Raw genomic sequence first — 55,259 nt, 5'->3', positions numbered from 1 at the left:
CGCCTGGGCGGCTCGTTCTTCGACGGCAAGGGCCAACCCAGCCAGGTATCAGCGGTCTCGCACGGGTCGTCCACGGCGCGCTTCGATGGCATCAACGTGATCAACACCGCGCGCGCATTGGGTTGAGAGAACCTGGTCGGTCGCGGGCGTGGTGCCCTCACCAAACAGTTGATTGGTTGCCTTGTTTAAAACCATGCACCCCGACCATCTCGACAGGTCCTTGCCCGCTCACCGTCGCGGGACCTTACGCGGCATGGATGCCGCGTAAGAGCCTACACAGACGTACTTGCGGCGTGTCCTGCGAGGGTGGGCGGGCAAGGGCCCTGCAACCAAGCCGCAGATCAAACGCTTTGCAGCCAGCCCCCCCCCCTGAAGCAAACACCGCACCCGATGACCCGCTGATCGCACATGCACGATCGCAGACAAACCACGCATGCCTGACATCCAGAGCTCTCAACGCGCAGCCACATCCATCGCAGCCGGTCAGCAGCGCTCGCCACACGCGCAGGCCTGGCGTGCCACTCACTTCATGCAGGTATCGCGTTTGCGCACGGACCCCTGCCGAAAGTCATTTGACGCAGCGTTCATCGCCCGGCAAGAATCGGCGATACCGCGCAGATAGCGATCTGTGCGTCACCACACTACCTGCGCGCCGCGCGGGATCATTGGGGAGTTGCCGTGCAGCGACGTGATTTCCTGGCCCTGACCGGGCTGACCATGGGCGGCCTGATCGTGCCCGCCTACTTCGGCAAGGCGATCGCCGCCGAGCAGTTGGTGACGCAGCTGGATGTGGGCCGCAAGAAGCGCCTGGCCGATGCCGGCCTCAACGCTGCGCGCCAGGCCGGTGCGAGCTACTGCGATGTGCGCATCGGCCGTTATCTGCGCCAGTTCGTCATCACCCGCGAGGACAAGGTGCAGAACGTGGTCAACACCGAATCCATCGGTGCGGGCGTGCGCGTCCTGGTGGCTGGCGCCTGGGGGTTTGCCGCCACCAACGAGCTCACCGAACAGGGTGTGGCCAAGGCCGCCTCGCAGGCCGCCGCGATCGCCAAGGCCAATGCCAAGGTGCAGGGCACGCCGGTGCAGCTGGCGCCCACGCCGGGCGTGGGCGAGGTCAGCTGGAAGACGCCGATCAAGAAAAACGCGATGGAAGTGCCGATCAAGGACAAGGTGGACCTGCTGCTGGGGGTCAACGCTGCCGCCACCGCTGCCGGCGCCAACTTCGTCAATTCGATGCTGTTCGTGGTCAACGAGCAGAAGTACTTTGCCAGCACCGACGGCTCGTATATCGACCAGGACGTACACCGCATCTGGGCGCCGCTGAGCGTGACCGCCATCGACAAGGCCAGCGGCAAGTTCCGCACCCGCGACGGCTTGTCCGCGCCGATGGGCCTGGGCTACGAATATCTGGATGGCGCCGCCTCGGGCAAGTTCGTCTCGCCCAATGGCGTGGTGAATTACGGCCTGTCCTACGACATGAAGGAGGACGCGATCGCCGCGGCCAAGCAGGCGCAGGAAAAGCTCAAGGCGCCGTCGGTGAAGCCGGGCAAGTACGATCTGGTGCTGGACCCCTCGCACACCTGGCTCACCATCCACGAGTCGGTCGGCCACCCGCTGGAGCTCGATCGCGTGCTCGGTTACGAGGCCAATTTCGCCGGCACCAGTTTCGCCACGCTGGACAAGCTCAAGGCCGGTTTCCAGTACGGCAGCGACAAGGTGCACATCCTGGCCGACAAGATCCAGCCCGGCAGCCTGGGCGCGGTGGGCTACGACGATGAAGGCGTCAAGACCAAGCAGTGGGACCTGATCCGCGACGGCAAGCTGGTGGACTACCAGGCCATCCGCGACCAGGCGCATATCCTCGGCAAGACCGCCTCCGACGGGTGCTGCTACGCCGACTCGTGGTCGAGCGTGCAGTTCCAGCGCATGGCCAATGTGTCGCTGGCCGCCGGCAAGACACCGTTGAGCGTGAGCGATCTGATCAAGAACGTGGAAAACGGCATCTACATCATCGGCGACGGCTCGTTCTCCATCGACCAGCAGCGCTACAACGCGCAGTTCGGCGGCCAGCTGTTCTACGAGATCAAGAACGGCGCGATCACCCGCATGCTCGAGGACGTGGCCTACCAGATCCGCACGCCGGAATTCTGGAACGCCTGCAGCGCGGTGGCCGATCAACGCGACTACCGCCTGGGCGGCTCGTTCTTCGACGGCAAGGGCCAGCCGAGCCAGTCCTCGGCGGTCTCGCATGGCTCGTCCACCGCCCGTTTCGACGGCATCAACGTCATCAACACCGCCCGCTCGCTCGGCTGACAGGAGAAACCCACATGAGCATCCTTACCGAAGCGCAGGCCAAGGCCATCCTGGACAAGGTCATCAAGCTGTCCAAGGCCGACGAGTGCACCGCCACGCTCAGCGGCTCGATCGACGGCAATATCCGTTTCGCACTCAACAACGTGTCCACCAGCGGCATCGTCGACAACACCGACCTGCAGGTGCAGGTGGCGTTCGGCAAGCGCGTAGGCATCGCCACCATCAACGAGTTCGACGACGCCGCGCTGGAGCGCGTGGTGCGGCGTGCCGAAGACCTGGCGCGGCTGGCGCCGGAAAATCCGGAATTCATGCCGGCGGTGGACAAGCAGACCTACAAACCCAGCCCCACCTTCAGCGAATCCACCGCCGCCATCGACCCGGCGTTCCGCGCGCAGGTGGCCGCCGATTCGATCGCCCCGTGCAAGGGCAAGGGATTGATCGCGGCCGGCTTCCTGGAAGATGGCCAGAGCTTTACCGCCTTCGCCAACAGCAAGGGCAACTTCGGCTACCAGCGCGGCGCGCGTTTCGACTACACCTGCACCGTGCGTACCGAAGATGGTCGCGGCTCGGGCTGGGTGGGCCGCAACCTCAAGGATGCCGCCGACTTCAAGGCCGAGCAGGACATCCGCATCGCCATGCGCAAGGCCAGCGACTCGTCCGAAGCCAAGGCGCTGGAACCGGGCAAGTACACGGTGATCCTGGAGCCGGCAGCGGCGGCAGGCCTGATTTCTTTCATGATGCGCTACTTCGATGCGCGCATGGCAGACGAGGGCCGCAGCTTCCTGTCCAAGAAGGGCGGCGGCAACAAGCTGGGCGAACAGGTCTACGACCCGCGCGTGAACATCACCGCCGACCCGTGGGATGCGCGTGCCGCCGTGCTGCCTTGGGACGAGGAAGGCCTGCCGCGCGAGAAGATGCCGATCGTGGAGAACGGCAAGATCGCCAACCTGCAGTATTCGCGGTTCTGGGCGCAGAAGAACGGCAAGCGCGCGGTCGGCGAGCCGGGCAACCTGCTGATGGCCGGTGGCGACAAGAACATCGCCGAGCTGGTGCGCGGCACCGAGAAGGGCATCCTGGTCACGCGCACCTGGTACATCCGCATGGTCGACCCGCAGACCGTGCTGCTGACCGGGCTGACCCGCGACGGCACCTTCTACATCGAGAACGGGCAGATCAAGTACCCGGTGAAGAATTTCCGCTTCAACGAATCGCCGATCATCATGCTCAACAACATCGACGAACTGGGCAGGCCGGTGCGCGTGGCCGGCGATGAATCCAGCTATGTGATGATGATTCCGCCGATGCGGCTGCGCGACTTTACGTTTACCTCGTTGTCGGACGCGGTGTGACTGAGAGCCGGGAATCGGGAGTGGGGAATCGGGAATGGGAGAGCGGAGCAAGCTCTTCGCGGCCCGATGGTTTTCCTGCACATCCCGTTCCCGGTCTACACGCCCTGGCGGCGCACGCGACGCGCCGTCATTTCCTTGGATTGCTGCTCGGTAGCGTCGCTGCGTTGGCGTTGCCGCGGCAGGCGCGGGCGGCGGGCAATTACGATTTCTGGTTTACCCGGCTGCGCTACGACTCGGGCGATTGGGATGTGGATGCGCGCATGCCGTCCAACCTGATCACCTCGTTGATCGACTACACCCAGCTGCGCGTGGATCCGCAGGAGCATGTGCTGGACCTGGCCGATCCGCGCATGCTGCAGGCGCCGTTCTGCTATCTGTCCGGGCACAAGCTGGTGGAGTTCAATCCCGCCGAGCGGCGCAACTTCGAGCGCTATGTGCGCAATGGCGGCTTCGTGTTCGTGGACGATTGCAACCACGATATCGACGGCCTGTTCGCCACCTCGTTCGAAGCGCAGATGACCTCCATCTTCGGCAAGACCGCGCTGCAGAAATTGCCCAGGAACCATCGTCTCTACAGCGCATTCTTCAAATTCCCCGACGGCCCGCCGGCCACCAGTTTCGAGCTCAATGGCTGGGGCGACGACCTGGTGCACGATTATCTCAGGGGCATCAGCATCGACGGCCGGCTCGGCGTGTTGTACAGCAACAAGGATTACGGCTGCGAATGGGACTACGACTGGCGCAACAAACGCTTCCTGGCCGAAGACAACACCAAGTTCGCAGTGAACATCGTGATGTATGCATTGACCAACTGAAATCGATCCGTAGGAGCGCGCTGGCACGCGATGCCGTACCGGTAACACCGCCTCGCGCGCCAGCGCGCTCCTGCACACATCGCGTGAGATGTTTCGCAGGCACGGGCACGGCATCCACCGCCAACCACCGCCGTCGCACCCGCGAGTCCCGCACGCTTTTGTAGGAGCGCGCTTGCGCGCGATGCCTTAGCGCTAACGCCGCATCGCGCGCTCCTACGCCAGCAGTCCCACAACGAGACGGTTCCCATGACTTCCCCCAACGACGACACCCTCACCCGGCAGCTCTCCCAACTCGGCGCGTTGCGTGCGGCCCTGGCGCAGGCGGTGGTGGGCCAGGACGCGGTGGTGGAGCAACTGCTGATCGGCCTGCTCGCCGGCGGCCACTGCCTGCTGGAAGGCGCGCCCGGCCTGGGCAAGACGCTGCTGGTGCGCTCGCTGGGGCAGGCGCTGGAGCTGCAGTTCCGCCGCGTGCAGTTCACCCCGGACCTGATGCCCAGCGACATTCTCGGCACCGAGCTGCTGGAAGAGGATCACGGCACCGGGCATCGCCAGTTCCGGTTCCAGCAGGGGCCGATCTTCACCAACCTGCTGCTGGCCGACGAGCTCAATCGCACCCCGCCCAAGACCCAGGCCGCGCTGCTGGAGGCGATGAGCGAGCGCACGGTGAGCTACGCCGGCACCACCTATGCGTTGCCGGCACCGTTTTTCGTGCTGGCCACGCAGAACCCGATCGAACAGGCCGGTACCTATCCGTTGCCGGAAGCGCAGCTGGACCGCTTCCTGTTGCATGTGCGGGTGGACTATCCCAGCGAGCAGGAAGAGCGCGACATCCTCAGCCAGACCACCGGCACCAGCAGCGCGCAGGTGCCCAGGGTGATGGATGCCGACAGCGTGCTGGCACTGCAGCAGCAGGTGCGGCACGTGCATGTGGGCGCGGATCTGCTGACCTGGATCAATCGCTTGGTACGCGCCAGCCGCCCAGGCCCGCAGGCCAGTGAGGACGTGCGCCAGTGGATTAAATGGGGCGCCGGCCCACGCGCCGGGCAATCGCTGGTGCTGGCGGCCAAGGCGCGTGCGCTGTTGCATGGCCGCCTTGCCGCCACCCGCGAGGATGTCGTCGCGCTGGCCGCGCCGGTGATGCGCCACCGCCTGTTGCTGTCGTTCGCCGCCGAGGCCGAACAACGCAGCGCCGACGATGTGGTCGCCGCGCTGCTGCGCGCCGTGCCGTTCCCGGCGTGAGGCGCGTTGCGGCGTGAGCATGGACGTGCCGGCACTGATTCCCGCCGAGCTGCGCAGCCGCCTGCGCGGCCTGCAGCTGCGTGCGCGGCAGGCGCAGGGCGCGCAGGGGATCGGCCAGCACGCCAGCCGCAGCCGCGGCGCCGGGCTGGAATTCTCGCAATACCGCGCCTACGAGCCCGGCGATGCCTTGCGCCAGATCGACTGGAAGCTCTACGCCCGCTCGGACCGGTTCTTCGTGCGCGAGGCCGAGCGCGAAAGCCCGCTGACGCTGTGGGTGTTGCTCGACGCCACCGCCTCCGCCAGCCAGGCCGACCAGGCGCGCCCGCAGGTCACCCGCCTGCAGGCGATGACGACCCTGGCCGCGTGCGCTGCCGAGGTCGCGCTGCGGCAAGGCGACCAGGTCGGCCTGTTCGCGGTGCATGGCGATGGCCTGGTGGCCGTGCCGGCCGGTGGCGGGCCGCGCCAGCGCGACCGGCTCTGGCTGGCCCTGCACGGGCTGCGTGCCGGTGGCCGCTGGCCGGGCATGGACGCGCTGCGTCCGCTGTGGGAACGCATCGCCGCCCATGCGCTGGTGCTGTCGATCGGCGACGGCTTCGACCAGGACCTGCTCGGCGCGCTGGAAAAACTCGCCGCCGCGCGCCGCGAGGTGATGCAGCTGCAGGTGCTGACCTGCGATGAACGCGATTTTCCCTTCAGCGGCGGGCACCGCTTCCGCGACCCGGAAACCGGCGAAGAACTGCTCGGCGACGGCGCCGCGATGCGCGCTGCGTATCTGCAACGCTTCGGCGCTGCCCAGCGCGCGCTGCAGGCACGCTGGCAGGCGGCCGGCATCGCGCACGCGGTGCATCATCTGGATGCGCCACCGGATGCGGCATTGCGCGAGCTGTTTGCACACGGTGCGCGGCGATGAGCCAGCGCACCGGCGCCAGCGCCGCAGCTGAGGGAGCGCAGCAGTGAACCTGCTCCTGCTGTTCCCCGCCGGCCTGGCCGCGTTGGCCGCACTGCTGCTGCCGTTGCTGATCCATTTGGCCCGACGCAGCGAACACCGGCCCACCGACTTTGCCGCATTGCGCTGGCTGCGCGCGCAGCCGCGGCCCCGGCACCGGCTGCGCTTCGACGAATGGCCGCTGCTGCTGGTGCGCCTGCTGCTGCTCGCCGCAGTGGCACTGCTGCTGGCCGAGCCGGCCTTGCGCGATCACCAGCAGGCGCGCCCGCGCATCGCGGTCAGCCCCGGCGTGGATCTGGTCGCGGCCCGGGCGCTCGGCCACGCGGCCAACGCGCAGTGGGTATGGCTGGCCCCAGGCTTCCCGCCGATCGCTGCCGATGCCGCACACCCACCTGCCACGCCCGCCGGCACCGCGCCGCCGGTCGGCAGCCTGCTGCGCGAACTCGATGCCAGCCTGCCGCCGGAGACCGCGCTGCGCGTGATCGTACCCAGCCAGTGGGGGCCGCTGGATGCGCAACGCCTGCAGCTGTCGCGCGAGGTGCGCTGGCAGGTGCTGCCCGGCCAGTCGCCGGCGGCCGCCGTGGCGCCCGTCCCACCGTTGCGACTGCAGGCAATCGCCGACGCCCCCACCGAGCCGGCTCTGCGCTATCTGCGCGCCGTGCATGCCGCCTGGGCACTGCCCGGCGCATTGCCGGTAAGCACCCCCGGCGCTGCCGAGCCGGCACGCTGGCCGGCCGGCACGGTGGTGGCCTGGCTGTCGCAGCGCCCGCCGCCGGCGCCGGTCATCGCCTGGGTCGCGGCCGGCGGGCAGCTGCTGCTCGATGCGCAGACGCCGGCCCCGCCCGCACTCGCGGGCCCGCTGCAAGCGCTGCTGCAGGACGCACACGGCGCCGCGCTGATCGATGCCGCAACGGTTGGCCGCGGCCGCCTGCTGCGCTGGGCCGCGCCATTGCAGCCGCAGCGGCTGCCGGCGCTGCTGGATGCCGACTTCCCCACCCGCCTGCACGACGCCCTGCAGTCGACACCCGCACCACAGCGCGCGCTGGCGCAGACCCAGCAGCCGCAGCGCGGCCCCGCCATCCGCCTGGCCAGCGCCCCCTGGCCGCTGGCGCCGTGGCTGATCGGACTGGTGCTGCTGCTGTTTGCGATCGAACGCTGGCTGGCCACCGCGCCCCGCCGGAGCCGCGCGGCATGAGCACGCCGGCACTGCACCACGCCTGGCAGGCCGCGCGGCGACGGCAGGCCGCAGGCGTGCTGCTGTGCGGGCTGCCGCTGGCCGCGCTGCCGGCGCTGCTGGCGTGGCGCACCGGTGCGCAGCCGGCGATCCTGCCGTTGCTGCTCCTGGGCGTGCTGGCGCTGATCGGCGTGGCGCTGCTGGCGGCACGCCGGCTGGACCAGACCTGGCTGATCCGCCGGCTGGATCGCGACGCGGATCTGGAAGACAGCAGCGACCTGCTGTTCGCCCCGGACGGGCAGCTGGGCCCGTTGCAGGCCCTGCAGCGCCAGCGCCTGGAACAACGCCTGCGCAGCACCCCGCGCGATCTGCGCCCGGCCTGGCCCTGGCGGCGCGCCTGGGCATGGGGCCTGCCCGGCCTGCTCGCCTGCGCCGCGGTGCTGCTGTGGCCGCACCCCGCTCACCGGCCCACCGCAGGCAACTACCGGATCGCCGCCGCACGCGCCGGTACCGGCGCCCCCACCCTGGGTCAGGCGCGGCTGCACAGCACCCCGCCCGCCTACACCGGCCTGCCGCCCGCGCCCCTGCCCGGCCTGGATGCACGCGTGCCGGCCGGCACCCGGCTGCACTGGCAGCTGCAGGTCAACCCGGCCCCGCGCAGCGTGGGGCTGCGGCTCGGCGATGGCCGCCGCATCGCGCTGTCCCGACAAGGCAGCACCGATCGATGGCAGGGCCAGTGGGTCGCCGAGCGCGCCAGCCTGTACCGCATCCTCATCGACGGCGCGCCGGCCGACCGCCAGCTGCACCGCCTCGACGTGCTGCCGGACCGCCCGCCGCAGGTGCGCGTGCTGGCGCCCGAACAGAGCCTGGTGCTGTGGACGCCGTCCCAGACCGGCAATCGAGGCTGGGCGCTGCGCTTCGAAGCCAGCGACGACTACGCGGTCGCCGCCAGCGCCGAGCTGCGCCTGACCCTGGCCCAGGGCAGCGGCGAGAACATCACCTTCAAGACCCAGCGCCGCACCCTCAACGGCAGCGGCCCGGCCCGGCTGCGCGGCTTTTCCACCACGCTGCAGCCGCAGGCGCTGGGCATGGCCGCCGGCGACGACCTGATCGCCCAGCTCATCGTGCACGACACCCGCCAGCCTGGCCCGCAGGAAGGCCGCAGCGCCAGCGTGATCCTGCGCTGGCCACCGCCGGAGCAGACCATGGCCGCCGGCCTGGAGGCCAGCGTCAAGCAGACCTTACCGGCCTATTTCCGCAGCCAGCGCCAGATCATCATCGACGCCGAGGCGCTGCTGAAGGAAAAGCCGCGCCTGGACCCGGCCACCTACCTCAAGCGCGCCGACGCCATCGGCGTGGACCAGCGCCTGCTGCGGCTGCGATACGGCCAGTTCCTGGGCGAGGAGAGCGAAGGTGCGCCCAAGGGCCCGCCGACCGCCGACGAAGCGCCGACCAGCGACGCCCCGGCCGAGGATCTGCCCACCGCCGACATACCCACCGCGGATGCGCCGGCAACGCCTGCGGCGCCCGCGCCCGCCCGGGACGAACACGGGCACGATGCGCACGACCATGCCGCCGAGGCCGGCGCTGCCGCGCTGGACGACCACGACCATGGGCATGGCGACGGCGGGCCGGAGCGCGGCGGCTTCGGCCAGGCGCAGGACGTGCTGTCCGAGTTCGGGCATACCCACGACCATGCCGAAGCCGCCACCCTGCTCGACCCGCAGACCCGCGCGCTGCTGCGCGCCGCGCTGGACCAGATGTGGCAGTCCGAGGGCGAGCTGCGCCAGGGCCACCCGGAGCGTGCGTTGCCGTTTGCCAACAAGGCGCTGGGCTTCATCAAGCAGGTGCAGCAGGCCGAACGCATCTACCTGGCGCGGGTCGGCACGCAGTTGCCGCCGATCGACCCCGGCCGCCGCCTGAGCGGTGACCGCGCCGGCCTGGGCGACCGTGCCGCCGGCCTGGACAGCCGCCCGGATCCGGACCCGTCGGCGCTGCAGTTGTGGGACGCCCTCGGCGAGCAGGCCCCGGTACCCGACGCCACCCTGGCCCGCTACGCGCAGTGGCTGCAGGCCCAGCAGGAGCGCCTGCAGGATCCGCTGGACCTGGCCGCGGCGGTGGAAACCCTGCGCGCCGAACCCGCTTGCGCCAGCTGCCGCGCCCAGCTGCGCGCCCAGGTCTGGCGCACGCTGGTCGCCCCGCCGGCCCCGCTGCACCGCCGCGCCCCTGCCGACGCGCGCGGCCAGCGCTATCTGGATGCCCTGCGCCAGGAGCCGCAACCATGATGCTGCCACCACCCCGGTTGACCGCACGCGGCAAGTTCCGCCGGCTGCACGCGCGCGCGGCGACCCGGCGCCTGGGGCCACGGCGGGCTGGATGCACGCAAGCGGAGCCGCAGGCATGACGCTCGCGCTGCCCTGGCTGGTCGGCAGTGCCTTGCTGCTGCTGGTGATGCTGAGCTGGTTCCGGCTGCTGCGCGCACACGCCCGGCAACCACGCGCGCGGCTGTGGCTGTTGCTTGCCGCCCAACCGCTCCTGGCCGGCCTGCTCTACCCGGTGCTGCTGCCGCCGCCGCGCGCCGGCAGTGCGAGCGAACTGCATGTCGCCACCGCAGGCACCCCGGCAGACCAGGTTCGCCCGACTGCTGCGGCGTGGGTCGCCCTGCCCGAGGCGCCCACCTTGCCCGGCGTGGCACGCGTCCCGGACCTCGCCACCGCGTTGCGGCGCGCGCCCGGCACCACCGCGCTGGTCGTGCATGGCAGCGGCCTGCCAGCGCGCGACCGCGACGGCCTGCGCGTCCCTGTGCGGCTGGCGCTGGCGCCGCTGCCGACCGGTCTGGTCGCCGTCTCCACGCCGCCGCCGGTCGCACCCGGCGAACGCATCGCCATCAGCGCGCGCGTGCAGGGCCTGCCGGGCGCGCGGGTGGAGTTGCTGGACCCGGCCGGGCAGGTGGTCGACACCGCCACCGCCGATGCGGCCGGCCAGGTGCAGCTGCGTGGCCAGGCGCGCGCACCGGGGCAGGTGCTGTTCGCGCTGCGCCTGCGCGATGGCGCAGGCGCCGAACGCGGCCGCGTGCAGGTGCCGGTGCTGATCGCCGCGGTGCCGTCCGCACGCGTGCTGTTGCTGGCCGGCGCGCCGCAGCCGGAACTGAAATACCTGCGCCGCTGGGCCAGCGATGCCGGCATGCAGGTGCGCAGCCAGATCGCCGTCGGCCCGGGCGTGCAACTGGGCGAGGGCGCTGCACTGGATGCCGCCAGCCTGGATACGCTGGACCTGCTGGTCATCGACCAGCGCCGCCTGGTCGCCCTGGGCAACGCGCAGCGCCAGGGCGTGCGCGCCGCGATCGGCCGCGGCCTGGGCGTGCTGGTGCGCACCGACGGCCCCCTGGATGCTGCCGCCCGCGCCGCGCTCGGCGAGCTGGGCCTGGCCGTGACAGGCGGCAGCACCAGCGCAGCGGTCCCCGCGCCGCGCTCGCTGGCATCGCCCGGCGCCAGCGACGCAGCCGCAGCGCCGGCCGACGCCGCGCCACTGCCGCCCCTGCAACGCCGCACTCTGCAGCCGCAACAGGCCGATGCCGTGATCGCCGCACGCGCAGACGACGGCAGCGCGTTGGGCTGGTGGCGGCCGCAAGGCCGCGGCCGCATCGGCATCGGCCTGATCGAAGACAGCTTCGCGCTGGTCCTGGCCGGCCGCAGCGACCTGCATGCCGCGCTGTGGGCGCAGCTGGTGAGCGCTGTCGCCCGCGCAGGCGGCAGCGCGCCGGCTGCGGTGCAGACTGGCTGGTCGCAACACCGCATGACGCTGTGCGGTGTCGCCGCAGACGCGGCCGTCATCGGCCCTACGGGCGCATCTCAAGCGCTGCTGATCGATCCCACCAGCGGCACCCGGGCCTGCGCCGCCTACTGGCCGGCCGCCGCAGGCTGGCATCGTCTGCAGACCGGTACCGAACAGCGCTGGCTCTATGTCCGCGCGCCCGGCGATGCCCCCGCGCTGCACACCCAGCAGATCCGCGACGCCACGGTTGCCATGGCCGCCATCGACACGCCCGCAAGCGTCGGCGCGCCAACAGCACAGCCCGGCGCCCGCTGGCCCTGGCTGCTGGCCTGGCTCACGCTGGCCGCAGCACTGTGGTGGCTGGAACGACGCCGGCGCTGACTGCGGCAGTGCACGGCCACATCAGCGCAGGCCCGCGTGCGGCGCGCTTTCCAGGGCCTTTGCACTCCACTGGAAAACAGCGGCGCTGCAATATCAGCAATCTCTCGGTGACACACTCAACGCGACTGACGCGCCCATACCCGGCAACAATTGTTCGCCGGCAACGCCACGTCGTCGAGCAACTGCAAGCCCACCGACGCCGCCAGTGCATCCACCGCTTCGGCATCGCGAATGCCCGATGCGGCATCGCGTTCGCGCAACATCGCATCGAACGCGCGATTACTCTCGCTGGTGAATTGGCCATCGCGGTTGAACGGCCCATACACCACCAGCAGCGCATCCGGCGCCATCACCGCCGGCAACCCCGCAAACAACGCTTGCACCTGCGGCCAGCCCATGATGTGCAAGGTATTGGCACTGTAGACCGCATCGTAGCCGGCAGGCTCGCCCGCCTGCGCAGGCGGCAATGGCGGCGTGGGCGCCAGGCCCGGTGTCGGCGTCAGCACCGCCTGCAATGCAATCGGTGGCGGCGTATTCGGCAGTGCCGCCTCGTCCAGCCACTGCGTCATGCCCGGCAGATGGTCGGCATGATCGCTGGCCTGCCAGCGCAACCACGGCATCGCCGCCGCAAAATGCACCGCGTGCTGCCCGGTCCCGGCACCGATTTCCAGCACATTGCAGCGGTCGGCAAAGTGCCGTTGCAACACCTCCAGGATCGGGTCGCGGTTGCGTGCAGAGGCTGGCGAAAAGGGTTTGGTCATGGAAGACATCCAGGAAGAGCGAACCCGATTGTCGCGCGCGCAAGCGACATTGCGCAGTGCGCACGACGGCATCGATGCGGCGCCGCGCCCGCATGCGCGTGCGCGTGCATCAACGCAGGCCCGCAAATTCTGTGGATGCTTGCAGGTTGCCTGGATGGCGCTTGCAGCCTGCCTGCCGCAGATGCGCGGCACCGCCGGGCGTTAGGTTCAACGCGCCGCCGGCAATGCGTCGTACGCACGTCGCACCGCGTCCTCGCCATAGCGCCGCTCCAGCCGGCGCACGATGAAGTGCCCGCGCGCCATCGCCTGGAAGTGGCGCATGAACACCGTATTGAGGGTTGCGCCGCTCACCGCACCGACCAGCGGCACTGCCTGCACGGCGAGTTTTTCGCCGACATTGACCGAGAACTTGGCCGCAACGCGCGACACCAGCGACACCAGCACCGGCGCGCCCTTGCTGGCAAACCCGTGTGCGGCAACGTATTGCGCCGCAGCGCTGAGTTGCTGCGCCATTGCCGCGCGTACCGCGAAGTAGCCCGATTCGGCGCCATCGTCGCCGACACTGCGCCCGCCATGCGCCAGCACTTCCAGGCAGGCCAGCGCGGTGTCCGGATCCTGCAGCGATTCGCCTTCGGAACGGGCGATATCGGCAATGGAGCGCAACATCACCGTGGTGGTCACCGGCAGCTCCACCAACAGCCCGGGCAGGCCGAAGAATCCGCCCGCACCACCGGCGACAGCCACCGCCATGGTGTGGCGTGCGGTGGACGCAGGCTGCTGCAGATCGGTCTTGCCGCGCAGGCTCAGTAATGCCGATTTCATCGCCACCTGCAGCGCGCGGCGGGTCACGCCGTCGATGCTGCGGGTGACCAGCTTCGGCAGCCGTCGGGTGATCAGGCTCTCGATCGGCGCGCCCATTGCATTGGCCAGTCGGGCGGCCACGCCGGGGTTTTCCAACAGCGCGTGCGCGGTGGCCAGATCGCGTTGCGCGGCAACGTCCATCACCGGGATCGGAAGCATCGTCATGCCTGCTCTTCGTCGTTGGGGGCTTGCGCCGATGGTACCCAGCGCCATGTGAGCGCCGGACGAGCGAACTCGGCAAGCGAAAACACTACCCTGCAATTGGCTGGCAAAATGCGCCATCATCGGGGTTCAAGCAGCTAATGCCGATCAGATGAATCGTGAGATCCGCCACAGCATCGTCATTGCGGCCGCGCCGGAAGTGGTCTGCGCCGCTTTGTCAGAGCCCATGCAGCTGGCGCGCTGGTGGACGCGCGAGGTGAGCCTGGTCGAGGACCGGGTGCGGCTGGACTGGAGCCGGCAGGGCTGGCGGGTGGAGCTGAGCATCGACGACGGTGCCGACTACCGCCTGGTGCGCTGGCGCTGCCACGCCTCCAACATGCTCGACACCGACGCCTGGGAGGGCACGGTGATGCGCTTTGACCTGCGTTCCACCAGCCAGGGCACGCAGGTGGAGTTCGAACACTCCGGCTATCGCGACTCGCCCTGCAAGGAAGCCTGTGCGCGCGGCTGGCGCTTCTTTTTGGGCAGCAGCCTCAAGCGCTATGTGGAAACCGGCGAAGGCATGCCGTCAGCCGACATGCGCAGCCCCGAGCTGCCCGACAGCGGCGGTAGCGTACCGCGCTAGCGGCGCCGACTGCAGGGATCCATTGGCATCGCGGCGTGCACGCTCGCCCGCCTCTGTGTGCATCCAACCGGACTTGTGTGCCAACCGCGTTGGCGACCTCATGGCAGATCGCTCACGCCGGGTCCGCTTACGCCGTATGCGGCTGGCCCATGGCAGGCGCCGTGCTGCCGGGCAGCTGCGCATCCACCGTCACCGGGCTGTCGCTGCGCAGCAATGCGCGCGCCTCGGCGTCGGTGGCCACCGCCGGCGGCGAGCCGCGCAGCGGCAGGCCGGCGGTTTCGCGCACGAACAGCATCGTCACCAGGCCGATCGCCGCCGCGCCCATCAGGTAGTACGCCGGCACCAGCGGGTCGCCGCTGCGCTCCACCAGCCAGGCGGTGACCAGCGGCGTGGTGCCGCCGAACAATGACACCGACACGTTGAAGGCGATCGACAACGCGCTGTAGCGCACCGGGGTGTAGAACAGCGCCGGCAGCGTAGACGGCATCGAACTGGTGAAGCACACCAGCGCCAGGCCGAGCAGCATCAGGCCGGCGAAGATCAAGCCGTCGTGGCCGCTGCCGATCAGCAGCAGGCAGGGGATGGCCAGCGCGAACAACGCGATGCAGGCGCCGATGATCATCGGCCGGCGGCCCAGCCTGTCGCTGAACAGGCCGCCGACGATGTTGAGCGGCATCATCACCAGCATCACCAGAATGATCAGCAACAGGCCCTTGCTCTCCGCATAGCCCATGGTCACGCTGAGATAGCTGGGCATGTAGGTCAACAGCATGTAGTCGGTGACGTTGAACACCAGCACCAGGCCCACGCACTTGAGCAACTGCGGCCAGTGCAGGCGCAGCATCGTCAGCAGGCCCTGCGCGGCAGTTTCGCGCTCGCGCTGTTCGGATTGCTCGGTATAAGCACGAAATGCCGGGGTTTCTTCCAGCTTCATGCGCATGTACAAGCCCAGCAGGCCCAGCGGGCCGGCAATCAGGAACGGCACACGCCAGCCCCAGTCGAGCATCTGCGCCTGGGTCACCGTCATGTGCAACACCGTCACCGTGGCGGCGCCGGCGATGTAGCCGCCCAGGGTGCCGAATTCCAGCCAGCTGCCCATCAATCCACGATTGCGGTCGGTGGCGTATTCGGCGATGAAGGTCGCCGCGCCGCCGTATTCGCCACCGGTGGAAAACCCCTGCAACAGCCGCGCCAGCAACAGCAGCGCCGGTGCCCACAGACCGATGTTGGCGTAGGACGGAATCAGGCCGATGCTGAAGGTGCCCAGGGCCATCAGGATCATGGTCGCGGCCAATACCTTCTGCCGCCCGTAGCGGTCGCCGAGCGGGCCGAACACCAGCCCGCCGATCGGCCGCACCAGGAAGGCGACGGTGAAAGTGGCAAAGGTGGCGATCAACTGCGCGGTGGGATTGCTCGCCGGGAAGAACACCTGCCCCAACGTCACCGCCAGATAGCCGTACACGCCGAAGTCGAACCACTCCATCGCATTGCCCAGCGCGGCGGCGCCTACTGCCTTGCGCAGCATGCCGCGGTCCACCACGGTGACTTCGTCCAGTTGCAGTTGGCGGCGGCGCTTGAACCAACCGAAGTGCGAGGCAATCGCGCGCGTGTCGTGCATGTGTTGTGTCTCCATGTGCGGCCATCGCTGCCCGCTCGCCCTGGCAACGCACAGGACACGGCGCATCACGCAGGCATGGCAATGGCACATGCACAAGATGACGCCGGAGGCATTCCCGGACGGCCGCGTGGACTCAGCGACGCTGCGGGACAGACGACCAAGGGATGGGCAATGCCCAAGGGCTTGATCAGCCCGTTATGGTACTACAGCGCGCAGATCGCTGCAGCCGCGCGACGGCAGCAGCGCGGAAAACCGCCTGTTTCAAGGCAGTTGGCGGATTGGGCACGTACATTGCGCCCTCAGCGCACTGCGCATGTCCTGCCGTAGTGCATGCCACCGATCAGGCGCTGTGCATGCTTACACCAGCGCCTCACCCAGCTGCGACAGCAGCGGTTGCAGATCCTCGCGCGTCTGCGGGCGCACTGCCCGCGCCACTTCCACACCATCGCGCAGCAGGATGATGGTCGGCCATAACGTGACGCGGAACGAGCGGCCCAGGGGCCGCCCTTTTCCATCTTCGATCTTGCGGTAGTCGAGCGCCGCCACGCCACCCAGCAGTTTCTGCAGCAGCGGTTGCGCGGCAATGCAGTGGCCGCACCAGTCGGTGCCGAACTCCAGCACCTGCAGACCGGCCTGTGCATCCACATCGCTGCGTTCGGGTGCCTGGGTGGCGTAGTCGCGAACAAACCCCATCGTCTAGCCGCTCCGGTGTGCTTACGACAACGCGCGCTGGATCTCTTCCAGCGGCAGGTTGGTCAGGTCCTTGGCCAGGTCGCCGACCAGGCGCTGCTGGGTTTCCTTGTGCAGCAGCGGGCGCACGCGGCCCAGCGTGGTCGGGTCGGCGACCAGCACCAGGTGCGTGTACTCGTGCTTCAGCGCGCCATCGTTCAAGGCGTGCGACAGCTGCTTGGCGAAGGTCATTTCATCCATGTCCGCCTCGCTGAGATCCTGCGGCGCCTTGCCGGCCGGGCCATCGTCGTCGACGTTCTGCACATCGGTGCGCGCGTGCTGGCGCAGCACCACCTTGGCCTCGTTACCGGTGTTGGTGAACCAGCGCGCTTCGCCGCCATCGGCCACCACCACCAACGCACCCTGAGGAATTTGCAGACTCATTCGATTCTCCTGATAGAACGGCGCTGCATGTGCAACGCCAGTCGGCCTCAACCTAGGTGAGAGGATGTAAGCGCCGCGCCTAGCCGGTGTCAGCGTGGCGTTAGCGTGGTGCGGCCAGCGGCGGAGGCGGCAGGCCCAGGTGCTTGCTGAAGAAACGCGCCGCCACCCGCAGCGCCTGCTGGCTTTCCGGCAGTGCATTGGTGAGGTGGAAGGCGTGCCCCAGGCCATCCCACACATGCAGGTCCGATTCGCGGCCCAGATCCACCAAGCGCGCATGCGTGTAGGCGGCATTGCTCAGCTCGGCAGCACGCGTGGCGGTCAGAAACAGCGTTGGCGGGAACTGCTGCAGCACCGCATCGGAAAACACCGGCGACACCAGCGGATCGTGGAAGTCCACGTTGTCGCCGTAGTACAGGTCTTCCCAGATCGGCAACGCACCGGCCTTGTCCGGCAGCAAGGCATCGTTGACTGCCGCCACCACAATGCGCGAATCGCCGCGGTAGCGCGCATCGCCTGCGGCGCAGAACAGCCCGGCCGCCGCCGGCATCGGCAACTTTTCCTTGGCAAACCACGCCAGCGATTCACCGGTGAGCACGCCGCCGGCCGAACAACCGAACAGGCCGATGCGCTCTGGCGCATAGGTCTTGAGCGCGGCGCGATACACCGACGCCACATCCTCGCTGGCAGCCGGGAAATGGTGCTCGGGCCCCATGCGGTAATCCACCGCGATCACGGTCATGCCGGTCATCGCCGCCAGCGGAATGGCTTCCATCAAGCCGAACGAGGCCGCGCTGCCCATCACGAAGCTACCGCCATGCAGTTCGATCAACATGCGCTTGGCCTGCTCGGGTGTGCGCGTGCGCGGCTCCACCCGCAGCACCGGCACACCGTTCCAGGTTTCGGGCGTGATCTCCACCGCGTAGCGCGTGCGCAGCTGCGCAATCACGCCTTTGGCCCAACGCTCGGTGTCGGCGCGGATGCTCGGCAATTGCTTGAGCAAGGTGGCGTTGTCGGCCTTGTCCAACGGATCGGCGCGGGCCACCCCGGCGGCCATATGCGCACGCGCGGCCGGGCTCAGATATTCCGACACCGGCAGGTCGAATGCGGGCACATGCCGGATGCCATCGGGGGCCGATGCGGTCGCCGGTGGTGCTGGCTCGGCGGCGGTTGCGTGCACGCTGCACGCGGTACAGATCAACGTGAGCGCCAGCGTCTTGTTCAACCAATGACGTGTCATGCAGTGCCCTCCCAGGCAAGTCGAACCGCCAAGGATACCGTCAGCGGCCGGCTTGCATCGCGTGCAGATAATGGCGCTGCATGTAACGACGCGATGTAACGCAAATGCTGCAACTACGCACACCACAGCGTGCAATCGGACCATCGCATCAAGCGTGCGCGAGCGGTCGCTATCGCAGGCAGGTAGATGCGTTTGCCTGCATCCGGCGGACATCGATATCGCGGTCACCGGCACCGCCACGGCGCGTGCCGGTGCATCGACGCATGCACTGAAGTCATGCGCTCAGGCGGCAGATGTCGACGCTGCCGTTGGTGGCAGATGCTGCAACGCCTGCAGCGTGGAGGTGGTCAGTGGCGACGGCAGTACGTCCAGTGCGAACCAGCCGATGTCGGCGATCGCCTCGGGCTCGCGGCGCTCGGCGTGCTCGCTGCCCTGGATCGCGGCCAGATACACCGGCGCGACCCAATGCTGCGGCGGCGTCAGGTCCGGCTCGAAGTAGCTGACGATGCACAGCACGCCTTGCAGTTGCACGTGCAGGCCGGTTTCTTCCAGCACTTCGCGCACCACCGCGTGTTCCACCGTTTCCATCCAGTCCACCTTGCCGCCGGGCAGGCCCCAATGGCCTTGCTCGGGCGCACGCCCGCGCTGCACCAGCAGCAGGCGGCCATCGGCGCGGCGGATAAACGCGCCGCAGCCAACGCGTGGACGTCGGTCGGTATCGATTGAGTTGGACATAGGCATTCCGGACGTTGTGGCGCGTAGTGTCCCAGATGTGCGGCAGGCAGGTGGTGCATCTGCGCCCTGCATGCCGGTGGCGAGGATGCCGGCAAGGCTGCGCGATGCCGCAAGTCGATGCGGTGCATCGCACGCGCCTGCTCGCGTGATGCGCAGGGCGATCACCATGGCGCCGCACTACGCAAGCACCCGCTGGATCGAATCCACGCACCTGCAAGTGCAAGCGCATACGGAGTGCCTCTCCACGCCCATCCACGCTGCCTTAGCGCCAAATTGGCGAGGATGCGTGCAGCCCGCGCCGTCATGGCGCACCGTCTTGGAGGTTGGAATGTCGCGTATCGTCGTGATCGGTGGCCATGGCAAGGTCGCGCGTCTGCTGACGCCGCTGCTGGTGCGCGGTGGGCACTCGGTCACCGCACTGTTTCGCAATCCTGCACACGCAGACGATGTGATTGCCGACGGCGCCACCCCGCAGGTGTTCGATATCGAACAGGCCGACACCGATGCGATCGCCGCGCAACTGGCCGGCCACGATGCGGTGGTGTGGTCGGCCGGCGCCGGTGGCGGCGATGCGGCGCGCACCTATGCGGTGGACCGCGATGCGGCGATCCGGTCGATGCATGCCGCCGCACAGGCACGCGTGCGCCGTTACGTGATGGTGTCCTATCTCGGTGCCGGGCTGGAACACGGCATCGGCCCGGACGATGGCTTCTTCGCCTACGCGCAGGCCAAGGCCGCCGCCGATGCGCAGCTGCGCACCACCACGCTGGACTGGACCGTGCTGGGGCCGGGGCGGCTCACGCAGGAGCCGCCAAGCGGCCGCATCACCCGCGATCCGGGCAGCGATGCCGATGGCGGCGTGTCGCGCGCCAACGTGGCGCAGGTCATTGCCGCGGCATTGGCCATGCCGGCCACCATCGGCAAGACGGTAGGCTTCATCGACGGGCAGACGCCGATCCAGCAGGCCTTGTCGCAGCTGGAATGAACGCCAGGCCTATCGCGATGCCTGCGCGCGGTGCACCGTGCACCGGCCTAACGAATTCCTAAAGCCGGCCTCGGCATAGTCGCGGGCGCAGCCCATTGTGGAGGTCGCTTATGTCTGCATTCGTCACGCCACGCCGTGCCGGCATCCTGCCGCCGTACCTGCTGGACCATGTGGCCCAGGCCGCGCCCGAGCATGCGCGCCAGTGCGCGCTGCTGTCGCGGCAGATCACCGCGCAGCTGCGCCAGCAGCGCGCGCTCGGCCTGCTCGCACGCGCCCAGGCGCTGGCCGCCGATGCTGCCAGCACGCCCACCGCGCAGGCCGTGCAGCGGCAGATCTACGACGCCCAACAAGGCACCGCACTACCCGGCACGCTGGTGCGTGCCGAGGGCGCTGCCGCCACCGACGATGTGGCGGTGACCGAGGCCTACGATTATCTCGGCGCCACGCACGACTTCTTCCAGACGGTGTACGGGCGCAATTCCATCGACGGCGACGGCATGCCGTTGATCGGCACCGTGCATTACGAGCGTGGTTACGACAACGCCTTCTGGAACGGCGAGCAGATGGTGTTCGGCGATGGCGATGGCGAGGTCTTCAACCGCTTCACCATCGCCATCGACGTGGTGGGCCACGAGCTGACCCACGGCGTGACCGAGCGCACCGCCAATCTGATCTACCAGGGCCAGTCCGGTGCCCTGAACGAGTCGCTGTCGGATGTGTTCGGCGTATTGATCAAGCAGTACACCTTGCAGCAGCAGGCAAGCGAGGCAGACTGGATCATCGGCGCCGGCTTGTTGATGCCCGGCATCAACGGCGTGGGCCTGCGCTCGATGCGCGCGCCCGGCACGGCGTACGATGACCCGGCCCTGGGCAAGGATCCGCAACCGGCCAGCATGGCCGGCTACGTCGACACACAAGAGGACGATGGCGGCGTGCACTACAACTCCGGCATTCCCAATCACGCGTTCTATCGCGCGGCCGTGGCCATCGGTGGCTACGCCTGGGAGAAGGCCGGGCGCATCTGGTACCGCGCGCTCAGCGGCGGCAACCTTGCCGCCGGTGCGGATTTCGCCACCTTTGCCGCGCTCACCGTCAGCATTGCCGGTACGGACTACGGCGCCGGCAGTGCCGAGGCAAGCGCGGTGCAACAGGCCTGGCGCGACGTGGGCGTGCTGGCATGAGTCCGCAGCGTCCACCGGTGGATGCAGGCGTGACCTTGCGGCTGGCACGCGAAGGCGGGGTGGCGGCCTTCCCCGCCATGCGGCGCGAACGCCAGCTGGTGATGGATGACCTGGACGAGGCGCAGCGCCTGCAGCTGCGCACCTTGCTGGACCAGTGCCTGGTGCATGCGCTGCCGCGCCCGCAGGCCGGTGGCGGCGACCGCCGTTATTTCAGCATTGCCTGGGACGGTGCCAGCGAGCCGCTGCGCATCCCCGAAGAACATGCACCGGCCGCGATCGTGCGGCTGTGGAAACAGGGCACGCTGTAGCGCGCTTGTGCCGCGATGCCGCCGCAAGCGATGCCACGCGCGTACCCATCGCCATCCACAAACGAAGACACCGCGCAATGCGCGGTGTCTTCGTATCGAAAAGTGGTCCAACTGCGGATGCCTGCACCCTTTAAGCTGCCTAGATGCTCTAGGGCTGCACAGCTGGTGACGCATAGTGCGGCCTGCGGCGTTAGCGCCACGTGCAGCGCAGCAGTCAACTTGAAGACACCCTACTCATCGCTGCAGTGCAGCAGGTCATTGCCGGTATCGGGCCCTGACGCGCGCGCGTGGCGGGCGCCATTGGCATCGCACGCCGCCGCACGCCTGCATTGCCGTCAACACCGGCTTCGCGGATAGTCGCTGCACCGATCGGACGACTCCTGGATCTTTGTGATTGTGTTGCTGCTTGCCGCCGGACTGCTTGCCGGCCTGGGACTCGCCGGCGTCGTCGCCTGGCTGCTGCTGCGCCAGCGCGCGCGCACCACTGCCGCGTCTGCCACCGTCACGCATGCCGCACCAGCGCCGCACGTGCCGCAGCCCGCGACTGAGCAGGTGCCGGCGCCGCCGCAGGCCCAGGCGCATGCCGCCGCTGCAGCACAGCCCCTGCCGTCCGGGCCGCCACCGATGCAGCCGCTGCTGCGCCGCATGTATGCCGCAGTGATGTCCACCCCGGCGCTGGCCGACGGCCACCTGCCGACCGACCCGGCCCAGGCCGCGGTGCTGGCGGCGGTGGGCGCTGCGCTCGACCACGTGGACCTGCGCCCGCAGCTGTTGCCGCGCCGCCCGCAGTTGTTGCCGCAGCTGATGCGCGCGGTCAACGACCCGGATGCTTCCGGCCGCGGCATCGCCGCGATCATCGCGCAGGACCCGGCGCTGGCCGCCAACCTGCTGCGCATCGCCAACAGCGCGCTGTATCGCCCGCAGGGCGGCCCGCTGGAAAGCCTGGAGCGGGCCGTGGTGCATATCGGCACCGAGGGCGTGCGCCAGATCGTCGCCGCCGCGGTGATGCAGCCGGTGCTGAGCCTGGAAGGCGGCCTGTACGCACGCCTGCCGGCGGCGGTGTGGGACTACGCCCTGCGGACTGCCGCCGCCGCAGCCGCCTACATGCGCGAGCGCGGTGGCGACACCTTGTCGGCGCAGCTGGCCGGCCTGCTGCAAGGCCTGGGCGCGGTGGTGATCCTGCGCGTGCTGCGCGATGCCTATGCCGAGCGCCCGAGCCTGCCCTACAGCCTGGAAGTGGCCGCCGCGCTGGTCGAACGCCACACCGCCGCCGTCGCCAAGACCATTGCCACCACCTGGGACCTGCCCGCCGCGCTGTGCACCGCGCTGGACGAGCAACGCCCCGAGCACGACACCACCCTGCTCACCAGCTCGCTCGGCATGGCGCTGCGTTACGGCCGGCTGGCCGCCGCGCTGGCCATGCTCGCCCGCCACGGTGCCGAGCAGGAGGAGCATGCGCTCAGTGTGCTGTCCACGCTGGAGCCGGACCACGCGGCCAACGCCGCGCTATGGCAACGGCTGGTCGCCGCCAGCGTGGAGTGAGGCCGGCCCGGTCGCGATACGCATGTGCCCTGACAAGCGCATGCGCAGCACCACCGCTCAGCAATCGCTCGCAATCATCTCCTTGACCCGCGCCGCCAGCAGGCTGACGCTGAACGGCTTGGCCAGCACCGCCATACCCGGTTCCAGGTGGCGGTCGTTCAACTGCGCGTGTTCGGCAAAGCCGGTGATGAACAACACCTTGAGTCTGGGCCGGCCGACGCGCGCCGCATCGGCCATCTGCCGGCCATTCATGCCGCCGGGCAGGCCCACGTCGCTGATCAGCAGGTCGATGCGCGCCGGCGACTGCAGGATGCCCAGCCCGGTGGCGCTGTCGCCGGCTTCCAGCACGGTGTAGCCCAGCTCTTCCAGCACCTCGGTGAACAGCAGGCGGATGGAGGGTTCGTCGTCGACGATCAACACGGTTTCGCCGGCCAGCGAGGGCGCCAGTTCCAGCGTGGCGGCACCGCCGTCGCTGCTGTCGTCGGCACCGGCATGCCGCGGCAGGTAGATGCACACCGTCGAGCCCTTGCCCACTTCCGAATGGATGCGCACCTGCCCGCCGGATTGCTTGGCAAACCCGTAAATCATCGACAGGCCCAGGCCGGTGCCTTCGCCGATCGGCTTTGTGGTGAAGAACGGATCGAACGCGCGCGCCACCACATCCGGCGGCATGCCAGTGCCGGTATCGCTCACGCACAGCGACAGGTAGTGGCCTTCCGGCATGCCCAGCTGCTGGCCCATCTCGCGGTCGATCCGGCGGTTGCTGGTCTGCACGCACAAGCGCCCGCCGTCGGGCATCGCATCGCGCGCGTTGATGCACAGGTTGAGCAGCGCGTTCTCCAGCTGCGGCGCATCCACCAGCGCCAGCCACAGCTCGGCCGCGGCAAGGTTTTCCACGCAGATCCCCGGGCCCACCGTGCGCTGGATCAGCTCCAGCATGTCCACTACCAGCCGGTTGACGTTGGTCGGCTTGGGCAACAGCGTCTGCCGCCGCGCAAACGCCAGCAGCCGGTGGGTCAGCGCGGCCGCGCGCGTGGTGGCGCCCTGCGCGGTGGCCACATAGCGCTCCAGGTCGCGGAAGCGGCCTTGCTCGATGCGCAGGCTCATCAGCTCCAGCGCGCCGGAAATGCCGGCCAGCAGGTTGTTGAAGTCGTGCGCCAGCCCGCCGGTGAGCTGCCCCACCGCTTCCATCTTCTGCGATTGGCGCAGCGCCTCTTCCACCGTCATCAGCTCGCGCGTGCGCTCAGTGACCCGCTGCTCCAGCGTGTCGCTCAGTTCGCGCAGTGCCGCCAGCGCGCGGTCGCGCTCCTCCGACAGTGCGTGGCGCGCCTCGATGTCCAGCAGCACGCCGGGAAAGCGCAGCGGCGTGCCATCGGCGCCCTTTTCGACCCGGCCATTGGCTTCCAGCCAGTAATACTTTCCGTCGCGCCGTTTGACCCGGTACTGGTGCGCGTAGGCACCGCCACGAGCGAGCGCCTCGCCAATGGCCGCGCGCAGCCCCTCGCGGTCGTCCGGGTGCACGGTCTGGATCACCTGCTCCAGCGACAGGCCGGTGCGGCTGGTGGACGGATCGAAGCCGAAGTTCTGCGCAAACGCCTCGTCCACCGAAAACGCGTCGGTGGGCAGGTCCCAGATCCAGGTACCGATGATCGCCCCGGCCGCCAGCGCCAGCTGCACGCGCTCGGCATTGCGGCGTGCCACGGTTTCGGCCTCCAGCGCGCGATCGCGCTCGCTGGTGCGGTTGACCACCTCGTGCACCAGGTGGGTGTTCTCGTTGCTCAACATCGCGTGCTGGATGTCGCGGTTGCGGTCAGCCGCCACCTGCGCGGTGGTTTCGATGGCGATATTCATCAGCCCCACGATGCTGCCGTCTTCGCCGCGGATCGGCGAGGCGGTGGCATTCCAGTAGGTCATCTCGTTGACGCCGTTGCGCAGCATCGGCAAGGCGATGACCCCCTGGCCGAAGCCCTCACCGGTTTGCATCACCCGGGCGAAGTCCTGTGCGATGGGCGCGTAGGTTTCCTTCCACACCTCGGTCACCGGCTGGCCCAGCGCCTGTGGATGACGGTCGCCCATCGATTGCACGTACACGTCGTTGTAGAGCAGGCGCAGCTCCGGCCCCCACAGCACCGCACCGAGCAGGGTGGAGTTGAGCACCACCGACAACGACGAGCGCAGCGACTGCGGCCAGGTCTCCGGCGCGCCCAGCGGCGTGGCGGCCCAGTCGTGTGCACGCATCAACGCGCCCATCTCGCCGCCCCCCGCAAGAAACTCCAGGCCGGCGGACTCGGTGGCGGGGCGCTGTGTGCTCACGTGACGGCATTGCCTGGCGGAAAGTGCGCGCATTGTGGCACGCAGCGACCTCAGCAAGCCGTGCAGACGCGCGCGTGCCCCGCGGTGGCGCTGCGCGCCAGCTGGGCGTGCTGACGCGGGGATGACGGCATGCCCACGTCGCACTCACGTCCTGCGGGTACAGACTGGGCTGCAACATCCCCAACCGTATGAGGCACCCCGTGGACAAGAACCGTATCGAAGGTACCGCCAAGCAGGTCAAGGGTTCCATCAAGGAAACCGTTGGCCGTGTCACCGGCGACAAGAGCACCGAGCTGGAAGGCGCTGCCGAAAAGAATGTCGGCAAGGTGCAGAACAAGGCTGGCCAGGTCGCCGACAAAGTGCGCGACGCCGCCAAGTAACGCTGGCAAGTCAGCACCGTAGGCAGGCAGTACGCCCGCCGCGCTGAAGCAGTGGATTGGCCGTCAGGCGTCACGCACAACGACGTAGACGGTGGATTCCACTTCGGCGAGAGATCGCACCAACGCCCCGACATGATCGGGGCGTTGGCGTTTTAGGGTTTGGAAATCGTTTTTGATTTACCAGGCTGATGGCCAGGAGTGTTTGCACGTCGCCGCAACGATGATCGAGGCACTTGCACGCGCACAACGCGCTCCCTGGACTGCCTCCTAAACGCCGGCCTTGCGCCCGCGTGCAGCGGGCCGCTTTGCAACGCTGTCGCCATGTTGCTGCCACCACGCGGTCAGCGCTTCCATCGTCGGGCCCAGTCCGCGTGCCTTTGGCGTGATGGCGTATTCCACGCGCGGTGGCACCTGCGCAAACACGGTGCGCGTGATCAGGCCATCTGCTTCCAGCTCGCGCAATTGCGCGGTGAGCATGTGTTGGGTAACACCGGGGATGGCCTTGCGCAGCTCGCCGAAGCGATACACGCGCTGATTGAGCAGCCACATGATTTCCAGCTTCCATTTGCCAGACAGCAACGCAAATGCGCGACGCATCTGTTCGTGCATGTTGTGCTCGCCGTCCTCAATGGTCTGCTTTTTCATACTAAGCCCTGGTGATTCATCCTACTTTTCAATCGATATCTTAGGCGACATTCTGATGCCCGGTTGCATTTAAATATTGACTGGCAAACACCATGAGCATTTCTATTTACTGGATCAGTACCGCGCTGCTGTGCCTGTTGTACCTGGCTTCTGCCGGCATGTATCTGGCCAAGGGCGAGTTCGTGCGCAAGGCGCAAGCCGAGCTGGGGTATTCGGCACCGTTGCTGGTGCCCTGGATGATCGTCATCAAGATCCTGGGCCCGGTAGCGATTGTGTGGCGCTTCAACACCGCGTTGAGCGATCTGGCCTACGCCGGCATGTTCTACCACCTGCTGTTGTCGGGCATGGCGCATCTGGGTGTGAGCAAGCCCAAGGATGCGGTACCGGCCGTGTTGGGGCTGCTCTTCCTGCTCGCTTCGTTCGGTACGCAAAACGCCGCGCGCCAGCTCCCCTCGCCCTATGCACCAACTGCAGCGGCCATCCACGCAACGCTGCAGTAACGCGACACAGGGTGGACGCTGCCAGCTGGGCGGCTGTACCGCACCAACTCCCAGCCGGCACCCTCACCCGCAGGCTAATTCCGGATTGCCTGCGTATGCGTCTTCAATGCATCGGTGAGGCCATCGATCTGCTCGGCACCGACAGGCACGGCAAGGCGCGAAGCATGGGGTGGCTCTGCCCGATAGCTGAGCCCCCTGCGCGCTGCTACGCGTCTGCGGTTATATGTTCCGAAACGGCGCCCTCCTCCCGCATCCCGCTGGATGGTGCAGCGGCAGTTCTCCCGGCTCGGCACCAAGCGGGCTGAACCACCCGCGTGCGCGGCGCGTAGTCTAGGATCGGTGCGTACAGGGGGAACACCATGGACAGGATCATCACCGCGCGCCGTGTCGCGCTGGCACTAACAACGCTGTGCTTGCTTGCGTGCGCACAAGGCGTGTCGGCGCAGAGCATGCGCTCGGCCACAGGTAAGGCGAACAGCAAGTACATCCCGCCAACGCGGCAGCCGTACAACTCCATGGCGCGCGACACCACGCCCTTCAATTGCGAACAATACCGTGCGCACCCGCACCCGGGCATGGTGCGTTACTGCCAGGGCATCGAGAACATGATGCTGCGTAATGAGGCGCGCAGCCAGGGGCGCCCCGCTCCTTCCGATTCCATCATCGCGCTGCCGGGGCTGGGGACTGCAGAGGCCAAACAGCTGGGCTATGCGTGTGTGGGCGGGCAGGCGATGAAGCGGCTGCGCAATGGATGGGAGCAGATGTCGGCCGCTGCGGGTGGATGGCAGCGGTGTCAGGGTGGGTAAGTAAGCCTACGCTGCGCTGGCTCTAAACGAGGCTAATAGACGCCAATAAATGGCGGCACTGATCAACAATGAAATCCCCACCGCTAGCAGCGGAGCGAAGCGAAGTGGCGCACGGTTGAAGCTTGGCCACGAGAATGCTCGCTTGGTCAGCAAGAGCGGATATCCCAGTACAAAGGCGAACAGGATCGGATTCCAACTGAATCCGGCGCCATGTGGCACGCCATTGAAGACTACCTCAAGGCCAACATAAAGCATGTAGGCAGCAAGGCCGATGAGTATCGCAGCATGGACTTTGAGGGTGGTGCCAAGCTTTTTCCGGCGCGTGAACGCAAGCACCGAGAATGCCAAGGCAATGAGCACAGCGGGCACAGAGACATAGGCAATGGCAACGCGTTGCGCCATCTCGGGCACCTTGCCGGTGCTCACCAGCAGCAAGGCACCCCCATGCGCGAGGAGTACGAACGCGCACAATGCAGAGTTTATGCAGAGCATCGCAAAGGAACTGATGCGATCCAGCCCATCCATCACTGAGTCAATAACTTTCACGGCTACCTGATTAGTTGTGCAGTGACGCGAAGCGGCTATTTTCGACTAAGTCGTTCAACATGCTAGTCCACGGGGTTGAACCTGGCTCGTGCCCACCTGGCAGGTTGAGCCTAGGCAAGAAGCGGACTTGGCTTGGGTGAAGTGTCACGGCGCGGCATCGGCTTGATTGATTTTTTTGGGCTTAAGCTCGTCCAGCCGGGCGCGTAAACTTTGGCGATCGAGATGACCACGAACCAGGGGCCACTGTCTCGCCCAGCAGACAGCGTAGCCTACCCACGCGCCAACAAGGCCCAAGGATAGAGAACCTAGTGCAAGAGCAACTGGATGGACTGTGTAGCCCTGAGCGATTTGAAAGACAAGCAGAAAGAACGCTACAAAAGCCAGATTGAGCAACACTAACGGCCAGCGTGTTGCAAGCAACCGGGGATTCGGACGATCCATGCGTGCTAGAAGTGCTGATAAGAATTTGCGCTCATCCATAATATGTCTCTTGAACCGTAACTGCTGTTGCGCTGGTTGGAAGGCCGCACTTAGTCATCGATCGCTGTCAGTTTTTTCACTGCGCCACTTTCCGATCCTACAAAAAGATTGGGGTCAAAGCGGAACTCGCGGCCGACGCCGACCTGCGCAGTGCCCCAATATTACTCGCCCACCGCCGCGCGGCAGGCGGCCAGGGCGCGGCTGATGTGCTTTTCCACCATCTTGACCGAGATGCCCATGACGGCTGCGACTTCCGGGTAGGTGAGGCCGTCGAAGCGGTTGAGCATGAAGGCCTGGCGGCATTTGGGCGGCAGCGCGGGCAGCGTGTGGGTGTGCAGGTGCTGCAGGGTGCGGCGGGCGTCCACCAGCTGGTCCACCGCCGTGCCGGCGGCGGCGAGCGGTTCGCTGCCCTCCAGCGGCACATGGCGCGAGGCGTGCCTGCGGTGGCGCGTGCGCCAATGCTCCAGCACCACGTTGTGGGCGATGCGGTACAGCAGCAGCTTGTAGCTGTGGATGTCTGGCGTGTCGCGGTAGGCCAGCAGGCGCAGCAGCGCTTCCTGGGCGAGGTCCGCGGCGGTGTGCGGGTCGCGCAGGCGCCGCCGCATGTAGGTGAGCAGCTCCGCCTGCAGCTGCACCACAGCCTGGTCGAAGCGTTCCCTGGCAGGCGCGCGCTCCTCGCGCACCTGCCAGCGCGTGGTGAAGCGGCCAAGCGCGTAGATGCCCGCCATGGGCGCACGGGCAGGCAGCTCGCGCACGGCGTAGGCGCTGCGGTGGCGCCACGGGCGGCTGCCGTATCGATCAACCGTCACCCCGCTTGCGACATGCGCGCGTGCCGCGACCGCCTGGCCGATGACAACGTGGCGGTCTGCACGCGACGCGCCGGTCATGCCCTCACTCATCATGCGACGTCTCCAGCAACGGGCCGGGCACATGCGGTGCGCACATGCGCTGCGGCGTGATCAGCGAGGATCTACAACGCTGATGACCAGCTCGCCATCGCGCTGGCGGATGTGCAGCTTGCTGCCGATGGCAAAGCCCAATTGTTCCAGCCAGCGGCCGCGCAGGCGCAGGGTGGGAATGCGCTGGTGACTGTCGGGATAGTACCCATAGCCGACGGTGCACTGCTGCGGCGCACGCGGGCGGCCCGGCCGCCGCGGTGTGCGGGGTTCGGCGCGAGGTTCGGGGACGGGCGTGCGCTCAAGGTACGGACGCGGCTGAATCGAGGGATCCAGCGAGCGCCAGACGACTTCGGTAGGCGGTGGTACCGTGGCGCGTTTGCACGATGGCTTGGGACTGGACGTGGACCGACGCATGGCAAAGCCCTCCTTGACGAACAAGCCCCATCGCACGACGCGGCGGGATGTCGGGAGGCTAGAAGCCACAGACAGACTTCAGAATTGTTTTCCCAAACATCTTTGCATTAGCTGCACTCCGACATAGGCATCGCGTCGGCTGCACTCGTACAAAAAGTCCAGGCATAAAAAACCCACCGGTTTGACGGAGGTGGGTACCGCTGTCTGAGGAGTTTCTAGGCTCCTTGCAGCCGAGATTGCTACCTGTTTGGCGATGTGTCAACTGATAGCTAGTGCGTCATTGGCGCAGCACATCCATTCGAAAAAATACGTGCAAAGCCGCACATGTGGGCGCCGGACATTGCTTCAACTTGACCCAACTCACCGCCACACGCACACTTCCGCTCGGAGCCTAGAAACTCCACACAGACAGCGGTACCCACCTCCGAGAACTTGGTGGGTTTTTTGTGCTCGGCCATCTGGCCTGGCACTGCTCGGCGTTCTTGCGCCGGGAGGGCGGCGAATACAACACCCGCAAGGGGAATAAGCCCGCCGGCTGTCTGCGGTTTCTAGCCTCCCGGCATCCCGCTGCGTTGTGCAGCGGGAGCTGCCTCACGGCAAGGAGAGCGGCATGCACGACGAACCCGGCTACTGGATGTCCGAAGGCACGCAATACCACCTGCTGCGCGTACGCGATCAACTGCGCCTGCTCGCTACCCTGGCCGCCCCGCGCACCCGCGACGAGGGCACGCTGGGAGCGCCGACGATTCCACTGCAGCAATGGGCGCATTTCCTACATCACCTGGCCGAGCAGGTGGACGATGTGCTCAACGATTTAGGCATCGCCTCGTAGCGGCAGCCCTTATGTGTAGTCCTGACGACACGTATCGGGATACAAGCTTGCAGCGCCAAGCGGACTGAACCACCCACAGCTACATCGCGTGGACTAGGTAGGATTTGCGCATATAGGATAGGCACATGTTCTAAACGAGCTGCTGTGTATCAGCCTAGGGCACGCACCGCTACTAAGTCGCTGACCTCCTATTTGACTCTTGCTGCTTTCCCAACGAGTATCTATACCACTCCATAAAGGGAGATCCCTCCCGGAGAACGCAACCGGCTCAACCAGAATGTGATGAGTTGGAACATCAATACTGCCAAGGAGGGGGCCATGGCGACGAAGTACAAAGATCACCCGCAGTACGTTCCGATTATCAAATGGCAAACGTGGGAACAGCGCGCACTGAAGGAATTGATTCCTCCAGTGACGTCGAGGACTCTCCCATGCATTGAAGCGCGTCTGCCGGCTCAACACGCATCTATGCTGACCAGCTTTGCCAATGTCTGGAATCAGGAGGCGCTAGTTGACTACTCCGATCCCCAAGGCAAGCTCACAGCTACTCGAATAAATGAGCTGATTCAGTTCCTGACGTTGGTCACAGGCTCTGGGCAGCTGGCGTCGCCCGTACTGAATCCAGCCACAGCAGCTGCAGACTTTCCGCTCATTGACCCACACCTTGGGCAGCGAAAGGTGACGCTGCGTTTGAGGCTGTCCAGCATTGAAGACGTGGTCTACGGTGTGGCGATCGTGCAGGCGGCAATGGCGGTGCCGGGGCTAACGGCAAAGACAGATCGTCTCATCGTCGACCTTGGCCAGACCCCCACCTACAACGCCACTGACAAGGCAACGTTGGCAGGAATGCTCACCACGCTAAAAGGCCTGGGGTTTGCACATATCCATCTCGCCTCCGGCGCCTTCCCTGTATCGCTGGCGCATATCAATGGCACCGGCGCGGTGGAGCGCAAGGATTGGGAGCTATGGACCAGTGTTGAAGCTTTGGCCCCGGCCACGCTTATCGGCTTCTCCGACTACGGCCCCTTAAATCCAAACTGGTCCGAAGCCACTCTGAAGCGCCGCGGGAGCAGGGTCATCATTCGCTACGCCCTTGATGACAAATGGCGTATCGTGCGCGGCCAGTACTCCACGAAAGCCGAATCGATCGCAATCTCAAAGCTCTTCCTGAACAACTACCCGACCGAGTTCCAAGGCAAGCCGTTCTCTTTCGGTGATGGGCTAATCGCTGACCGGGTGGATCCTACAGTTCCAATCAAGGACAAGACCGGCGGCCATCTTCACATCACCGAGTTTTGGACTCACCACATTAGCTATGTATTAAAAAAGCAGTACTAGTGCACCGCGACTGCATTGTTTGCTCGGGCGAGCAATGCGGTCCGGATATGCTCCTTGATCTCTTCCAGAGCCAGCGTCTGGGCAATGTGCCGCTGAATTAGATAGAGACTCTTGCTACGCCACCCGGTGAGCTGGCCCTCTTGGCGCAAGACCTCCAGCGCTTCTTCTTTGTTGAGGATGGAAACAAGCGAGGCTGCCTTATGTCTGACGTTCAAGCCCGCCTCACGCAGCACCTCAAACGAGCCAGGTACTCCATTAACAACCATGGCGCCCCACCAGGGCGGTAGAAGCTCCATGGCTTTGGTCACATGGCGAGGCGCCATAACAAGAGTAACCCGGTCAAAGACCCAACCATAGCGAGAACCCTGGTTGATCAGGCGAGCTAGGCTGTCTGCCTCGCTCTTGATCTCAAAGCAATGCATTTGCTCGACCAAGACTAGATCGGCGCGAACCTCCCCTCCGTGAAGGCGGAGCTCCTCCAGCAAAGATACATCCTCGGCAGCAGACTGCGTGGCCAGATGGTCGGCCAGGGCCTGTTTGATCTGAAACTCTCTCATTGTGACCACGCGCGGGATGTACATTGGGAGCATAACATGGCTATGCTTATATGCAATTAATTATTGTATTTTGCATGAAACGGCTAAAGCAAACTCAGGCGCTCGTATCCGAGCTGCGAGATCGATTTGCGCGAGACGGACTGGCAACCAGCGCTTCAATTGCACGCGCTTCCGGTCTTGGTCAACCCCAGGTCTATAGGAACCTCTTTGGCCGCCTAAAGAAGGTTAGCCGTACAATGCGGATGCTATGCAAACATGCAGGTGTCGATGCATATGAAGGCACTAGCGATCCGCGGGACTCAAAGATTCTGATGGATGCTCTTGCCACTGTATGGGATGGAACGGACACCCACGCGGTTCGCTTGGCCAAGCTACTTTTCGCTCACCAACAAGCCCACACGCAACAATCGGCCTAGGCCCAACGGAGGCCAAGGATGAATAAAAACACCCCTACGGTGACGGTCAAGAGCGCCTACGAGGTCCTCAATGCGGCAGGATTCCCCAAGAGCTTCGTCACCCGCCTTCTGCCCGACTGGTGGGACAACGCACTTTTCAAGACAAGTACTGGAGCGATCGAGTTCGCCTCTATCCTGAAGCAGCGCCTCGGCTTGGATGTGGGTTTTGCAGATAGCGGTGAGCTACAAGTGCTCACCCCAGATCTTTGTGCCCGATACAAAAAGCGCGCGGCCACGATGGAGAGTGAGCTGCAGGTCTGCTCCAACTTGGGCATGGCCATGGGCAAGCTGGCTTTGTTCTGCATGGACCGGCTGGCCCAGCCCACCCCTAATGATCCACTGGTGCTAGCCAAGATGGTCCAAGCTGTCAGCGATAGCAACGCCGTCAATTTCATTGCCCTTTTGGATTTTTGCTGGAGCCAGGGTCTCCCAGTTCTCTTTCTGAAGAACCTGCCCCGAGGTAGCAAGCGCTTCACGGGGATGGCGCTACGCATTGATGGCAATCCCATCATTGTTCTGGGCTATCAGTCCAATCAGAACGCCAAGCAGCTGTTTGTGCTTGCTCACGAGTTGGCCCATGTCTGCCTTGGCCACGTCGATAGCACCGGCATCCTCATTGATGAGGGAATGGAGGCCATTACCGAAACGATCGAGGGCGACGGCGGCTGCCAATTAGACTTAGAGGAGCGGCAAGCAGACGAGTTCGCTCTGACTCTGTTGCGTAATGGTCACCTCCACCTGCCGCAAGGTGAGCAGTCGCCTGCTTCAGCTGCGGAGCTGACCAATGATGCGGTTAGCCAAGGAAGACATCTGAACATTGATCCTGGTCACCTCATTTTGAGTTATGCCCGAGAGCACGACGATTGGTTGCTTGGTCATCAAGCACTAGGCTATTTGCCTAACCAAAATAGTGCAATGGAGCTACTCAGGGAAAGGTTCATCAGCAACTGCAATGTCGACAAACTCTCTAACAATAACCGCGCGTACCTGCTCAGCATGCAAGGATTCTAATGAGCGCTACCCACTACCTGCTTGATAGCGACGCGGCAAAGTCCCTGTGCCAGTACGGCCTGATTGAAGAATTGGCCACAGCGCTTGGCGTAACCATCAGTGACTTTTCGGTCTTGTCCCAGCTGCGCTTCCAACTGCACCTTGCAAATCCGGCCAAGGCACTGGCCAAACTCGGCAGTGACCTAGCGGTATCCCAGGCGAACCTTTTGGTCTCCGAGGCCAGTGAGGTCATTGTGCTCGTTGAGTCTGCAAACTATGCCTTGCTTGAGGGAACGCCTGACATCGACAGCGGCGAGTTAGCTCTATTTGCGGCTTTATGCGAAGACATCACCGCTGGACTGATCACTGGCGACAAGCGATCGCTATTGGCTCTGTGCAGGGTCGGGGGAGCGATCGTAGACCGCTTCAGCTGGGTGCAGATCCTCTGCCTGGAGGAGGCATTGGCGCTGTTGGTCGAGCATTTTGGCTGGTCCTACATATCTGATCGGGTTCGCGCACGACCGGACGTCAACAGCGCGATCGCAACCATATTTGGTCGATCCGCCGCCGCTAGTGAGAAGGTAATCGCTGAGGGGCTTCAGAGCTACTTGCGAGATATTGAGAGCAGAACACTGGGCCAATACCAATCTCGCTATCTATCCAAGCTGGACCACTAGGTATCGCATCGTTATTGGCCGCGCCAGCCAATTTTTCTTGAAAGTTGCATTGTGGTCCTTCAATGAAGAATGCGTTGCCGGAAAACGGAATCCGGTTCACTTGCAAGTCAACCTGACCCCGATTTTGATCGCCAGCCTCCTGAGGTTTGTATCGACCTCAAGTCGCTAGGGCCGGAACCAAGGCAGCTGGAGCGTAACGGGCTGGATTTAGGGTCAGCACCGACATTCAATCCTATCGACATAAGTAGGGACGGCTATGGCATGGTTCAGCTCAAGGAAACCGGCGCACGCAGCAACGGGACGGCAAACCTTGCAGCGCCAGCTGCGCCTGGCCCCTCATTGATGCCAGCAGATGCAGGTCAGCCAGACCACGCTATGCATCAACAGATTCGCAGCGAGGTAGAGCAACTCGATGCAACCAACGGCCGCACCTTCGATGCACCAGTGAGCGAATGACGGCCAGCCCGCTGCGGTTAGCCAAGGATAATGGCCTCACCCGAGTGGACCATGTTTTGCTCAGCGAGAAGACAGAGACTTGCCAGCGGCGCAGCACCTGTTTGTGGTGCAAGGCGAACTGCAGAACCCGGTCATGCTGCGGACACACATGCCAACGTCGAGGCAACTCAGCGGCCAGTACAGGAGAGCTTGGCTCAGCTTGAGACGGTCAACCATCGTTTGGTGCAGGAGCGCGTGCAGGAATTGTCCTCGGAGCAACAGCGATTCCAAGAGCCAGGCACTGGGGCGTTTTATGGGGTAGAGGGAGTAGATGCTGTCAATTGAGTGTGACTATTTGCAATTTCAGCGGCCCACCAAGGGCCTGCACCAAGTCTATTTTTGGTGAAAAGGCCAATATAGCTCTTTAACTCCATCTATTTAAAAGAAAATTATTTTATTTGTTGTTAATTTACACCTGCTTGCCTTTATACAACAAAGTACCTTTCTCAATGTCGATAACGCTGTCTTCCATCACATCTTCCAGCGAATATTCTAAAATTTTCTTGCTTAGTTCTCGTCTAGAAAGAGCATTTGCCATGCGCCCAAATGTGGCATCAGGAATTCTCCAGAATCCTAGACTAGCAATCACAACGCTCACGGCAGCAAATAATAGTGAATTAATAAGGCTAATTTTGAATTCAAAAATTAATGGTGTTGCCGCCACCATTGCGATAGCAAATATCACAATAACATAAGAAAACTTTATTACCGCTCTATAAACTCTATTTGCAGACATAACAGCTCTTTTGAGATTGATTAAATCTTTTGACTTGGCGCGAAAAGAATTCTCGATTATTGCTTGCTGAAACTCATTGATGCGGTCCTCAAGTTGGCCAATTTTAAATGCGTCATTTCTCGACACTGATTCTAGTTCGGCAATTCGCTCGGATGTTTCTATGTCTCTTTGAATTGCGCTTTCACTCAACGAACGAACGGTTTCATCATGCTCAGCGAGTTTTCGGGTCATTTCCTCTTCATATTCCTGCCTGGTTTTCTGAATCTCTTCATCGAGCGAGTTTCGGCTTTTCTCGAAGTACTTTTCCTCCAGCTTCTTTAGAAGTTCGGAGGCGTCTTCGGTACTTCGAACTAGCAAAGCGTCACCGAGCGTGAGCTGCATAACATGTTGCCCAGAGCGATCTTCTGTCATTAGGGCCCTGAAATGGTCGGCCTTGTGCTTATCCAGCTCGGAAAGAAACTGATGAACTTTTGTCAGTACGTCTGTTCTAGGTTCTAGAGCAGACACACAGTTCGCTAGAAGTCGATGCTGAGTTATCTCGTCAGTCTTCCCACCAAAAGTTACCCACATCATACCCGCAAAAAATCTATCCGTTAATGCAGGGGGAACCGGGTTTTTGTTTTTTGCCCGCTTTTCCTCCATGAATTTTCCGGAGCGCTCCGCAACGCGATCATTCTCAGTAACGAAAATATAAGACGCGTTTTGAAATTTCTTAAAGTCAACGACAGAGCCTCGCCTAAGTCGTATTACGCTTGCGACAGATTTTGCATCTCGTATTTGAGCTTGATAGTTGTTATATATACCTAAACTGCTTTGAAATGAGGCCTCATCATCTTCGCTAAATTCTTGAAGATATTGAGGAGATGAAGGTGCATCTATCACTTTGATGTCTGCTCGTTCTATTGCTCCCCGGACATCAGACCTGACCGATTCCAGATAAATCCTAAATGAGTTGCTTCCGACGAGACGGCGAGCAGTCGCTCCGTGACCCGCTCCCTTTGCTACATGCTCGATTACGCTCCTTATGTTGAATTCAATCTCTTCAACAGAGTGTAAAAACACTTTGATAGCCGCGCCCTTGGCCTTGAGTTCATCGACAAATGCACGGGCGTATTGCGTACTTTCCTTCGCTCGCACATCTAAAACAGACATAGCAAGTGGAGCATCCAGAATGACGGTTAGTTGTTTGAGATCAATTTTGGATTCAGGATTCTGTACATTCAGGACAACTTCTGCGAGCAGTGCGCCGTGCGCGACTCGCACAATCAAATCATACGCTTCACGATTTTTTTCCAGAACGTCAATTATGTAAGCTGCACATATGACATCAAGCTGCGCTCGTCTTGCTAGGCCAGCCTCATCAAGTAGACTGGCATCACTTTTCTTCAGCGTAAGGACACGAGGATCTTTTTTTTCTGAGCTTGCCCGGGTTCTAATGGAAGAAAAGTCAGTTAGGACTAAATGCTCAAGAAAAGCTTTTTCAGCCTCCTCATTACTGAGGCTGAGGCTGTGACTATCGAACTGAGTGCCAGCATATGTGCAAAAATCAGAAAGAAGTGCTCTTATATGAGCCTCCGTTACTTCGTCGCTGGCCGAGCTTTCTGGTATCGAATATATGTAGCCCACGGCGTCTTCAGAAAGAGGAGCCTTGATAAGAATTCCACAAGCCTCCAGTCGTGGCGTCAAATCCTCGACAGCCCAAGGATGGATTTTTATTCCATATATCTCCCTTAGTTTTTCTGAAAAAATGTCAGCAGAAAAGGTTTCACCTTGCAGTTGCTTTGCAATAGGAATAAATATTGGGGCCAGTCCGCTCATTAAGTCACTTGGATCTGACTTCGTCTGCGCAAGAAACGCGTATGCAATGAGCGGCCTATCAATTTCATTAAAGGCCTTATCATCTCCCGATATTAGATTCATGATGACCTTATTTATTGATTTATTTTGGAATTACAGTTAATGGGTGAATTTAGAATTATTCATATTCAACTACTTTGTGGCATCGCCAGATGCAATCAGATTGCTCTGTAAAATTGCTCAACCTTCGTTAAAAATTTTTCGCTGCAAACGATAGTCCGCACCATCATGATGATGTGCCGGCAATTGACAGATCTAGTGCATGACACTGACACCAACTTGCCAGCGTTGCCATTACTTGCGTTGCAATGGGGTGTGGCGACCGCCTTTTGCACAGAATCATATCGATAATGCTGTCAGTACGCCCCAGGTCGATTCTTTTCACCGCATAGCTCTGACGGCGAAAGGCTCCGCACACCAGTAGAGCCAGACCAATCAGCGTAGTGCGGGTGTAAAGCAGAATACGGCACTGGTGGGAGATGCCGATAAAGGAAAAAAGCGCGGCCCAGCACATGCACAGCATCATCCATATGTCGGGTATGAGCGCTACCTCAATGCCCTTATTAAAACTTTGTGCGATTGGTCTGCTTTGGTGCGACAACAGCCACGGCACGCCGATAATGATGACGGAAAATTTGCCACCGCCCACCGCGAGCTCAAGTGGCCGTGATAATGGCCGCATACCTATAAACCCGTTACTTCCCCATCTGCTCCCCATGCATGCCCCCCCGCTCCAGTCTGTACCCTACCGTTATATAGAGATTTTGTCAGCGTGGTACCTGCTTTTTTTCCTGCGGTGTCATCCGCTGTGATTGCACGCACTAAATGCATGACTAGAGACGCCCACCGTTGTGCCAACGCTCCTACTCATTTACTGCAGCGCTCGCTTATTTCTTTTTGCCCTTCTTGTCCGGCGTTTGACTCAAAGCGGACGCGGCCGCTGTTTTTGAGTCCCTGCCGGTGCTGCCGCTACGCAAGACCTTGCTTGCGGCTTTGGCCGCTTTGGGGCCGGTTTTCTCGTTGGTCGCCATGCATGTGACCTCCTCGCCACCCCAGTGGTGGCGAGGCGAAACTAGGCCGATTATGTTTGCCGCACAAGTCTGGTTGCAGCGCGCGAGACGGCAGATACTGCAAGACCGCCGGTGTGTTATCCGGGCCAATTCTCTAGCGATATGCTCGGTGCTGTGCACCTGATGTTTTAAGGCCCGCGTGCCACAGCAGTGCGCCAAGCGTTTATTGCGACGACGTGTCGGGCAACGGCTGCCGCGCCTGGCCCCAGCTGAGCATTGCATCCAGCGCAGGGCACAGCGCCTGGCCCCATGGCGTCAGGCGGTAATCCACCTGCGGCGGTACCTGCGCGTAGACGGTGCGCAGCACCAGGCCGTCGCGTTCTAGCTGGCGCAGCTGTTGGGCCAGCATCTTCTGTGAGATGGCGGGAATCAGCCGCTCCAGGTCCGAGTAGCGCTGCACCTTGCCGTCGAACAGGTGGAACAGCAGCAGCAGTTTCCAGCGGCCGTCGATGAGTTTGAGCAGGGCTTCGACATCGCACGCGGCGGTGTCCGGGGTGTGCGGCTTTCCCATGGGTGCGTGACTTACCTTTGCGTGCGTTCTTGCGGCAGGTGATGCCGCTGCTGATCATGGCATACCGTTTCTACCGGACCGCCGCCATGTCGCTTGCCCTGCCCGCCGCCATTGCCTGCTTTTTTACCGCCAGCAACGCCGGCGATGCCACGGAGCTGCTGCCGCACCTGGCCGACGATGCGGTGGTGCACGACGAGCACCGCCAGCACCGTGGCGCTGCCGCCATTGCGGCCTGGCTGGCACAGACGCAGACCACCACGCCGTATCGTGCGGTGCCGGTTGGCGTGCACACCCAAGGCGAGCAAGTGAGTGTTACCGCGCAAGTGTCTGGCGATTTCCCGCAGAGCCCGCTGCAGCTGGAGCATGTGTTCCAGCTGGTGGACGGCAAGATTGCGGCGTTGGAGATTCATTGACGCGGCATGCGGGCGTGTTGCGCCGGTAGCACGTGGCCGGATGCGGACCTTCCACAGCCGCATGACGCAACCGCACGCGCGGTTAGTGAGCGGTTGCTTGGTACCTCGACGCGCGTTGCGCCTCTGAGCAAATGTAGGGCGGCGCCTAGTCGCCTTCTGCCTGAAGTCGAAACACCCTGCCGCCCTGTTCCGTCTCTTCGCCAAAGGTGACTGTGATCGTCGCGCCTGCGTTGATGGCCTCATGACGAAAGGACAGCTCGGCGTGATGCAGTCTCAGGCTGCTATCGAATGTGGTGCCGCTCGATAGGCAGGCCACCGAGTCCATTACCGTGGCGTCTGCAAGCTCTGTTTGCCCATGCTGCATCAGGTAGGCACAAACCGCCTGCGCGGCCGGGTCGCCACCGTGCTCACACCGTTTGGCGGAAAGCGCCTGCTCTTGCGCATGCTTGAAGTTGGTTCCCCACGAGGTGTGGAACGCAAAACTACGCACCTGGCCCGGCTGTACTGCACCGACAAAGGCGCGCAAGACCCCGCATAACTCAGCGGCAGGGGCTGCGTGGGCGGTTGCCACCGCCGCCAGCAGGATCGCGGGGGCAGCGGCATAGACGAATAAAGCGCGCACGTGTCATCCGCTGAAGAGGGCGTGCGCATTATTGAGTCGCTGCACTTGCGCCGCAACGTGGACGCACACTGCAGCGCTCGGTGTCGCGCTTGAAGGGTGTGGGCGTGGCCGTTCGCCTGCTACTGCCTTGGAAACACTCAGCCGTTGAGCGTGCGGCCGCCGTCGACGATGAGTTCCGAGCCCACCGTCCAGCGGGATTCGTCCGAGGCCAGGTACAGCACGGCCTTGGCCACTTCGTCCGGGGTGCCGAAGCGGCCGAACGGGATGGTGGCGGCGATGTCCTGGTTGACCTGGTCGCGGTACGCGGCGGGGATGCCGAGCTTGTCGTACAGCGGGGTTTCCACCGGGCCGGGGCTGACCGCGTTGAGGCGGATGCCGCGCGCCAGCAGTTCGCTGGACAGGGTCTTGGCCATGCTCAGGAACGCCGCCTTGGTGGCCGCATACACCGATGAGCGGGCCGCGCCCACATGCGCATTGATGGAGGTGTTGAGCACCACCGCGGCGGGGTTGGCGAACACCGGCAGCAGCGCCTGCATGAGGAAGTACGGGCCTTTGACGTTGATGGCGAAGGAGGCGTCGAAGGCCTGCTCGGTCCAGTCTTCGATCGGCGCCCACACCGACACGCCGGCATTGAGGAAGGCGATGTCGAGCTGGCCGTAATGCGCCTGCACCGCCTGCGCCAGCTGCTGCTGCGCGGCAACGCTGGCCGAATCGGCACGCAGCACCAGCACCTCGGCACCCAGCGCGGCCTTGGCGCTGGCGATGGACTCGGGGTTGTTGCCGGTGACGATGACGCGGGCGCCTTCGGCCAGGAACTGGCGGGCGGTCTCCCGGCCAATACCGCTGGTGCCGCCGGTGATGAGGGTGCGTTTGCCTGCTAGACGGGACATGGGTGCTCCTGGGAGGTGGCAGGCCAGCCGCGCGTGGCCGGCCTTCGATGGGGTGCAGCTTGGGCCCATGCCGAATGTGGCGGAAGACCACGCCGGCACATACCATTCATGCGGTATGCGCATGAATGAGGGTGAGCGATGGACCGGTTTCTGCTGATGACCTGCTTTGCGCGTGCGGTGGAAACCGGCAGCTTTTCAGCGGCCGGGCGTGACCTGGGCCTGGGGCAGCCCAATGTCAGCCGCCACGTGGCAGCGCTGGAAGAGCACCTGCACACCCGGTTGCTCAACCGCTCCACCCGCAAGCTGGTGCTGACGCCGGAGGGCGAGCGCTACTACGCGGAGGTGCGCCGCATCCTGGATGCGGTGGGCGAGTCGGAGATGGCGCTGCACGACAACGTGCAGCCGTCCGGCTTGCTGCGGGTGGCCTGCCCCACGGCGTTGTCGCACCACTATGTGATGCCGCTGGTGCCGGAGTTTTTGCGGCGCTTTCCGGGCCTGGAGCTGGATCTGCAGATCAACGACCGCTTCGTCAATCTGCTCGACGAGGGCGCGGAGCTTGCCATCCGCATCGGCCACCTGGAAAACAGCGCGCTGCGCGCACGGCGGATCGGCACGTTCAAGCGCGTGTGCGTGGCAAGCAATGCCTATCTTGCCGAGCGCGGCGTGCCCCGCGTGCCCGAGGACCTGCGCCAGCACGATTGCGTGCTGTACACCCTGCTGGCCTCCGGGGCGACGTGGCGTTTCAAGGATGTGGAAGTGCCGGTGTCCGGCCGGATCCGGGTCAATTCACCGGAGGCCGCGCGCGAGTCGGTGAGCGCGGGCCTGGGCATCGGGCAGGGGCCGGAGTGGTTGTTCGAGCAGGGGCTCAAAGCCGGGCAGCTGCAGATCGTGCTGGGCGCATTCTCCGCACCTGCGGTGCCCATGCACGTCCTGTATGCGGCCAACCGGCTGGTGCCGAAGCGGGCGATCGTGTTTATGGATTTTATTGCCCAGGCGTTTGCCAAGATTCCGCAACTGAATGTGGGAGGCTGATCGCCCGGCGTTATTCCAGCGGCCGTGGCGACGGGCGCTGGTACTTGGAAAACGTCTTGTGCAGTGACGCGGCGCGCTCGTCGGCCACGACGTTTTCAACACTGCTCAGGCCACGCGATGCGATGACGGCCGAGGCTTTTGCATCGCCCAGCAGATAAGCCAGGCGCAGGTAGGCCAGGCTGTCGACCAGGTTCTTGTTTGCGGTGTCGCTGACGTACACGTCCGACAGCCCGTAGTACGCATACAGGTTCCCCGCCACCGCGGCCCGCCGCAGGATGCCGATGCCCTGATAAAAACGGCCCGCCAGTGCGTTCTTTTTGCCGTAGATCACCGTTGCGGCCTGGTTGCCTGCCTGCGACTCGGCCTTGAGCTGGTCCAGCGTCAGGGTTTCCAAGCGGGCCAGTTCGTGTTCCGTCGGGTAGCCGTGGCGCAGCAGCCACTGCGCCTCTGCATCGGAGTTGGCGATCAACGGCCCACCGGCCGGGCAGGCATTGGGGCCCTGCGGGCAGAGATAGCGCCTTGCCTGCTGGCTGACCGAAGGCGGCCTGCTATTGGCCGCCTGGGCGGGCGGCAGTGCGGCGGCGTTGCCATCTGCGGTGGCGGGGCTGGCTGCTGCCTGCGCCGATGTGGGCGCCTTATCGGTTTGCGCGGCTTGGTCTGTTTTGCCGCAGGCGGCAAGCGCAAGGCACAGCGCTGCCAGGGGCGTGAGTTTGGTGACGTGCATGGGCCATCCGTTGCGGGCTGCAGTGCCGGTGCGTGATGTTGCGCGATACCGGCCTGCGATGCGACTGCCTCCCCTTGCCGGCCGCGCCGGCATTTGCTCCCACGCACTGCCGCCCAGGTGGCGGCGCATGCGTGCGCCATTGCGCGCCTGCCCCGCAGCCCGGGCGGGCGCACCCGGCGCGGCGTTGTGCCGGTTGCTGGTGCCGCACGCGCCAGGCGGCCGGTCGCAGGCCCTGGCCTGCGCAGGTTTGCGCGGCGCACAAAAGCGGGCGCTAGCGCGGGCCCGGGCGCCGGCCTTTATGCCCAAAGCGACGCGATCTTTGCGCAATCGGGTCGCTTGAGACGATTCGCAACCCTTGTCTGCGTCTTTCCGTATACCGTGACACACATCACACTCAAATGTGATGCAAGTCTCACTTCACTACGGACGAGGGATCTGGCGATGGCCGACAACGGGATGGGGCTGCAGGCGCAGCCGCTGGGCGCGCACGGCGGGGCAGGTCAGCCGTGGGCTGCGCTACTGCCGGCGTTGACGACGTCTCCGGGCGACGGCCGCGCCACGCCCACGGGCACCGACGTGGCCGGCCTCAAGCGCCTGCTGCGCAAGGGCGCGCGCGGCCTGCTGCGCACCCTGCCCTGGCGGCACCAGGACCGGCTGTACTACCTGCACACCTTCGGCCGGCTGCCGGATCTGTACGCGCCCAAGTGCTTCAACGAGAAGATCCTCTACCGCAAGTGCGTGCACGGCGATTACCCGCTGTACCGGCGGCTGGCGGACAAGTTTGCGGTGCGCCCGTATGTGGCGGCCAGGATCGGCGAGGCGCACCTGATCCCGCTGCTGCTGGACAGCACTGACCCGCAAGAGCTGCTGCGCCTGCCGCAGTGGCGGCAGACCGTGATCAAGGCCAACCATGGCGCGGCGATGGTGGAGGTGGTGCGCGATGAGCCGGACGCGCAGCAGAAGCGCCGCATCATCGAGCGCTGCGGCCAATGGCTGCGCACCGACTTCTCCGACAAGGTGCGCGAGATCCATTACCGCGATATTCCGCCGCGCATTCTGGTGGAGCAGTACATCGGCGATGCGCAGCAGGTGCCGGTGGACTACAAGTTCCACATGTTCCGGCAGGTGGACGGCAGTTTTCAGTACGTGCTGCAGGTGATCTACGGGCGCTTCGACACGCCGAAGTTGGGCATGACCTTCTATGTGGGCAACCTGCACGAGGCCTTTCACCGCATCCGCGACGACGGGCGCGCACCGCCCTGCGCGCCGGCGCTGCTGGAACAGGCGCTGGAGCTGAGCAAGGTGCTGGCAAGCGACTTCGATTACGTGCGGGTGGACTGGTATATCCAGCACGGGCAGGTCTATTTCGGCGAGCTGACCTTTACCCCGGGTGCGGGGCTGGTCACCGGCCTGGACCGCGGGCTGGACCGGATGATGGGCGACATGTGGGTGCAGCGGCGTGCGCCGGTGGCCGCGGCGTTTCCCACGCAGGGTTTGGGCGCCAGCGCGCGGGTGCCGGTGCGGTGAGGGCGCTCGCCCGCCCGTTCGGAAGGCGGGCAACTGACAGCGTGGCCTGAGCGCAGCATGCCTTTGCCTGGCATTGCTTGCTGCATGCGCGGCGCGCGCTCGCCACCGCAACGCGCTGCTGCGATGACGATCCACGCGTGCCGCCTGCAGCGCGGCGTTTATCCGCGCGCCTTCAAATGCAGCATGGGGTAATGCGCATACTGCCCGACCCCGTGTTTGATGATCGGGTCCTGTGCGGTGATGGCGGCAATGTCCTGGTCGTCGGCAATCTGATACAGCGACAGACCAAAGCCGCCGGTTTCATCGATGACCGGGCCATGCGCCAGCAGGATTCCCTCGGCCAGGCGCTGGTCGAGAAACGCGGCATGCTGCTGCATCAGGGCTTTTTCCTGATCCGACATGGTGGCCAGAAAGTCCGCGCGCGGCGGGATGAATTTGCAGAAATACGCTTTCATTCTCGTGTACTCGTGGCAAAGGGGATGCGTCACGGCTTTAGCAAAGCCGTTGATCGGGTGATAACACGGGGTTTTGCGCGGTTTACTTGATTGAATCAGCAGCTGGATCGGCGCTGCATGTAACGCACAGCACTCAGGCTGTTTTGATGCTTTTGAAAATCGCGCCTTCAAACATCTTTGGCAGGTAACTCTGCAGGAACAGGATCATGCCGGTCATCTTTCCGACCGGGTTGCTGAACTTGGGGTCCTTGGCCTGGATCAGCTTCTGGATGGTGTCCACCACGGCATCCGGTGCTTCTGCGGTGTCGATTCCCTTCTGGGTCGCCGCGTTGGCCTGCGTGCGGTAAGCGTTGTAGTCGGCAATGGTGTTGCCGGCGGCAGGCACTGCGTTGTGGCCCAGATTGGTCTTGAACCAGACCGGCTCCACCATGTTGACCTTGATATTGAACTGGGCAAGTTCGAACCGCAGCGATTTGAAATACCCCTGCACCGCGTGCTTGGAGGCCGCGTAATACGACAGGTTCGGCGGCCCGATCAGCGCCACGATGGAGCTGACGGTGATGATCTGCCCGCTCCGTTGCTTGCGGAAATACGGCAGCAGCGCATTGGTGGTTTTGACCGTGCCCCAGAAGTTGGTTTCGAACTGCTGGCGGCCCACGTTGATGGCGGTTTCTTCGGCGATACCGGTGACCATGTAGCCGGCGTTGTTGACCAGCACATCCAGGCGGTCGACCGATTGAAACAGCGTTGTGGCAAACGACTGGATCGAGGCGTCATCGTCGATATCCAGGCGCAGCAGCTTGAACGGCAGCGTGGCCTGGTGCTTTTCCGGCTCGCGGCTGGTGCCGATGACGTTGAAGCCTTGCTTGTGCAGGTTGGTGGCCAGCAACAGGCCAAACCCTGAGGATGCGCCGGTGATCAGCACTGTCTTTTTCATCGTGGTGTCTCTGAAGGAATGCGGTTTAGGGAAGGTGGAGAAACATCGCCAGCCATCGGCGTGCAGCTGCGCGGTGCCTGACGCTGACCTGCATTGCGGTGTGCGTTGATGCGGACTGCCGCCGCGGTTGCCGCCGCGGCCTGGGCGCCCGTCACCTGCCTGGAACGCGCGGTTGGACTGCCCATGCGCCGCATGCTAGTATCGATTTGATAGTAAGTCAATACGGAAATGATATGAACTCAAAAAATGCATCGGACAGCCTGTGCCCGATCGCGCGCAGCCTGACTTTCCTGGGCGATGCGTGGACGATGCTGATCCTGCGTGACGCCAATTCCGGGCTGACCCGCTTCGATCAGTTCCGGCAGAGCCTGGGGATTGCCCCGACCATGCTGACCAAGCGGCTGGCGACGCTGACCGAGGAGCGGCTGCTGGAAAAGCGCCTGTATTCCACCCGCCCGCCGCGCGAGGAGTACGTGCTGACCCAGGCAGGGCGCGATTACCTGCCGGTGCTGTTCATGATCGGCGCGTGGGGCCGCAAGCACCGTGGCGAGGGCAAGTTGCTGCGTTTTCTGGATGCGGAAACCGGCACCGAGCTGCAGCCGGTTGCCATCGATGCAGTCACCGGTGCAGAGATCGGCACACGCGAGATCCGCATGGTGATGCCGGAGTAAGCGCGGCGGCGTGGTGGATGGTTCTCAGCATGCGTTGACGCCTGGCGCGCTACCCTCGCGCGCCCTGGCTGCCTCGACCTGGGCGACTGCGTGACGCATTGGCGTCATGTTGGGCGCCGATGTCGAGGGCAGCCGCGCCGCTCTTCCATTCCCTACAAGGACGTCACCGTTGTCGCACGTTTCCCTACGCCGCTTCCTGCCGCTCGCCTGTCTGGGCCTGCTGTCTGCCTGCAATGGCGGCACGGCCACCCCCAGCGCGCCGCGCCCGGAGTCCGAGCACTTCACCCTTGCCGAGCTGCAGCAGCTTGGCTGCACCGTCACCGCCACGCCCAAACGCGATGTCCGCAAGATCCCGTTGCTGGGCGAGGTCGATGGCTATGGCGTGACCAGCACCAACGCCTGCGCGACCCACATGATCAGCCTGCTGCAGCCGATGAGCTACGAGGACGCGGTGTGGGAGGGCGCACGCAGCGCCGCCGGCACCTTTGCCAGGGAGCACGGGCTGGAGCGCGAGAGTTATGAAGGCCGGCTCGGCGAGTACAGCGAGATCGAGGTGTTCAGCCGCGGCGGCAAGCCGGTGGGCTTTGAATACAACGTGCAGGCAAAGGGCACGCTGCATTCGGTGGTCGTGCTCTCCGACAGCATCGCGCCGGATGCGGCCTTCGAGGCGGTGATGAAGACCAAGCTGTGAGGGTGTGAGCCGCTTCTTGATTGCGCGGGTGGCGCTGTACGCCGTGCCTGCGCGCGGTGTGGGCGCATGCGCCGCAACGCGTGTGCAATGCGATGCAGTTGGAAGATGGACGCGCCTGTCAGCGCGAAAGACGATTCTTCCGAAGTAACCGCTCCGAGCGCATCACGTGAACCACGACAACGCGTTGCCCGTCCACACGGTAGAACACGCGGCAAGGTGGCTCGACGATTTGACGGTAGCGGGAGCGCTTGAGCTCCTGCGGCCGGCTTCCACTCTCCGGGTGTTCGGCCAATTGCTCGACATGCGCAAACACCCGTCTCACCAGTGCCGCTGCGGCGGCAGCGTCCTCAAGCGCAATGTAGTCGGCAATCGCGTCCAGGTCGGCCACTGCCGGCTCAGACCAGACTATTTCAGCCATCGCGCCAGGCGTTGTTTGGCTTGCTCGTGGCTCAGGCTGCGGCCTTCGGCTACCGCCATTTCACCACGGGCAATTCCTTCGAGGATCGCCATCCGCTGTTGCATGCGTTCATAGCTGGCGACGTCCACCAGGTATGCGCTGGGCAGGCCATGCTGGGTGATCAGGATCGGCTCCTTGTCGCGCTCGACATCTGCGAGGAGCTCGGTGGCCTGCCGCTTGAGCGTGGTGACAAGTTCTGTGCGCATGCAGTGACACTAAAGTATCACTGCGGGTGGGGCAAGTCGGCTGTGCCGGGCGAGGCTACATCCCACCCAAGGGCTGCAGGCACAACCAGATTGCGCACCAGTGCGAGAGCGCGCCGCCCAGCACGTGGGCGTGCCAGATGGCGCGGTTGTAGACCAGCGACTTGCGCACGTAGAAGGTGACACCCACGGTGTAGAACGCGCCGCCGGCGGCGATCAGCCACAGCACGGTGCTGTCCAGGCCGGCGAGCAGCGGCTTGATCACCACGATGCCGGCCCAGCCCAGCAACAGGTAGATCACCACCCAGAAGCCCTTGGCGATGCCGGGCAGGAACAGCTTGGCGAACACGCCGAACAAGGCCACGCCCCACACGCCCAGGATCATCGCCCAGCGCCAGGTGCCGTCGAGGGCGACCAGCAGGAACGGGGTGTAGGAGCCGGCAATCATCACGAAGATGCCGGCGTGGTCGAACTTGCGCAGCATCGGCTGGCGTTGCGGCGGGGCGAAGTTGTAGGCCGCCGAGCAGCCGAACATCACCAGCAGCCCCAGCGCGTAGACGCAGGTGGCCAGCAGCATGGTCTGGTTGGCATGCGCGCGCCAGACCATCCAGGCGCCGCCGACGATGGCCAGGAACAGGCCGGCGGCATGCACGATCACATCGGCACGGCGGGCGCAACGGGTCTTGTAGTGCGGCGCGGTGAGGCTGGGGGAAACGGGCACGGCGGTTCTTCGAGATGGGGGAGCCACAGCGTGCAAGGCAACGGTGACGCGGTGGGGGCAACAGAATACCCGGCTTGCTGAATCCGCTCAGTGACACAGGCTCGCCGGTTCGGCGCTGGTCTCATACCCTGAGACACCTCCCCTGTCTCATGCCCCTCTTTGGGAGCCGCCGTATGCCTCCGTTTGCCCTCGCTCCCCGCACCGAAACCGCCGAACGCGCGCTGGCCACTACCGATGGCCGGCCCAGCCGCGATGGCGCACTGCTCACCGAACGCCTGGAACGGCGCTACCACGACCGCATCACCGGCAGCTTCACCCTGCCCGGGCGCGACGGCCGTTATGCGCCGATTCCCGCCGACGTGCCGGCCGCGCTGGCCGACGCCTTGCGCGCGCGTGGCATCAGCCAGCTCTACAGCCACCAGGCCGACGCCTGGGCGGCCACCCAACGCGGCGAACATGTGGCGATTGTGACGCCCACCGCGTCGGGCAAGTCGCTGTGCTACACGCTGCCGGTGGTGAGCGCGGCGATGCGCTCCGGGGCCAAGGCGCTGTACCTGTTCCCGACCAAGGCGCTGGCGCAGGACCAGGTGGCCGAACTGCTGGAATTGAACCGCGCCGGCGAGCTGGGGGTGAAGGCCTTCACCTTCGATGGCGATACGCCCGGCGATGCACGCCAGGCGATCCGCCTGCATGGCGACATCGTGGTAAGCAACCCGGACATGCTGCATCAGGCGATCCTGCCGCATCACACCAAGTGGGCGCAGTTCTTCGAGAACCTGCGCTATGTGGTGATCGACGAGATCCATACCTACCGCGGCGTATTCGGCAGCCACGTCACCAACGTGCTGCGCCGGCTCAAGCGCATCTGCGCGTTCTATGGCGCCAACCCGCAGTTCATCCTGTGCTCGGCCACCATCGGCAACCCGCATGCGCACGCGCAGGCCCTGATCGAAGAACAGGTGCATGCGATCACCGAGTCCGGCGCGCCCACCGGCGACAAGCACGTGCTGCTGTGGAACCCGCCGGTGGTCAACGCCGATCTGGGGCTGCGCGCATCGGCACGCTCGCAGAGCAACCGCATTGCGCGCATCGCGATCAAGAGCGGCCTGAAGACGCTGGTGTTCGCGCAGACGCGCCTGATGGTGGAGGTGCTGACCAAGTACCTGAAGGACATCTTCGACCACGACCCACGCAAGCCGCCACGCATCCGTGCGTACCGCGGCGGCTACCTGCCCACCGAGCGGCGCGAGGTGGAGCGCGCGATGCGCGCCGGCAATATCGACGGCATCGTGTCCACCTCGGCATTGGAGCTGGGCGTGGATATCGGCGCGCTGGATGTGGTGATCCTCAACGGCTACCCCGGCAGCGTGGCGGCGACCTGGCAGCGCTTCGGCCGCGCCGGGCGCCGCCAGCAACCGGCGCTGGGCGTGCTGGTGGCCAGTTCGCAGCCGCTGGACCAGTACGTGGTGCGGCACCCGGATTTCTTTGCCGATGCCTCGCCCGAACATGCGCGCATTGCGCCGGACCAGCCGCTGATCCTGTTCGATCACATCCGCTGCGCGGCGTTCGAGCTGCCGTTCATTGCCAGCGAGCCGTTCGGGCCGATCGACCCGCTGGTGTTCCTGGAAGCGCTGGCCGAGAGCGACGTGATCCATCAGGAAGGCGACCGCTGGGAGTGGATCGCCGACAGCTACCCGGCCAATGCGGTGAGCCTGCGCTCGGTGGCCGACGGCAACTTCGTGGTGGTGGACAAGAGCGACGGCAAGCAGCAGATCATTGCCGAGGTGGATTATTCGGCCGCCGCGCTGACCTTGTACGAAGGCGCCATCCACATGGTGCAGAGCACGCCGTACCAGGTGGAGCGGCTGGACTGGGAAGGCCGCAAGGCCTATGTCACGCGCACGCATGTGGACTACTACACCGACAGCATCGACTACACCAAGCTGAAGGTGCTGGACCGCTTCGACGGCGGCGTGGCCGGGCGCGGCGACTCGCATCACGGCGAGGTGCATGTGGTGCGGCGCGTGTCCGGCTACAAGAAGATCCGCTATTACACGCACGAGAACATCGGCTACGGGCCGGTCAATCTGCCCGACCAGGAACTGCACACCACTGCGGTGTGGTGGCAACTGCCGCAGGCCACGCTGGGCAAGGCGTTCGCGTCCAAGCAGGATGCGCTGGATGGTTTTCTGGGTGCGGCCTATGCGCTGCACGTGGTGGCTACGGTGGCGGTGATGGCCGATGCGCGCGACCTGCAAAAAGCGGTGGGCAATGGCGACGGCGCGTGGTTTGGGGTGGCCGACCAGACCGGGCGCGGACAGCTGCGCGGCGTGGACGAAGGCGAAGAAGGCGCGGTGGAATTGCAGCAGGCCTTCGTGCCCACGGTGTATCTGTACGACAACTTCCCCGGCGGGGTGGGCCTGAGCGAGCCGCTGTGGCTGCGCCAGGCCGAGCTGCTGCAGCGCGCCGACGAGCTGGTGCGGCGTTGCGACTGCAGCGCTGGCTGCCCGGCCTGCGTGGGCCCGGTGCTGGCCGCGCATGAGGAAGGCAAGGGCGAGTCGCCCAAGTCATTGGCCTTGACGGTGCTGGCACTGCTGTTCGATGCGGATGCGCCATTGCGGCATGCCACCCAGGTGGACGACGACCTGGCGCTGGACGTGCTTGCATGAGCGTGAGTGCGGACCGGTTGCGCTTGTTGCGGCGTCAGGCCGGACACGCCGATGTGCCTGCGCCGGCGGCGCTTGCAGATGGCGCTGCAGTGGATGGTGCGGATGTTTCCGCTGCGGGCGATGCGCAGGCCGATGCACACCCGCTGCGCGCGGCAGCGGTGGCGCGCACCTCGGGTGATGCAGTCAGTACGGATGCAGTGCCGGGCGATGCGCACACGCGTGCCGCAGGTGACATGCCTGCGGCGGCGCAGCCGATGCGTGCGCCGGCAGCGCCGGTGCCTGGCAGCGATCCTGGGGTGAGCGCAGAACGCTTGCGCCTGCTGCGCCGCCAGGTCGGCGGGCTTACACCCACGGCGCGCAAGGACGATGCGGTGATGCCCACGCGCGCGCAACGCCAGCCTGCGCCGGGTGCTGCTGCGTCTGCGTCACGCGCTTTGCCGCGCGAGGCGGCTGTGCGAAGCGCGCAGCCCGGCAGCGCAGAGGCTGCCGGTGCACCGCGTGCCCAGCCCAGCGCACCGGCCATGACGCGCCGCGCCCTGCAGGCACCGGTTGCTGCAGCGCCTGCGCGCGATAGCTCGGCGTTTGCCTGGGTGGACCACGATGTGCGCCACAAGCCGGCAGGTGCGGCGGCCGATGCGGCGGCGCGCGTGCCGGCTGTGCGCGCCACACCGGTTGCACCCACATCCAACCCGCCACCGCAGCGACGCACCGATATCGCCGGCCTGCGCAAGATGATCGGCCTGCGCGAGCGCGCGGTCTCGATGCACGCGCCGGTACGCGCGGCGTCCACCGACCGGCATCTGCCCGGCAACGAGATCGCGCCCGGCCTGCACCTGATCGAAGCCTTCCTGCCGCAGGCGATCCCGCGCCAGGCGCTGTCGCTGGCCTTCGCCAAGCGCGAGGACGCGGTGGATCCGATGGATCTATTGTTCTTCGATACCGAAACCACCGGCCTGGCCGGCGGCACCGGCACGCGCGCCTTCATGATCGGCGTGGCCGATTGGTACACCGACGCTACGCAGGGCAGCGGGCTGCGCGTGCGCCAGTTGATGATGTCCACGATGGCGGCCGAAAGCGCGATGCTGGATCTGTTCCGCAGCTGGCTGTCGCCGCAGACGGTGCTGTCCAGCTACAACGGCCGCTGCTACGACGCGCCGTTGTTGAAGACGCGCTACCGGCTGGCGCGCCGCGGCGACCCGATCTCTGCACTGGACCATGTGGACCTGCTGTTCCCCACCCGGCGCCGTTACCGCGGCACCTGGGAGAACTGCAAGCTGGCCACCATCGAACGGCAGCTGCTGCGCGTGGTGCGCGAAGACGACCTGCCCGGCTCCGAAGCCCCGGCCGCCTGGCTGAGCTACCTGCGCGGCGGCAGCGCGCGCAACCTGCGCCGCGTGGCCGAGCACAATCACCAGGACGTGGTGACCTTATCGCTGCTGATGCAGCGCCTGGTGGCAGTGGAAGCGCAGGACCGTGACGTGATTCCGATGCTGGAGACGCCCTGACAACAGGCCGTCATCGGCCGTGGCGCCAGCGCACTCACACAGGCACTTCCAACAGCTCGGTCACCATCTGCCACGCCGCGAACTCCTGCTCGAATTCGGCCAGGGTCAACAAGCCCATGCAGGCATGCGCGCCGATCGGTAATGCCTGCCCTGCGGCAAGCTTGCGCACCAGCAGGATGGCGGCGAAGCAGGGAATCTCCGGGCCGTGCAGCATTGCAGCGGTGAGGTCCCACTGCAGTCGCAGCGGCCGGGGATCGCCAGCCTGGGGATGGCTCATGCCACGCAGCTCCACGCGCATGCCACCGAGGTCGGTGCCGAAGCGGTCAAACCAGCGTGCCGCACGTGCAAACACCTCGGCCAGGCGCGCCATCGGCAATGGCACGCCGTGCTGACGCAGCCAGGCGACACCGGCCAGGCAGCGCTGCAGGAACGGCACCTCCAACGCGGCGCGAAACTGCACGCTCTGTACGCCTGGATAGCGCTGGGGCAGCAGATCGTGATCGGGCACATCGCATGGCGACGCAAGCCGCGGCGCGAGCTGGGCGAACTGCACGCGCGTGGGTCTGGCCCAGCCCACCACCGTTTGCCAGCGGCCCTCATGCAGCCATGTGAACGGCGTGCCGCAGTACGACAACACCGCACGCACGGTGGCCAGGCCAAGCGGTGTGCCTTGCGCGGGTGCGATGACCATGCGGATGTCATGCAAGGCGGAAAAACGCGGCAGCAAGGCATCGATGACCGCGCTCGACAGCGCGGGCAAGGTGCTGGCGCCGCTGATGGCCACACGCTGCGCTTGCCTTGCCGCTGCATCCACTGCCGCGGGGAAATCGCGGACGAACGCGCGGCCGTCGGCCAGGTCGATGTAGTGCATGCCGGCCTGCAGGCAGGTGTGCGCCACGGCGTAATCCTGGCCCTGGAACGGGCCTGCGGTGTGCACCACCGCATCGGCGGCAGTGGCCGCCAGTTGCGCGGCAAAATCGCTTGCGTCGATATCCAGGCGACAGCACGCGATGCGACCGGGTGCCACATCCGGCCACGTGGCCGCCACATCGCCGGGATGCCGTCCGGCCGCGATCACCTGCAGTTGCGCCGTCGCCGCCAGCGCCCGCACGATGCGCGCGCCGAAATGCCCGAAGCCCCCCAACACCACCACCCGGTACGTCATTGCCTGCTCGCCGTCTGCGCCTGTTGTGCAGTATCGGCGAGTCGCGGCGTCACCGAGTCACCAGCGCTGTGTGTCGCCCGCCGCGTGTGCCTGCACGGCGCGTGCGGCGTCGAGCTGGTTTGACGCCAGTCACTGCCTCCGCCGAGATGGCGCCAGCTACTCGCCGTCTGCGCGTGCTGCACAGCCCCGGCGAGCAGCGGCCTGCGGCGATCAGCCCTCGATCTGCGTGGCCAGCCCCTGTGCGATCGCCTCGCGCATGATGCGCTGGGCTTCCTTGTCGGCGCGGATGCTGGCGGCGGCCTGCTGGCTGGCCAGATCTGCCTGCTCGGTGGCGAGCGCCGCCTGCTGCCTGGCCAGCGCCTGCATCCGCTGTTGGGCGCCGCTGCGCTGCATGGCCTGCTCGGCCTGACGTACTGCGCGTTCTGCTTCCCGCGCCGCACGCTCGGCGGCCTGCTGTGTGCGCGCATCGGTGTCGAGCAAGGATGCATTGACGTGCTTTGCGGCCGCGTCGGCAGCACGTGCACCCAGCTCACCCATCTGCGCTCCCAACTCGCCCTGCTGCTCGCCGAGCTCGCCCTGGCGCTCGCCAAGCGCGCCCTGCGCCTGGCCCAGTTTGGTGACTGGCGCATACGCCGCATTCAAGCGCTTGAAGGTGTCGGGATCGCGCACGACGTACTGCTTGCCATCCTTGCGGAACCACATCAGCTGACCATCCTTGCCGGCCAGGCGACGCACATGCTTGAGATCGTCCACCGAGCCATTCATGACGCTGTCGTTGCCCTGCAGCAGCACGTAGGCATCGCGGTCGGGGTCATGCGACAGGTTGATCTGGCCGTGCGTGGAGGTGGTGGTGAAGGTCTGGCTGGTGGATGACGCCGCTGCAGCCGGTGCGGCGGCGTTTGCCGGTGCGGCGTTCGCTGCCGCAGTTGCCGGTACAGCTGCAGCGGCGGCAGTGGC

The 55,259-nt window shown here is 65.0% G+C and carries 57 protein-coding genes (2 of these 57 cut by a window edge); 29 read left to right on the top strand and 28 right to left on the bottom strand.

Features of this window, described 5'->3' with window-relative positions; genetic code table 11:
* From AC1PLS_RS00485 to AC1PLS_RS00445, 9 genes are all read left to right on the top strand, one after another.
* Positions 1-126, top strand: partial view of a TldD/PmbA family protein gene (locus AC1PLS_RS00485; RefSeq protein WP_054591785.1) — the end only. Its footprint begins 1,503 nt before the window's first position; 126 of the gene's 1,629 nt are visible here — the last part of the coding sequence; the start codon falls outside the window, past its left edge; it ends in the stop codon at positions 124-126.
* A gap of 552 nt (positions 127-678) precedes the next feature.
* Complete coding sequence (locus tag AC1PLS_RS00480) at positions 679-2,313, top strand: TldD/PmbA family protein (RefSeq protein WP_164739551.1); 1,635 nt, start codon at positions 679-681, stop codon at positions 2,311-2,313.
* A 14-nt stretch (positions 2,314-2,327) separates the two neighbouring features.
* Positions 2,328-3,662 carry a TldD/PmbA family protein gene (locus AC1PLS_RS00475; protein ID WP_039517956.1) on the top strand — a complete coding sequence of 445 codons (1,335 nt, stop codon included), beginning with the start codon at positions 2,328-2,330 and terminating at the stop codon, positions 3,660-3,662.
* Positions 3,659-4,477, top strand: coding sequence for a DUF4159 domain-containing protein (locus AC1PLS_RS00470; RefSeq protein ID WP_184631324.1), 819 nt, complete (start codon positions 3,659-3,661; stop codon positions 4,475-4,477). The genes AC1PLS_RS00475 and AC1PLS_RS00470 overlap by 4 nt, the downstream gene beginning before the upstream one ends.
* A gap of 246 nt (positions 4,478-4,723) precedes the next feature.
* Complete coding sequence (locus AC1PLS_RS00465; protein ID WP_024940482.1) at positions 4,724-5,716, top strand: AAA family ATPase; 993 nt, start codon at positions 4,724-4,726, stop codon at positions 5,714-5,716.
* 13 nt (positions 5,717-5,729) lie between these two features.
* Complete coding sequence (locus AC1PLS_RS00460) at positions 5,730-6,626, top strand: DUF58 domain-containing protein (protein ID WP_481104068.1); 897 nt, start codon at positions 5,730-5,732, stop codon at positions 6,624-6,626.
* Positions 6,627-6,669: 43 nt separating this feature from the next.
* On the top strand, positions 6,670-7,857 hold the full coding sequence (locus AC1PLS_RS00455) for a BatA domain-containing protein (protein WP_104554798.1): 1,188 nt from the start codon (positions 6,670-6,672) through the stop codon (positions 7,855-7,857).
* Positions 7,854-10,121, top strand: a complete 2,268-nt coding sequence (locus tag AC1PLS_RS00450) for a hypothetical protein (RefSeq protein WP_481104067.1) — start codon at positions 7,854-7,856, stop codon at positions 10,119-10,121. The genes AC1PLS_RS00455 and AC1PLS_RS00450 overlap by 4 nt, the downstream gene beginning before the upstream one ends.
* 115 nt (positions 10,122-10,236) lie before the next feature.
* Complete coding sequence (locus AC1PLS_RS00445; RefSeq protein ID WP_481104066.1) at positions 10,237-11,991, top strand: carboxypeptidase regulatory-like domain-containing protein; 1,755 nt, start codon at positions 10,237-10,239, stop codon at positions 11,989-11,991.
* Positions 11,992-12,107: 116 nt separating this feature from the next.
* Here AC1PLS_RS00445 and AC1PLS_RS00440 read toward each other — a convergent pair whose 3' ends face one another.
* Complete coding sequence (locus AC1PLS_RS00440) at positions 12,108-12,752, bottom strand: DUF938 domain-containing protein (RefSeq protein WP_481104065.1); 645 nt, start codon at positions 12,750-12,752, stop codon at positions 12,108-12,110.
* A gap of 207 nt (positions 12,753-12,959) precedes the next feature.
* Positions 12,960-13,754, bottom strand: a complete 795-nt coding sequence (locus tag AC1PLS_RS00435) for an EcsC family protein (protein WP_046345239.1) — start codon at positions 13,752-13,754, stop codon at positions 12,960-12,962.
* Positions 13,755-13,926: 172 nt separating this feature from the next.
* On the opposite strand from AC1PLS_RS00435, the gene AC1PLS_RS00430 reads away from it, so the two are divergent.
* Entirely contained in the window at positions 13,927-14,400 is a 474-nt protein-coding gene (locus AC1PLS_RS00430) for an SRPBCC family protein (protein ID WP_481104064.1), read from the top strand.
* A 127-nt stretch (positions 14,401-14,527) separates the two neighbouring features.
* Here AC1PLS_RS00430 and proP read toward each other — a convergent pair whose 3' ends face one another.
* The 5 genes from proP to AC1PLS_RS00405 all read right to left on the bottom strand — a co-directional run bounded on the left by proP (position 14,528) and on the right by AC1PLS_RS00405 (position 19,109).
* On the bottom strand, positions 14,528-16,018 hold the full coding sequence (gene proP, locus AC1PLS_RS00425) for a glycine betaine/L-proline transporter ProP (RefSeq protein ID WP_481104063.1): 1,491 nt from the start codon (positions 16,016-16,018) through the stop codon (positions 14,528-14,530).
* A gap of 357 nt (positions 16,019-16,375) precedes the next feature.
* Positions 16,376-16,711, bottom strand: a complete 336-nt coding sequence (locus AC1PLS_RS00420) for a thioredoxin family protein (protein ID WP_481104062.1) — start codon at positions 16,709-16,711, stop codon at positions 16,376-16,378.
* Between the two features lie 21 nt (positions 16,712-16,732).
* On the bottom strand, positions 16,733-17,131 hold the full coding sequence (locus AC1PLS_RS00415; protein WP_016902952.1) for a host attachment family protein: 399 nt from the start codon (positions 17,129-17,131) through the stop codon (positions 16,733-16,735).
* A gap of 100 nt (positions 17,132-17,231) precedes the next feature.
* The gene (locus AC1PLS_RS00410) at positions 17,232-18,368 is read right to left on the bottom strand and encodes an alpha/beta hydrolase (protein WP_481104061.1); all 1,137 of its coding nucleotides are present in this window, start codon (positions 18,366-18,368) and stop codon (positions 17,232-17,234) included.
* Positions 18,369-18,650: 282 nt separating this feature from the next.
* Positions 18,651-19,109, bottom strand: a complete 459-nt coding sequence (locus AC1PLS_RS00405) for an NUDIX hydrolase (protein ID WP_481104060.1) — start codon at positions 19,107-19,109, stop codon at positions 18,651-18,653.
* 322 nt (positions 19,110-19,431) lie between these two features.
* On the opposite strand from AC1PLS_RS00405, the gene AC1PLS_RS00400 reads away from it, so the two are divergent.
* The 4 genes from AC1PLS_RS00400 (at position 19,432) to AC1PLS_RS00385 (ending at position 23,119) form a co-directional block, all read left to right on the top strand.
* Positions 19,432-20,088, top strand: coding sequence for an SDR family oxidoreductase (locus tag AC1PLS_RS00400; protein ID WP_047129849.1), 657 nt, complete (start codon positions 19,432-19,434; stop codon positions 20,086-20,088).
* A gap of 110 nt (positions 20,089-20,198) precedes the next feature.
* On the top strand, positions 20,199-21,269 hold the full coding sequence (locus AC1PLS_RS00395; protein ID WP_481104059.1) for a M4 family metallopeptidase: 1,071 nt from the start codon (positions 20,199-20,201) through the stop codon (positions 21,267-21,269).
* Positions 21,266-21,577 carry a protealysin inhibitor emfourin gene (locus AC1PLS_RS00390; RefSeq protein WP_026064425.1) on the top strand — a complete coding sequence of 104 codons (312 nt, stop codon included), beginning with the start codon at positions 21,266-21,268 and terminating at the stop codon, positions 21,575-21,577. The genes AC1PLS_RS00395 and AC1PLS_RS00390 overlap by 4 nt, the downstream gene beginning before the upstream one ends.
* Before the next feature lie 384 nt (positions 21,578-21,961).
* Complete coding sequence (locus tag AC1PLS_RS00385; RefSeq protein WP_481104528.1) at positions 21,962-23,119, top strand: HDOD domain-containing protein; 1,158 nt, start codon at positions 21,962-21,964, stop codon at positions 23,117-23,119.
* A gap of 57 nt (positions 23,120-23,176) precedes the next feature.
* On the opposite strand, the gene AC1PLS_RS00380 is transcribed toward AC1PLS_RS00385, so the two are convergent.
* Complete coding sequence (locus tag AC1PLS_RS00380) at positions 23,177-25,465, bottom strand: ATP-binding protein (RefSeq protein WP_481104058.1); 2,289 nt, start codon at positions 25,463-25,465, stop codon at positions 23,177-23,179.
* A 167-nt stretch (positions 25,466-25,632) separates the two neighbouring features.
* On the opposite strand from AC1PLS_RS00380, the gene AC1PLS_RS00375 reads away from it, so the two are divergent.
* The gene (locus AC1PLS_RS00375; protein WP_016902944.1) at positions 25,633-25,812 is read left to right on the top strand and encodes a CsbD family protein; all 180 of its coding nucleotides are present in this window, start codon (positions 25,633-25,635) and stop codon (positions 25,810-25,812) included.
* 267 nt (positions 25,813-26,079) lie between these two features.
* Here the strand turns inward: AC1PLS_RS00375 and AC1PLS_RS00370 are convergent, their stop codons facing one another.
* Positions 26,080-26,457, bottom strand: coding sequence for a winged helix-turn-helix transcriptional regulator (locus AC1PLS_RS00370; protein WP_481104057.1), 378 nt, complete (start codon positions 26,455-26,457; stop codon positions 26,080-26,082).
* 92 nt (positions 26,458-26,549) lie between these two features.
* Between AC1PLS_RS00370 and AC1PLS_RS00365 the strand changes: the two genes are divergently transcribed.
* The gene (locus tag AC1PLS_RS00365) at positions 26,550-26,957 is read left to right on the top strand and encodes a DoxX family protein (RefSeq protein ID WP_102255286.1); all 408 of its coding nucleotides are present in this window, start codon (positions 26,550-26,552) and stop codon (positions 26,955-26,957) included.
* 359 nt (positions 26,958-27,316) lie between these two features.
* Positions 27,317-27,763: a hypothetical protein gene (locus tag AC1PLS_RS00360; RefSeq protein WP_481104056.1), complete on the top strand. Its 447-nt coding sequence runs from the start codon at positions 27,317-27,319 to the stop codon at positions 27,761-27,763.
* A gap of 6 nt (positions 27,764-27,769) precedes the next feature.
* Here AC1PLS_RS00360 and AC1PLS_RS00355 read toward each other — a convergent pair whose 3' ends face one another.
* From AC1PLS_RS00355 to AC1PLS_RS00340, 4 genes are all read right to left on the bottom strand, one after another.
* Positions 27,770-28,309 carry a hypothetical protein gene (locus tag AC1PLS_RS00355; protein ID WP_481104055.1) on the bottom strand — a complete coding sequence of 180 codons (540 nt, stop codon included), beginning with the start codon at positions 28,307-28,309 and terminating at the stop codon, positions 27,770-27,772.
* 144 nt (positions 28,310-28,453) lie between these two features.
* The gene (locus tag AC1PLS_RS00350) at positions 28,454-28,789 is read right to left on the bottom strand and encodes a hypothetical protein (protein ID WP_481104054.1); all 336 of its coding nucleotides are present in this window, start codon (positions 28,787-28,789) and stop codon (positions 28,454-28,456) included.
* Between the two features lie 161 nt (positions 28,790-28,950).
* Complete coding sequence (locus AC1PLS_RS00345) at positions 28,951-29,691, bottom strand: RNA polymerase sigma factor (RefSeq protein ID WP_481104053.1); 741 nt, start codon at positions 29,689-29,691, stop codon at positions 28,951-28,953.
* Positions 29,692-29,748: 57 nt separating this feature from the next.
* Positions 29,749-30,102, bottom strand: a complete 354-nt coding sequence (locus AC1PLS_RS00340) for a SymE family type I addiction module toxin (protein ID WP_481104052.1) — start codon at positions 30,100-30,102, stop codon at positions 29,749-29,751.
* A 610-nt stretch (positions 30,103-30,712) separates the two neighbouring features.
* Here AC1PLS_RS00340 and AC1PLS_RS00335 point away from each other — a divergent pair.
* Together AC1PLS_RS00335 and AC1PLS_RS00330 are read left to right on the top strand one after the other, a co-directional pair.
* Positions 30,713-30,934: an XAC0095 family protein gene (locus tag AC1PLS_RS00335; protein WP_481104051.1), complete on the top strand. Its 222-nt coding sequence runs from the start codon at positions 30,713-30,715 to the stop codon at positions 30,932-30,934.
* 318 nt (positions 30,935-31,252) lie between these two features.
* Positions 31,253-32,272 carry a beta family protein gene (locus AC1PLS_RS00330; RefSeq protein ID WP_166771458.1) on the top strand — a complete coding sequence of 340 codons (1,020 nt, stop codon included), beginning with the start codon at positions 31,253-31,255 and terminating at the stop codon, positions 32,270-32,272.
* On the opposite strand, the gene AC1PLS_RS00325 is transcribed toward AC1PLS_RS00330, so the two are convergent.
* Complete coding sequence (locus AC1PLS_RS00325; protein ID WP_166771457.1) at positions 32,269-32,853, bottom strand: sce7726 family protein; 585 nt, start codon at positions 32,851-32,853, stop codon at positions 32,269-32,271. The two genes, AC1PLS_RS00330 and AC1PLS_RS00325, sit on opposite strands and share 4 nt — an antisense overlap.
* 410 nt (positions 32,854-33,263) lie before the next feature.
* Between AC1PLS_RS00325 and AC1PLS_RS00320 the strand changes: the two genes are divergently transcribed.
* The 3 genes from AC1PLS_RS00320 (at position 33,264) to AC1PLS_RS00310 (ending at position 35,407) form a co-directional block, all read left to right on the top strand.
* Positions 33,264-34,295 carry an ImmA/IrrE family metallo-endopeptidase gene (locus AC1PLS_RS00320; RefSeq protein ID WP_166771456.1) on the top strand — a complete coding sequence of 344 codons (1,032 nt, stop codon included), beginning with the start codon at positions 33,264-33,266 and terminating at the stop codon, positions 34,293-34,295.
* Positions 34,295-34,951, top strand: coding sequence for a hypothetical protein (locus AC1PLS_RS00315; protein ID WP_166771455.1), 657 nt, complete (start codon positions 34,295-34,297; stop codon positions 34,949-34,951). The genes AC1PLS_RS00320 and AC1PLS_RS00315 overlap by 1 nt, the downstream gene beginning before the upstream one ends.
* 261 nt (positions 34,952-35,212) lie before the next feature.
* Positions 35,213-35,407, top strand: coding sequence for an XVIPCD domain-containing protein (locus AC1PLS_RS00310; protein ID WP_481104050.1), 195 nt, complete (start codon positions 35,213-35,215; stop codon positions 35,405-35,407).
* 448 nt (positions 35,408-35,855) lie between these two features.
* On the opposite strand, the gene AC1PLS_RS00305 is transcribed toward AC1PLS_RS00310, so the two are convergent.
* The 4 genes from AC1PLS_RS00305 to AC1PLS_RS00290 all read right to left on the bottom strand — a co-directional run bounded on the left by AC1PLS_RS00305 (position 35,856) and on the right by AC1PLS_RS00290 (position 39,620).
* The gene (locus AC1PLS_RS00305) at positions 35,856-38,102 is read right to left on the bottom strand and encodes a hypothetical protein (protein WP_481104049.1); all 2,247 of its coding nucleotides are present in this window, start codon (positions 38,100-38,102) and stop codon (positions 35,856-35,858) included.
* 163 nt (positions 38,103-38,265) lie between these two features.
* Entirely contained in the window at positions 38,266-38,688 is a 423-nt protein-coding gene (locus AC1PLS_RS00300) for a hypothetical protein (protein ID WP_166771453.1), read from the bottom strand.
* Positions 38,689-38,926: 238 nt separating this feature from the next.
* Positions 38,927-39,070 (bottom strand): hypothetical protein, encoded by a 144-nt coding sequence (locus tag AC1PLS_RS00295; RefSeq protein ID WP_481104048.1) that lies wholly within the window; start codon positions 39,068-39,070, stop codon positions 38,927-38,929.
* A 202-nt stretch (positions 39,071-39,272) separates the two neighbouring features.
* Entirely contained in the window at positions 39,273-39,620 is a 348-nt protein-coding gene (locus AC1PLS_RS00290) for a winged helix-turn-helix transcriptional regulator (RefSeq protein ID WP_481104047.1), read from the bottom strand.
* 86 nt (positions 39,621-39,706) lie between these two features.
* Between AC1PLS_RS00290 and AC1PLS_RS00285 the strand changes: the two genes are divergently transcribed.
* Positions 39,707-40,033: a nuclear transport factor 2 family protein gene (locus tag AC1PLS_RS00285; RefSeq protein WP_481104046.1), complete on the top strand. Its 327-nt coding sequence runs from the start codon at positions 39,707-39,709 to the stop codon at positions 40,031-40,033.
* Between the two features lie 145 nt (positions 40,034-40,178).
* On the opposite strand, the gene AC1PLS_RS00280 is transcribed toward AC1PLS_RS00285, so the two are convergent.
* On the bottom strand, positions 40,179-40,655 hold the full coding sequence (locus tag AC1PLS_RS00280; RefSeq protein WP_481104045.1) for a hypothetical protein: 477 nt from the start codon (positions 40,653-40,655) through the stop codon (positions 40,179-40,181).
* A 137-nt stretch (positions 40,656-40,792) separates the two neighbouring features.
* Positions 40,793-41,545: an SDR family oxidoreductase gene (locus tag AC1PLS_RS00275; protein ID WP_481104044.1), complete on the bottom strand. Its 753-nt coding sequence runs from the start codon at positions 41,543-41,545 to the stop codon at positions 40,793-40,795.
* A 138-nt stretch (positions 41,546-41,683) separates the two neighbouring features.
* Between AC1PLS_RS00275 and AC1PLS_RS00270 the strand changes: the two genes are divergently transcribed.
* The gene (locus AC1PLS_RS00270; RefSeq protein WP_184432703.1) at positions 41,684-42,577 is read left to right on the top strand and encodes a LysR family transcriptional regulator; all 894 of its coding nucleotides are present in this window, start codon (positions 41,684-41,686) and stop codon (positions 42,575-42,577) included.
* A 10-nt stretch (positions 42,578-42,587) separates the two neighbouring features.
* Here AC1PLS_RS00270 and AC1PLS_RS00265 read toward each other — a convergent pair whose 3' ends face one another.
* Positions 42,588-43,301 carry a hypothetical protein gene (locus AC1PLS_RS00265; RefSeq protein ID WP_481104527.1) on the bottom strand — a complete coding sequence of 238 codons (714 nt, stop codon included), beginning with the start codon at positions 43,299-43,301 and terminating at the stop codon, positions 42,588-42,590.
* A gap of 456 nt (positions 43,302-43,757) precedes the next feature.
* Between AC1PLS_RS00265 and AC1PLS_RS00260 the strand changes: the two genes are divergently transcribed.
* Positions 43,758-44,828 (top strand): ATP-grasp fold amidoligase family protein, encoded by a 1,071-nt coding sequence (locus AC1PLS_RS00260; RefSeq protein WP_481104526.1) that lies wholly within the window; start codon positions 43,758-43,760, stop codon positions 44,826-44,828.
* A 158-nt stretch (positions 44,829-44,986) separates the two neighbouring features.
* Here AC1PLS_RS00260 and AC1PLS_RS00255 read toward each other — a convergent pair whose 3' ends face one another.
* Both AC1PLS_RS00255 and AC1PLS_RS00250 read right to left on the bottom strand, forming a co-directional pair.
* A complete protein-coding gene (locus AC1PLS_RS00255) occupies positions 44,987-45,454 on the bottom strand; it encodes a YciI family protein (protein ID WP_237474959.1) in 468 nt (155 codons plus the stop codon).
* Positions 45,417-46,220 (bottom strand): SDR family NAD(P)-dependent oxidoreductase, encoded by an 804-nt coding sequence (locus AC1PLS_RS00250; RefSeq protein WP_481104043.1) that lies wholly within the window; start codon positions 46,218-46,220, stop codon positions 45,417-45,419. The genes AC1PLS_RS00255 and AC1PLS_RS00250 overlap by 38 nt, the downstream gene beginning before the upstream one ends.
* Before the next feature lie 233 nt (positions 46,221-46,453).
* Between AC1PLS_RS00250 and AC1PLS_RS00245 the strand changes: the two genes are divergently transcribed.
* Both AC1PLS_RS00245 and AC1PLS_RS00240 read left to right on the top strand, forming a co-directional pair.
* A complete protein-coding gene (locus AC1PLS_RS00245) occupies positions 46,454-46,891 on the top strand; it encodes a winged helix-turn-helix transcriptional regulator (RefSeq protein WP_104569376.1) in 438 nt (145 codons plus the stop codon).
* Positions 46,892-47,060: 169 nt separating this feature from the next.
* Positions 47,061-47,582 (top strand): hypothetical protein, encoded by a 522-nt coding sequence (locus AC1PLS_RS00240; protein WP_024940060.1) that lies wholly within the window; start codon positions 47,061-47,063, stop codon positions 47,580-47,582.
* A 118-nt stretch (positions 47,583-47,700) separates the two neighbouring features.
* Here the strand turns inward: AC1PLS_RS00240 and AC1PLS_RS00235 are convergent, their stop codons facing one another.
* Genes AC1PLS_RS00235 through trhA form a run of 3 tightly spaced genes read right to left on the bottom strand, consistent with a single transcriptional unit; the run spans position 47,701 to position 48,963 of the window.
* Positions 47,701-48,000: a type II toxin-antitoxin system RelE/ParE family toxin gene (locus tag AC1PLS_RS00235; protein WP_016902923.1), complete on the bottom strand. Its 300-nt coding sequence runs from the start codon at positions 47,998-48,000 to the stop codon at positions 47,701-47,703.
* Positions 47,988-48,245 carry a type II toxin-antitoxin system Phd/YefM family antitoxin gene (locus tag AC1PLS_RS00230; protein WP_016902922.1) on the bottom strand — a complete coding sequence of 86 codons (258 nt, stop codon included), beginning with the start codon at positions 48,243-48,245 and terminating at the stop codon, positions 47,988-47,990. The genes AC1PLS_RS00235 and AC1PLS_RS00230 overlap by 13 nt, the downstream gene beginning before the upstream one ends.
* Before the next feature lie 55 nt (positions 48,246-48,300).
* On the bottom strand, positions 48,301-48,963 hold the full coding sequence (trhA, locus tag AC1PLS_RS00225) for a PAQR family membrane homeostasis protein TrhA (protein WP_481104042.1): 663 nt from the start codon (positions 48,961-48,963) through the stop codon (positions 48,301-48,303).
* 173 nt (positions 48,964-49,136) lie between these two features.
* Here trhA and AC1PLS_RS00220 point away from each other — a divergent pair, with 173 nt between their 5' ends.
* On the top strand, positions 49,137-51,632 hold the full coding sequence (locus AC1PLS_RS00220; RefSeq protein WP_481104041.1) for a DEAD/DEAH box helicase: 2,496 nt from the start codon (positions 49,137-49,139) through the stop codon (positions 51,630-51,632).
* On the top strand, positions 51,629-53,137 hold the full coding sequence (locus AC1PLS_RS00215) for a ribonuclease H-like domain-containing protein (RefSeq protein ID WP_481104040.1): 1,509 nt from the start codon (positions 51,629-51,631) through the stop codon (positions 53,135-53,137). The genes AC1PLS_RS00220 and AC1PLS_RS00215 overlap by 4 nt, the downstream gene beginning before the upstream one ends.
* Before the next feature lie 34 nt (positions 53,138-53,171).
* Here AC1PLS_RS00215 and AC1PLS_RS00210 read toward each other — a convergent pair whose 3' ends face one another.
* Both AC1PLS_RS00210 and AC1PLS_RS00205 read right to left on the bottom strand, forming a co-directional pair.
* Entirely contained in the window at positions 53,172-54,302 is a 1,131-nt protein-coding gene (locus AC1PLS_RS00210; RefSeq protein WP_481104039.1) for a saccharopine dehydrogenase NADP-binding domain-containing protein, read from the bottom strand.
* Between the two features lie 210 nt (positions 54,303-54,512).
* On the bottom strand, positions 54,513-55,259 hold the 3' portion of the coding sequence (locus AC1PLS_RS00205) for a M56 family metallopeptidase (protein ID WP_481104038.1). It continues 1,098 nt past the right edge of the window; the window shows 747 of its 1,845 coding nt (coding positions 1,099-1,845); the start codon falls outside the window, past its right edge — the gene reads right to left on this strand; its stop codon occupies positions 54,513-54,515.

The organism is Xanthomonas sp. NCPPB 3218 (genome assembly GCF_056725185.1).
The sequence above is the reverse complement of the archived record's forward strand: the minus strand, read 5'-3'. Positions and strand labels throughout refer to the sequence as shown.

What these genes read in the sequence shown, in the direction of transcription:
- AC1PLS_RS00395 (WP_481104059.1), top strand. Translation starts at nt 20,199, where the DNA reads ATGTCTGCATTCGTCACGCCACGCCGTGCCGGCATCCTGCCGCCGTAC.
- AC1PLS_RS00370 (WP_481104057.1), bottom strand. Translation starts at nt 26,457, where the DNA reads ATGAAAAAGCAGACCATTGAGGACGGCGAGCACAACATGCACGAACAG.
- AC1PLS_RS00405 (WP_481104060.1), bottom strand. Translation starts at nt 19,109, where the DNA reads ATGCCTATGTCCAACTCAATCGATACCGACCGACGTCCACGCGTTGGC.
- AC1PLS_RS00445 (WP_481104066.1), top strand. Translation starts at nt 10,237, where the DNA reads ATGACGCTCGCGCTGCCCTGGCTGGTCGGCAGTGCCTTGCTGCTGCTG.
- AC1PLS_RS00415 (WP_016902952.1), bottom strand. Translation starts at nt 17,131, where the DNA reads ATGAGTCTGCAAATTCCTCAGGGTGCGTTGGTGGTGGTGGCCGATGGC.
- AC1PLS_RS00400 (WP_047129849.1), top strand. Translation starts at nt 19,432, where the DNA reads ATGTCGCGTATCGTCGTGATCGGTGGCCATGGCAAGGTCGCGCGTCTG.
- AC1PLS_RS00220 (WP_481104041.1), top strand. Translation starts at nt 49,137, where the DNA reads ATGCCTCCGTTTGCCCTCGCTCCCCGCACCGAAACCGCCGAACGCGCG.
- proP (WP_481104063.1), bottom strand. Translation starts at nt 16,018, where the DNA reads ATGCACGACACGCGCGCGATTGCCTCGCACTTCGGTTGGTTCAAGCGC.
- AC1PLS_RS00430 (WP_481104064.1), top strand. Translation starts at nt 13,927, where the DNA reads ATGAATCGTGAGATCCGCCACAGCATCGTCATTGCGGCCGCGCCGGAA.
- AC1PLS_RS00305 (WP_481104049.1), bottom strand. Translation starts at nt 38,102, where the DNA reads ATGAATCTAATATCGGGAGATGATAAGGCCTTTAATGAAATTGATAGG.
- AC1PLS_RS00290 (WP_481104047.1), bottom strand. Translation starts at nt 39,620, where the DNA reads ATGGGAAAGCCGCACACCCCGGACACCGCCGCGTGCGATGTCGAAGCC.
- AC1PLS_RS00465 (WP_024940482.1), top strand. Translation starts at nt 4,724, where the DNA reads ATGACTTCCCCCAACGACGACACCCTCACCCGGCAGCTCTCCCAACTC.
- AC1PLS_RS00230 (WP_016902922.1), bottom strand. Translation starts at nt 48,245, where the DNA reads ATGCGCACAGAACTTGTCACCACGCTCAAGCGGCAGGCCACCGAGCTC.
- AC1PLS_RS00310 (WP_481104050.1), top strand. Translation starts at nt 35,213, where the DNA reads ATGGTTCAGCTCAAGGAAACCGGCGCACGCAGCAACGGGACGGCAAAC.
- AC1PLS_RS00420 (WP_481104062.1), bottom strand. Translation starts at nt 16,711, where the DNA reads ATGGGGTTTGTTCGCGACTACGCCACCCAGGCACCCGAACGCAGCGAT.
- AC1PLS_RS00285 (WP_481104046.1), top strand. Translation starts at nt 39,707, where the DNA reads ATGTCGCTTGCCCTGCCCGCCGCCATTGCCTGCTTTTTTACCGCCAGC.
- AC1PLS_RS00210 (WP_481104039.1), bottom strand. Translation starts at nt 54,302, where the DNA reads ATGACGTACCGGGTGGTGGTGTTGGGGGGCTTCGGGCATTTCGGCGCG.
- AC1PLS_RS00315 (WP_166771455.1), top strand. Translation starts at nt 34,295, where the DNA reads ATGAGCGCTACCCACTACCTGCTTGATAGCGACGCGGCAAAGTCCCTG.
- AC1PLS_RS00325 (WP_166771457.1), bottom strand. Translation starts at nt 32,853, where the DNA reads ATGTACATCCCGCGCGTGGTCACAATGAGAGAGTTTCAGATCAAACAG.
- AC1PLS_RS00295 (WP_481104048.1), bottom strand. Translation starts at nt 39,070, where the DNA reads ATGGCGACCAACGAGAAAACCGGCCCCAAAGCGGCCAAAGCCGCAAGC.
- AC1PLS_RS00350 (WP_481104054.1), bottom strand. Translation starts at nt 28,789, where the DNA reads ATGGATGAGCGCAAATTCTTATCAGCACTTCTAGCACGCATGGATCGT.
- AC1PLS_RS00345 (WP_481104053.1), bottom strand. Translation starts at nt 29,691, where the DNA reads ATGATGAGTGAGGGCATGACCGGCGCGTCGCGTGCAGACCGCCACGTT.
- AC1PLS_RS00340 (WP_481104052.1), bottom strand. Translation starts at nt 30,102, where the DNA reads ATGCGTCGGTCCACGTCCAGTCCCAAGCCATCGTGCAAACGCGCCACG.
- AC1PLS_RS00335 (WP_481104051.1), top strand. Translation starts at nt 30,713, where the DNA reads ATGCACGACGAACCCGGCTACTGGATGTCCGAAGGCACGCAATACCAC.
- AC1PLS_RS00265 (WP_481104527.1), bottom strand. Translation starts at nt 43,301, where the DNA reads ATGCACGTCACCAAACTCACGCCCCTGGCAGCGCTGTGCCTTGCGCTT.
- AC1PLS_RS00275 (WP_481104044.1), bottom strand. Translation starts at nt 41,545, where the DNA reads ATGTCCCGTCTAGCAGGCAAACGCACCCTCATCACCGGCGGCACCAGC.
- AC1PLS_RS00245 (WP_104569376.1), top strand. Translation starts at nt 46,454, where the DNA reads ATGAACTCAAAAAATGCATCGGACAGCCTGTGCCCGATCGCGCGCAGC.
- AC1PLS_RS00260 (WP_481104526.1), top strand. Translation starts at nt 43,758, where the DNA reads ATGGGGCTGCAGGCGCAGCCGCTGGGCGCGCACGGCGGGGCAGGTCAG.
- AC1PLS_RS00440 (WP_481104065.1), bottom strand. Translation starts at nt 12,752, where the DNA reads ATGACCAAACCCTTTTCGCCAGCCTCTGCACGCAACCGCGACCCGATC.
- AC1PLS_RS00270 (WP_184432703.1), top strand. Translation starts at nt 41,684, where the DNA reads ATGGACCGGTTTCTGCTGATGACCTGCTTTGCGCGTGCGGTGGAAACC.
- AC1PLS_RS00435 (WP_046345239.1), bottom strand. Translation starts at nt 13,754, where the DNA reads ATGGACGTTGCCGCGCAACGCGATCTGGCCACCGCGCACGCGCTGTTG.
- AC1PLS_RS00320 (WP_166771456.1), top strand. Translation starts at nt 33,264, where the DNA reads ATGAATAAAAACACCCCTACGGTGACGGTCAAGAGCGCCTACGAGGTC.
- AC1PLS_RS00365 (WP_102255286.1), top strand. Translation starts at nt 26,550, where the DNA reads ATGAGCATTTCTATTTACTGGATCAGTACCGCGCTGCTGTGCCTGTTG.
- AC1PLS_RS00250 (WP_481104043.1), bottom strand. Translation starts at nt 46,220, where the DNA reads ATGAAAAAGACAGTGCTGATCACCGGCGCATCCTCAGGGTTTGGCCTG.
- AC1PLS_RS00215 (WP_481104040.1), top strand. Translation starts at nt 51,629, where the DNA reads ATGAGCGTGAGTGCGGACCGGTTGCGCTTGTTGCGGCGTCAGGCCGGA.
- AC1PLS_RS00390 (WP_026064425.1), top strand. Translation starts at nt 21,266, where the DNA reads ATGAGTCCGCAGCGTCCACCGGTGGATGCAGGCGTGACCTTGCGGCTG.
- AC1PLS_RS00330 (WP_166771458.1), top strand. Translation starts at nt 31,253, where the DNA reads ATGGCGACGAAGTACAAAGATCACCCGCAGTACGTTCCGATTATCAAA.
- AC1PLS_RS00380 (WP_481104058.1), bottom strand. Translation starts at nt 25,465, where the DNA reads ATGCGCGCACTTTCCGCCAGGCAATGCCGTCACGTGAGCACACAGCGC.
- AC1PLS_RS00235 (WP_016902923.1), bottom strand. Translation starts at nt 48,000, where the DNA reads ATGGCTGAAATAGTCTGGTCTGAGCCGGCAGTGGCCGACCTGGACGCG.
- AC1PLS_RS00360 (WP_481104056.1), top strand. Translation starts at nt 27,317, where the DNA reads ATGGACAGGATCATCACCGCGCGCCGTGTCGCGCTGGCACTAACAACG.
- AC1PLS_RS00475 (WP_039517956.1), top strand. Translation starts at nt 2,328, where the DNA reads ATGAGCATCCTTACCGAAGCGCAGGCCAAGGCCATCCTGGACAAGGTC.
- AC1PLS_RS00410 (WP_481104061.1), bottom strand. Translation starts at nt 18,368, where the DNA reads ATGACACGTCATTGGTTGAACAAGACGCTGGCGCTCACGTTGATCTGT.
- AC1PLS_RS00450 (WP_481104067.1), top strand. Translation starts at nt 7,854, where the DNA reads ATGAGCACGCCGGCACTGCACCACGCCTGGCAGGCCGCGCGGCGACGG.